The organism is Aliiroseovarius crassostreae (genome assembly GCF_025137635.1).
Lineage (GTDB): Bacteria > Pseudomonadota > Alphaproteobacteria > Rhodobacterales > Rhodobacteraceae > Aliiroseovarius > Aliiroseovarius crassostreae.
The window spans coordinates 57672-115342 of the sequence record NZ_CP080772.1 but is presented as its reverse complement, the minus strand read 5'-3'; the positions used below and the strand labels follow the sequence as shown (position 1 = coordinate 115342).

Genomic DNA, 57671 nt, shown 5'->3' with positions numbered 1-57671 from the left:
GCGCGCCTTGATCGCAGAGCGTGCACGCCCCAGATCAGACGCCATCAGATCATCGCCAAACCCACGGGTGCCGATGATCATCCCGTCTTTGAACACAACCGCCAGCTTCCCCGCACTCATCCAGGTGTCCGCGCCTGCATTCGACTGAACCGGGCTCATCGCTGCGATCGCTCCCGATTTGCGGGTCACAAAGGCAATGGGACCGGGCGTGGCTTTCAACGCCGCATTGATCAGCGCCTGATGATCCAGCTTGGGGGCGGGTGCCGCCTGGGGCGTCTTGCCACCCAATTTCCCTTTGATTGCAACACCGATAGATTTGGTGTATTCCGCCGCGATCCGGGGCACCTGGGTGACCGACTTGTCCGATCCACATGCCGACAGGCCCAGCACAGCAACAGCCGCCACCGCAAAAGCTGATCTCGCGCGGTTGATTTTCCGTGTCTTCGTCATCGCCAGAATTTCCCCCAACGCCCGGCCAGGGCATTGCCGTGACCTTCTTTCACCCAGTCATACAAGCGCCCTTCCACGTTCAGGCGCACCCCACCATCGCGTGCCAGCGAGCGGATATCGGTCACTGAACTGCCGCGCGAAGGTTGGCCCAGCGCCCATTCCAGCGGCACGGTAAAGCGGATCCCCTTATCAAAAGATCCCTCGCCGAAATCCTCGGCAGAAGCGGATGTGAAAGTGGCATAGCCGCCAACACGCCAGCCATTGTCAAACACACGGTCCACCGCAAGGGTGCCGCCCCAGTCGCCAGCCAGATAGCGCCCGGCATGGATCTTGGCGTCAAACCCGTTTCCGAAATCGTAATAGGCGGACACGTGACCTGTCGCAGTAGAGTAATCCTGGAACCCCAGCAAAAGGTCATAATCTCGCTTCTGCACCCAGTTCAGTTCTGCCCCTAGGGCAAGCGAACTGTCCATCGGCTTCCACAACAGTTCGGCCGAGACCCCGCCGAACATTTTTTCCAGATAGCCCACTGTAACCCGGCCATACAGGTTCTCCCCCGGTCGCGCATACCAGGCTGCGGTCAGGTGCTCGATGGCTGGGTCACCTTCGCGCGCATAGATGGTTGCGTCTGATCGCACACGGGGCAGATTGGACGGCGCCAAATCCTCGCGGCCGATATTGCCCCAGACCGCTTTCGTCACCGCACCAGACAGGACAAAGCCCGGAGTGACCTGATATTTCGCATTCGCCTTCAGGCCAAACTCTGCACGCACCGGATTGTCGGGGTCAAAAATGCTCAGCTCGGCATAGGGCGTGATGCCCCAGGTGAAATGCGGATAAATCCCAGGGGTCGGCACCATATCTGGACGCCCGCGCGCCTCGGTAATTTCCGCGCGATCAAAAATAGCCGCCGAAGAGCTATGCTCCAGCGCCTCGACATCTGATCGTTTCAACGCCACGGTCGACAGCGCCACACCATTATCCACCAATGTGATACGGAATGTCTCAACCGAGGCTGGCATGGCGCGGGTCAGAAGGCGTGCCGCCCGTCCCACCGCCTGAGCCGGAGAATGGTAGCGCAGGTTTTGCAGCTGCACCTCGACCTCGGTCGCCGAAAGCGCCATCGCCTGCAGTCGCTGACCGTCTTTCTTCAGCGCCTTCGACACAACTTTCTGCAGATCGGGCCGGGCACTTGGATCGGTGATCCATTGCTGGTCCCAGCCACTGGCCCCGCGTGGTTTGACAGGCAGGGGCGCCGTTTCGTTGCCACTGCGCGCAGCCGGTCGGCGCGGGTTGAAATTGAAACTGAACTGGCCGCCGATCATATCCCCGTGCAGGTAGAACAGGCTGAGATTGGTGGTGGGGGACCAGTTGTAGTCCAACATGAAATTGAGCGGTGTCTTCTGGTCGACAATCCCACGCTCAGTTTCCCGCGCATAGGTATCGGGCGAGTATTCCGCCTTGAAGGTCAACTTGTCATTGACCTTGTAGGACACCCCGCCAAACGGGGACATCTCTCCCCGGAACCACTGGTTGGAGCTGAGATTTCCGCCAAGCCCGAAATCAAGCGGAGGACGGTCACCAAAAAGCGATCCGATCGTGTTGCGCCCGGCCAAACGTCCCCAGCCCACACCGCCTGTCACACGCAGGCGATCATCCATGAAGGATTTGGTGGCAACCACATATTCGCTCGAATAAAGCCCGGTTCCGATAAAGTCATTCAGGCCAATCGACACGGCGGGCAGGTATTGGCTTTCATTCAACAGCCGATACCGCAGATCGAAGCTGCGGTCGAAATAGTCATTTTCACCGGGTCTGCCCCCATAGTCCCCCAGCTTCGTATACCGAAAAACTGCGGACAGGCGTGGCGTGACCTGAAAAGCGATGCCACCTCGGAAATGAGTCCCGAACGTGCTAAAAAACAGAGAAAACTCACTATCCGGCGCCACTTCGGCGGTGGGCATATCCACCAGACCCGGCGTGCCGGACAGGTTGTAAGAGGTTGAAACCGTGCCCACTTCAGCCCCGGCTGACACTGGCAGAAGTGTGGTCAATACACCCGCGACCAAGGAAGTTGTAATACGCCCCCGCATTTACCCAATCCATTTTGACAACATTTCCCCTTCCATACTTGATCGGATCACAATTCACATCCCCAAAGCCGCCAAATCTTCATTTCCCAGCCGATTGTCGCCCAATTACACCGTATGCATCCCCGGCTTCCCCGACGTCGGGTGGGGAATTGTAACGTCACGTTATAAAAGCCGGGGGCGCCGGGTCTGCGTTAGGCTTGAAAAAACTGACAGCAACAGAGAGCGCACGATGTCCCTCCTCACCCCTTCCACCGCTTGGGCCAGCGACGAGCACCATATGTATGCGGACATGGCCAACCGCTTCTTCAACGAAGAACTTGCCCCCAATATCGAACGCTGGACAGAAAACGGGATTGTCGACCGCTCGTTCTGGCGCAAAGCGGGGGAGAACGGCATCATGGCTGGTGCGATCCCCGAAGCCTATGGCGGCGCCGGCGGCGATATGGGGTTCGAATCCATCACAATCTATGAACAGACCCGCACCGGAGACTGCGGCTGGGGCTACGGCATCCAGTCCATTGTGGTGCATTACATCACCACCTACGGCACCGATGAGCAGAAAAGCCGCTGGCTTCCGGGGCTTGCTTCTGGGGAAATTGTCGGCGCAATTGCCATGACCGAACCCTCAACCGGCTCTGATCTGCAGGCCGTGCGCACACGGGCCGAAAAGGATGGCAACCAATACAGGATCAACGGGTCAAAAATCTTCATCACCAACGGTCAGGCCGCCGACCTGATCATTACAGTGTGCAAAACAGATCCCGACGCCGGATCAAAAGGCATCTCCCTGATTGTGGTGGAACCAGACAAATGTGAGGGGTTCACCCGGGGCAAGAACCTCAAGAAGCTGGGCATGAAAGGGAACGACACGTCTGAGCTTTTTTACCAGGATGTGAAAGTCCCCCTAACCAATCTCTTGGGCAGCGACGAAGGGCAGGGGTTTTACCAGTTGATGAAACAACTCCCATGGGAACGGTTGCTGATTGCGATCCAGGCGCTTGGCGCGATTGATTTTGCGATCGAGCAGACCGTGGCCTACACGCAGGAGCGGAAGGCGTTTGGGCAGCGTGTGATGGATTTTCAGAACACTCGGTTCAAGCTTGCCGAATGCAAGACCAAGGCGGAAGTGTTGCGCGCCTTTGTCAACGACTGCATTGGGCGGCTGATAGATGGAACTCTGGACGCGCCAACCGCCTCGATGGCGAAATACTGGGGCACCGAGGTGCAAAACGAAATCATGCATGAATGCCTGCAACTGTTTGGTGGCTACGGCTATATGATGGAATACCCGATCGCGCGCCTCTATGCGGATGCCCGGGTTCAGATGATTTATGGCGGGACCAATGAAATCATGAAGGAACTGATCGCGCGCTCGATTGATGTCTGAGGCATGCAGTCACGCATCTTTCCCGAAGCACCCGGGCAAGGGGCTCTGCCCCTCGTCCCCCTCTGCGAGCGGGACTTCACCCCGGGATATTTCTGACAAGAAAAATGCGGTAAGCCTTTCGACTTTTGCTATATTTGCACCCGCAGCATGACCAGGAGATGAACATGACGGTAAACGGTCCCTTGTCCGGGGTGAAAGTGGTTGAGATCCAGGGGCTTGGCCCCACTCCTTTCGCCGCCATGTGGTTGGCGGATATGGGGGCGGATGTGGTGCGCATCGAGCGGCCCAATCTGAAGCCTCTTATTCCGCAGAAAGTTGACGTGCTGAACCGGGGGCGCGGTTTCGTGGCGCTGGACCTGAAGTCGGAAAAGGATCGCGAAATGGCACATGCCCTGATTGGCAGGGCGGACATGCTGATAGAAGGAATGCGCCCCGGAGTGATGGAGCGGCTCGGGCTCGGGCCGGACGACTTTTCTGAAAACCCGCAACTGGTCTACGGACGCATGACCGGCTGGGGACAGTCCGGACCATTGGCCCACGCGGCCGGGCACGATATCAATTATATCTCGATCACCGGCGCTCTTCACGCAATCGGCGGAGATCACCCGGTGCCGCCGCTGAACCTGCTGGGGGATTTCGGCGGGGGTGCGATGTACCTCGTGGCGGGAATGCTGGCCGCGCTTCATGCCGCTAAAACCACGGGCCGCGGGCAGGTGGTGGATTGTGCAATTACCGATGGCACCGCGCATCTGATGGCAATGACTTACTCTCTTTATGGCGCCAACCTGTGGGTAGATCAGCGAGAACAGAACCTTCTGGATGGCGGGGCCCCCTTTTACACGATTTATCAATGCGCTTGTGGTGGGCACATGTCAGTGGGCGCCCTGGAGGCGAAGTTCTACGCCGAACTGCTGGAGCGGATCGGGTTGGACGCGACAGACCTGCCCGCGCAAATGGATATCGAAGCGTGGCCACAGTTGCGCGCTGCCTTCGCCGCCAAATTCCGCGAGAAATCCCGCGATGAATGGGCGGCCCTTCTGGAAGGAACAGACGCCTGCGCCGCGCCGGTTCTGTCGATGGCCGAAGCGCCCGCATATCCTCACAACAAGGCACGCGGGACCTTCGACCAGATTTCAGGGATCGCCCAGCCCGCTGCGGCACCACAATTGCTGGCCACCCCTGGCAACGCGAAACCTGGCGAAGAGAAGACACCACAATCCGTAGAGGGCGTATTGGCTCGCTGGAAATCCTGACCTGAATAGCGACACGTTGTGTCGGAGCGAAACAAGGCAAATTGGCTCAAGCCCCTCAGCCCTCTCGACATCCCTTCTGCCTGTCTTCTTATTTTCTGGTCAAAAATATCCCGGGGTGAGGCTGCAAGCCGAGGGGCAGAGCCCCTTCGCCAAGCGAGGCGCGCTCCAAGATACAGCCCCCGCAGGGGCGCGGAAGGCGGGGCGGTCACGGCTCGCGGAAGGCCTCACGCGATTTGTATAGCGGTTTCAGAAGATATTGCAGGATGGTCTTTTCGCCAGTGTGCAACTCCACCTGCCCTATCATCCCGGGCCGCATTTCGATCTGTTTTTGCCGCTCACTCAGTTCGGACAGATCCAAACGCACACTCACCCGGTAGTGGGGTTGCGCATTTGGGTCACGTTCATCTTGAAACGTATCCGCGGAAATAAAGTCGACACGTCCCTTCAGGCTCCCGTAAATCGTGTAATCATAAGCGGATAGCTTGACTGTCGCTTCCTGCCCCCGTTTTACATTGGCAATGTTCTCCGGCTTGATCTGCGCCTCGACAAAAACATCTTCGTCCAATGGGATAATCTGGAAAATCTCTTCCCCCGGTCGCACGACCCCGCCAATGGTGGTCACGCCCAGATTGTTCACGATCCCGCGCATCGGGCTGGTCAGGACTGTCCGGTTCAACTGGTCTTGCGACAGTTTGAGGTTCTGCCGCAGCGTCGCCAATTCCTTGAGCGTGTCGGAATATTCCTGTGCGCGGTCCAGTTCCGTCTGCGTCACCACCTGATTGTAGCGGTTTTCCGCATCGGACTGGGCCTTGCGCACCTTGGTCACCTCAATCAGCGCAACGATGTTCTCGCGATAGAGGTCCTCCATCACTTTCAATTCACGATCCGCCTCAGCCAGAACCTTCTTGGCACCTTCCCGGCGACTGACATAATCGCTTTGTCGTGCGGCAAGCAAAGCCCGTTCGGATGCCACGATCTCTGGCGTGCGCGATGCAAGCTCCTCCGGCACCACCACATCAAATTGCCCGGCCAACTCGGCCTCAAGGCGCAGACGACGGATGTCGAGCGCCGCAATCTGATCCAGGATATCATCCACCGAGGTTTGGAACTCGGTTCCATAAAGCCGCGCGAGCACATCCCCCGGCTCAACCACATCCCCTTCCTTGACCAAAAGTTCGGCAAGGATCCCGCCTTCAAGGTTCTGAATGATTTGCGGGCGGGACGATGAAATCACCGTGCCCTGGCCGCGCACGATCTCATCCACCCAGGCCAGGGAGGCCCAGAGGATAAACGCCAGCACCGCAAAAGCAGACAGCCAGATCACCATCGACGGACCTTTCAGATCCTGTTCAAACTGTGCATCCAGTGACGCCATCACTCCGCCCCCTGCCCGGCCGATTTCAGATGAGCCAGCACCTGATCTCGCGGTCCGTCCACGGTCAGGCGGCCATTTTGGAAGATCAAGGTGCGCTCAGTCAGTGCCATGATCGGCATTCTATGCGTCGCGATAAGGGCGGTGCGCCCGTCAAGCCAGGTTTCCAAACGGCTGATCAGGGTGCGCTCCAGCATCTGGTCAAGCGCCGCTGTTGGTTCATCCAGCAACACGATTTGCGGGTCTTGTAACCAGACCCGCGCCCAGCCGATCGACTGGCGCTGTCCGATCGAAAGCCCCTCTCCCATATCCCGAATTTCCAGATCCAACCCCTTGGCATGACCGCGCACAAATGGCCCCAGCCCCGCGAAATCAAGGGCCTGCAATAACCGATCATCTTCACGTTCCAGCATGGAGAGATTGAGGTTGTCCCGGAGTGTGCCTGCAAACAGGCGCACATCCTGCCCCAGATATCCGATGGAGCGGCGCAGATCGCGCGGCGCGATCTGGGACATATCTACACCATCCACCATCACCCGACCGGTGGTCGGGGTGTAAAGCCCGGCCAGCACCTTGAGAAAGGTGGATTTTCCAGATCCGTTCGCTCCCAGAACCGCAATTTTCTGCCCCGGTTCAACCGCCAGTCCGGGCACATCGATACCCGCTGTGTCCTCATCATAGGCAAAGCGCATTTCTCGGATTTCGTATCCACCACGCAGGGTCTCCCGTCGCAGATAGGTCCGCCCTTCAGCTTCATCCTGCTCTGACCCGGCAATCATATCCAACCCATCAAGCGCGGATTTCACATTGGACCAGCGCGCCAAGGTGCCCGAAAGCTGCGTCAGGGGGGCAAGGGTCCGGCCGGACAGAATACCCACGGCAATAATCGACCCCACAGTGAATTCCCCCGCGAACACCATGTAGGTGCCCAGAATGACCGCGGAGACATAGGTGGCCTGCTGCACCCCCTGCGACCAGAAAGTCAGCCAGGCGGTCAGTTTCCGCTGTTCGCTGTTTTTCACCGCAGACAGCATATTGAGCTCGGTCCACAGCCGCCGCACCCGATCTTCACCGCGCTGGGTCTTGAGCGTGTCGAGTTCGTAAATCGCTTCATGCAACAGGCGCGACGCCTTGGTCGACGCCCCCTGCGTCTCCTGCGAGATGGCAATCATCCGCTTTTGCAAAAAGAACCCGGGCAGCACCATCAAGATCCCACCTGCGATCAGCACCCAGACCACATTGCCAGCAATGGACGCCACCAGAACAAGGAACAAAACGATGAATGGCAGATCGGTGAGTGTCCCCACCGACGACGCAGTGAAAAACTCGCGCACGGATCCGAATTCCCGCATCGTAGCAAACAACGAAGATGGCGAGGTCGGACGCCGGTCCGACCGCATTCCAAGAATGCGATCCATCAACAGGCGCTGGACATTCAGCTCAATCCTGCGCCCGGCCCCATCCATCAGGCGCGCCCGCGCTGCCTTGATCGCAGCCTCCAGCAGGATTGCAACAAAAGCGCCCGCCGCCAGCACCCAGAGCGTGGCGGTGGATTGGTGCGGGATCACACGGTCATAGACCTGCAGTGAAAACAGCGCGACCGCGACGGCCAGCATATTGGCCACAAAGGACCCCAGCGCCACATCGGCAAAATGGCGTCTGAATTTGGGCAATTCCCCCCAGAACCAATGGTCCTGCAACCGGCGCGGGGCATGGCGAGCGGCGAGGTCGGAAAGCGGTATTTCTGCCCGCAAAATCGTGCCAGTGAACACGGCGGAAAATTCCATGCGGTCCACCTCAATTGAAGCGCCATTTGCACCCGCCTCATATACACGCAGCTGGTCGCCTTCCTGCGAGAGCACCATGACAGCCTGGCCATTGGTCATCAGGGCAAGCGCAGGCCATCTATCCGGCTCAAGTGCTTGACCCGGTTCAATTTCAGCCTCCAACCCAAGGCTTGACAAGGCCTCCCGCAGCAAAGGGAAACTTGCATCTTTGCACCCTTTGGCAAGGGCAGACTGCATCACTTCAATCAGATCGTGCTGAACGGCCTTGCGCCCCAGAAGGCTCGCATAGACAGAGGCAAGATCCGCGCGGGCCTTGAGCCGGTCATCACGTGCGGGAACCGGGTGTGTAGGCTGTGCGGGCGGCGGGGTTGCCACAGGCTTGATCTGTGGTCCATTTCCCCCGTCAACAGGCTGACCGGAATTGGTCGGCACGCTCTGGAACGCCAATGGTTTTTTGCCTTTCGACAGCGCCACCCTGGGCCGGGGGCCTGTGGCCGGCACCTTTGACACGGGGGGGGCGGCATCCGCCTGTCCCGGCGTTGGGGTCGCCACGTGTTTCACCTTGCGCTTTGGGCGCGGTCCCGGCTGGGCAATTTTCTCAACCGGTCGACCGGAGGTTTTCCGCTTGGCGCCAGAGATGGTGGGAGACAGGGTCGGCGTTTTGCCGTTTTCGCCGCCATCACGCTGCTGGCTCATATCGCGTCCCCGTCAACCAAAGTCCCGAATTCGCGGGCAATTTCCACTTCGGTACGGGCAATATCATACCTCACCGAGACCTGTTCCTGCTCCAGCCGATTGAGATTTTCAACCACGCCGACAACATCCATCACGGTGCGCTGCCCCGCATCAAACTGGCGTTGGAACAATTGGGTATTGGCCCGCGCCTGCCCAACAAGATCCTTGGCCTGAGCAGCCCGGGCCTGCTGGGACACAAGTTTCTGGCCAAGGGCGGCCTGACGGCGGCGGCTGTCTTCCTGCGCCTGCAGGATCCGGCGTTCGGCCCCTTCCCGCGCGGCTTTCACGGCTGCCAGATTGTCCAGCGTGCCAAATCCGAACCCCTGATCTGAGGTCATCACCAGCCCGGCACTGCTTTCTTCGGCGACCACGGCCTGTGCCCCCAGTCCGGGCAGCAGACCTGCACGGTCAATCTTGGCCTGCGCCACGTCCCGATCCAGTTCGGCTGTGGCCAGCAGGACGGTCAGCGGTTGCAACCCGTTTTGAGGGGCAGGCAGATGATCAATACCACGCAGGCCTGAGATGTCCTCGGCGGACATCGCCTTGAGTTCCGCCATGGCGGTTTTGGCATTCAGGGTTTCGCTGTCGTAAAGCGACTGAAGCTCACTCAGCTTGGCCCGGATCACACTTTGGTCCGAAATATCCGACACCCCGCCTTTCACGCGGGCCGTCATGATCCGGTCAAACTCACGCATTGCCCCAAGGGCCCGACCCGCGGCAGCCGCTTTTTCCTGCGCGGCCTGTGCCGAGAGATAAAGCCCCAGCGCGGTTGAGACCCTGTCATTGGTGTCGATGGAAAGGCTTACCGCAGCCGCTTCGACGTCGGCCCGGGCAAACTCCCGTTCCGCTTTCTTGCGTCCATTGTCGAAAATCACCTGATCCACGACGATGCTGGCCACAAGGTCACCAAGGCTGGACAGGGAAACGCGCGGCCCCAGTGTGGGCAGCCAGTTCTTGTCCGCAGCACGTGCGCGCAGTTTTGCGGCCCGCAGCTCGGCTTCGGCGGGACGCGCAGAGGCGGCCAGCGCGGAGCGCGCCACCTGATCATATGAGGTCCCGACCTTCAGAAGGCTTTGACGAAACTGAAGTTTGGAAATGATTTCGGAGGGGGCTTTTCCGGGAAGAGGCGCAAAGCTGCGTGGCGCCGAACGTGTCACCTCATCCGAACCGGTTGGGCCGGACAGGAAACCGCCCTCTCCGAAGCGCCCTCCGATATCCCCCATACATCCGCTCAGGCTGGCCACCAAAGTGACCAACAAGGGAATGCGTGTTATGTCCCGCACGAAGACCAAAGCTCTGCCTCGTCTTTTGTTTGTTATATCGAGGCCGCGATCATTTGGCGCCGCGGCCTTCGTTCACTTGTATCAAATCACTGTATTTACGTGGATATCTTCCTGAATATACAGCGTGCCACCGGCATCCCCGAGGGTGTAGACATTGTAGTCTGCCCCGTCGATCTGCACCTGCGTCCCCGTGTCCTGCGCCCCATTGGCAATGACCGTATCCTGCACGCCGCCGTGGATGGTGAGCGCGTTGGAATTGTTGGACAGCGCCAGCAGCTGGTCCTCAGAAATTGTCACCGTATTGGCCTCAAGGCTTTCCAGAAGGTCAAGCGCCTCAATATTATACGCCGACAGGCCCGATGCAGACAGATCCACCTGCGCCCCGCCATTGTCGGTGACAATCAGCGTCGAGGTGCTGTTCTGTGCGGCATCGGTTTCGGTCAGGACCAGGCGGGACCCATCCGGCAGGCCGGCGCTCGGGTAGAAGTTGTTCAGCTCAAACCCCGGGGTCGCACCAACCGTCCCATCAGCATTGAGCATTTCGAGCGTGACATCGGCATCAAAATTATAGATGCCGCTGATCGACCCATCGGCATCATTCTGATAGACATTTGCGTCCGGGGCCTCCGGGGCCACGGTGTCAAAGTCAAAGCTGTCCGAGGTATAGCCGACATTGCCTGCCAGATCCTGGGCCCGCACGGTAATGGTTGCACTGCCTTCACCCGAGGGCAGCTGGCTGTCATCAAAGTCCACCTCCCACTCCCCGGTAACAGGATCAACACTGGCCTGCACCCAGGTCGCGGCGGGATCGGTGTTGCTGGTTGCATCCAGCGACACCCAGACAGATGACCCCTTTTCGGTGGTCCCGGTGAAGGTCATCCCGCCAGACAAATCCTCGGCATTGACGGTGTCAGCCCCGCCCAGCGCCACCGCTTCGCCGCCCGTGCCCTGGCCGAGATACGCGTTGGTGACATCCATATCGGTCACTTCAGTGTCGATCCGGATGCCATGGGCCGGCAGGGTGTGACTGTTGCCATACATATCGGTTGCGCTGACCTGCACGGTCTGGTCACTGGTGCCCGAAGGCAGGTCAGTGGCGCTGAAGCTGACGCTCCAGCTGCCATCACCAGCAGGATCCGTTGTGACGGTTTTGGTCACGCCCGCCACCACAACCGTGACCGTCGATCCGGCCTCAACCTGACCAGAGATCACAGCGCCCGATGCCATTTCCGACGCGTTGATCACATCATCGCCAGCCACCGGCGTGACCAGGGCCAGATCTCCGACAAACGTGTCCACCAGAATGGTCTGATCCATCGACGTCGTGTTGCCATGAATATCGGTCGAGGTGATGGTCATTGTGGTTTCGTAACGACCGGAAGGGATCTGCGTTGCGCTGAAATCCACACTCCAGTTGCCGTCACTATCCGCGACAACGGTTCGGGTGACCTCACCCAGCTTTACAGAAATTGTCGCCCCGGCTTCCGCGACACCGGTCAGGGTCAGGCCGCCATCCGGCCCGCTCAGCTCCTGATGGGTCAGGACATTTGCATCCGCAGCGGATGTGCTCAGATTGTCCGCCAGTTTTGCATTTTCGGTCAGCGTCAAGCTGGTTGCGGTATCAATCGACAGGGTGTCGGTGATCGTGGTTGTGTTGCCAAAACTGTCGCTTGAGCTGATCACCACGGCGGTTTCATACTCTCCGGCCGGTATTTCAGCAGGCGAGAACGTAACACTCCAGCTGCCATCCTCACTCACAGTGGTGGAGTGGATGACCCCCTGAATTTCCACGACAATTGCGGCTCCCGGCTCTCCGGTTCCCGAAATTTCAACACCATCAGAATGGTCCTCACCATTGACAACCACATTGGTTGAAACGGTGCCATGGGTCACATCAACCAGAGGCGGCGTGGTATCAATCGTCACTTCCGGACCGGTCGGCGTATGGACGGTTCCGTCTTCCTCCGTCACTGTCACTGTCACCGTATAGGCGCCATCATCCGGGAAATCGTCGCCATCAAACACGGCAGTCCAGGTGCCGTCCTCACCTACGGTTGTCGTGACGGTCCGGTCACCAATTGTCACCTCTACCGTTGCACCCGGCTCTCCGGTTCCGGTGATCGTGACAGTCTCTCCGTCATCGCCGCCCACAGAGACGGGCACCTCCGGATCATCGACAGTCGCCTGGGTGGCCTGATCGCCATCACCATCACCGTCGCCACCGCCGCCAAGCACCGCCCCACCAACAGCCAGGGCCCCGGCTGCGGGAATGAGACCAGCGGCAGCAGCACCACCACCGGCGCCCAGAAGGCCAAGGCCAATTGCCTGCGTAACCTCTTCGCCTTCAGCCGCCACCACGGCCTCTGCCACAACCGGGCTTTCCGGGAAGATCAACGCATCAAGATGACTCCACTTGCCCCAGGCGGTCACCTCGGTAAAAGTCACCTGTCCGCTGGCGTCCAGTGATGCTTCAATCAGCACACCGTCTTCATTCAGATACAGGCGATTTTCCTGCACACCGTTCTCGGCAAAAAAGCCTTCCAGAACGATTTTTCGCCCATCTGCAAGATAAAGTTCCAGGTTTTCGCCCGCGCGAAGATATTCACGCACATCCGAGCGACGAATATTCAGGGACACAGCCCCATCGTCACCCAAAACAAGTTTGTCGGAAATACCGGATTCAATAAGTGCGCCATGCTGGACAAAACCAGTATGGTCACGGACGATAAAGTTGATCGCCTGCATGCTACCGCCTACCTCAATATGTTGGCCTTGGTTTTTCTTGGCCATTTTGTTGCTCTGTCGAGTGAATTACCGCAATTTTGCCATAATTCCTAGTCTCGATGACGGGGAAAAACACAAAATATGGCCCATCGACACTAATGTTGCAAAAAAGCACTAACCTTACATCCTCACTCTGGCGCACCCCTGGCGGCCCACTTGCCGTCCAATCCCCTGAAAATATTTTTGAAGAAACCTCCACTTTTTGTGTTTTCGCTCTTGCACCCCCGGACGAGACTCAGTAAATCCCCCTCACCGCGCTCTGGTAGCTCAGCTGGATAGAGTACTTGACTACGAATCAAGGGGTCGGGGGTTCGAATCCTCCCCAGAGCGCCATTAAAACTATTGTCAGACGACACATAGTTCTTCCTTCAGCGACGTTCATGGTTCGTTACGGCACCACCAATCATCCAGTGGTTGCGAAAGCCTGCCGTTCGAGATGCCGTTCACCGATCATCGCAATGCGGGACAGAACCGCCTTTTTGCTGACGCAGCTATTCCGGGATCAACCCCGGCGCTGTCGCAACAACCAAATAAAGAACAAACCACCAATCAACCCGGTCACAATCCCAATTGGTATGTCGTCAGGAGCCATGATTGTGCGTGCCAGGATGTCAGACCAAAGGAGATAGATTGCTCCAAACAACGCGGATGCGGGCAGAACCCGGGCGTAATCACCTCCCACCAGCAAGCGGACGATATGCGGGACCATCAGACCGACAAAGCCGATGATGCCAGAAAAAGCGACCATCACGCCAGTGATCAATGCGCCTGTCATGAAAATCATCAACCGGAAACGGGTGACGGGAATACCTAGGGTTGATGCGGTTTCATCGCCGATGGTCATGGCATTCAGATTGCGGGCGTTCAACCAAAGATAGCTGCCGCACAGCACCAAGACCACCAACGGATATATCAGCTGGCTCCATTGTGCCAGACCCAACCCACCGAGCATCCAGAAGACCACTGTATGTGTAGCACGAGGATCGCCTAGAAAGATCAGGATATTGGCAAGGGACATGACGATGAAGGACACGGCCACACCAGCCAAGATCAGGCGATCAGCGCTAGTGGCCGAGGCAAACTGCGACACGCCCAACACCAACAGCGTCGCCCCTAGCGCACCGAGGAAGGCAAATAAGGGCACCGTCAGAAGGCCAAGAAACATGCCAGTGTGTAAAAATGCCAATATGGCGCCAAACGCACCGCCTGCCGAAATACCCAGCAAGTGGGGATCGGCCAGTGGGTTACGCGTGACCGCTTGAAGGCTACCTCCGACTATGGCCAGTCCTGCCCCCACGAAACACGCCAAAAGCGCACGGGGAAAGCGAATGTCCCAGACGATGGCCTCGCGCCCGGTGGACCAAGTTCGCGTGATGGTGTCCGGGGCAAATTTGTTAACCAAAATGCCCCAGACAGTTGGCAGGGGCACCGATATGGCGCCCACGCTGATCGCAATCGATATAGAGAAGAGCAGCAGGACGACCCCGCCCCCAATCACAAAACGGAAACTGGTGCTGCGACTGTCTGCTGCCCTTGCAAACATGTTATTCATCCCGAAAAGCCGCAGCGAGTGTTTTCACCGCCTGAATGTTGCGCGGGCCTGGTGTGGCTTCGACGTATTCCAGCGTTACGAAACGGTCGTTCTTCACAGCATCCAGATCCGCGAAGGCCGGGTTGGATATCATAAAGTTGCGTTTCTCTTCGGCTGTCACCTCTCCGTAGTTCACAATCACGATGACTTCGGGGTTGCGTTCGACCACAGCTTCCCAGCCCACGGTGGCCCAGCTTTTCTCAAGGTCGTTCATGATGTTGGTGCCACCGGCGGCCTCGATCAATGCGTTTGGCATGGCATAGCGGCCTGCCGTGAACGGGACATCCTCTCCGCTGTCATAGACGAAGACGCGCGGGGCTTTGGCAAGCGGCGACAGAGAGGCGGTGAAGTTAGCAAGATCAGTGCGATAGCCTTCAACCAGTGCATTGGCCTTATTTTCAACACCAAAGATTTTGCCCAGATTCAGCAGATCATTATACATGTCATCCATGCTGGCGGCGTCTTTTTCACCGATATGGATGCAGCTTTCGGTCAGCTCATAGACTGTGATGCCAAATTGGTCGAGCGTCTTGGGCGTCACGTCCCCCCCGACTTTCATGCCATAGTTCCAACCGGCAAAGAAAAAGTCCGCATCCGCGCCGATCAACACCTCTTTGCTCGGGTATTTCGCAGACAGCTCGGGCAGTTCTTCGACGCCTGCTGTCATCGTCTCGTCCAGCGTTTTCCAGCCAGAGATACCAGTGTAGCCCACCATGCGGTCGGCCAGACCCAAGACCAACATCATCTCGGTCAGGTTTACATCGTGCGCGATTGCCGCCTTAGGCGGCTCTTCAAAGGTCACTTCACGGTTGCAGCTTTGCACGGTGGTTTGCGCAAAGGCCGTTGTCGTCATCACAGCCAGCAACACGCCGGATACGAGTGGGGTTTGGAAAAGTTTCATAGGGGGCTTCCTTTAGCTCGGCAGATGAAATGAAAGGTGTTGAGTATTGCTGAGGCTCAGCGTTTCGCGATGCGCTGTGACGCGGAAGGTTTGGGACACCTGAAGCTCACTCAGCACGTCCTCGGGTGGGCCGAAACCCTTGCAGTGGCCATCTTCAAGCAAAAGAACGGCGTCGCAGACATCGGCGGCCATGTTCAGGTCATGCAAGGACACGACAATGGTCAGACCAAGCGTGCGGCTCAGCGACAGAATCTCAAGTTGATGGCGGATGTCGAGGTGATTGGTCGGCTCGTCCATCACCAGCACTTGTGGTTGCTGTGCCAACGCGCGCGCCACCATCACACGCTGCCGTTCACCGCCAGATAATGTGCCGAGGTCACGATGCATCAGGTGCTGAAGGTCCATTCGAACGATGGCCGCATCGACAATCTCGGCATCTTGCGCACCGGGGGTCGAGAACCCCAAACGGTGCGGTGTGCGGCCCAGGGTAACGATATCGCGCACGGTTAACCCGAAAGCACCGGGTTGCTCTTGCAAAACGGCCGCAACCTTTCGGGCCGCTGCCTTCGGCGGAAGGGACCAAATATCCTCTCCGTCCACCAAAATGCGCCCTGATGTTGGTTGCTGGTAGTGGTAGATCATGCGCAACAGCGTGGACTTGCCCGCGCCGTTCGGGCCGACCACCCCCAGCACCTGTCCGGACTGAAGCTCAAAGCTGACGGGGTGGAGAAGACGCGGCAGAGACCGATGAGGCGCCCAGCTGATATTGTCAGCAACCAGACTTGCGGCGCTCATGACAGGCGTGCCGCGCTGTCTTCGACGGCAAGCATCATGGCCGGAACCCGTGCCAATGTATGTGTGCGCAGCTTACCGGGCCGATCGACGGATGAGCACCAACCATCCCCCAGGACGGCATATTGCTGAGCGAAAGAAACGAGATCATCAATGTCCTGATCGGGGTCAATGCCGCCGAACAGATAAGTTGCTTTGCGTGTGCTGTGATACGCAATCGTGCAGGGCTGCGCACAGCCCGCCATGCAGGCAACGCCCGAGATCTCGAACTCTTCACTGATCGTGTCACCCGCCGCATCAATCGCCGCGCGAAGCCGTTCGATCAGTTCATAGCCGGGGCGACAGGTCTTGCCCTTGTGTTTGCATGATGTGCAGATGGTAATTCTGTGATTTGGTATGCCCATGTCGCCCTCCGCGATAGAGCGGGGCAAACACAGGTCGATTTTCACACGGTTTTATCCGTAAAGCCATCATGGCCTCCTGTCCGGACACCCCGCCCGGGTTGAAGTTACGTCTTTGATGGCAGGTCTCCTGACTTGCGGGTTATTGCTTGCCCGAACCTTCCCAAACGCTGTGCGTTCAGTGGTGTTCATCGGGGTCGCTCGCCGCTCACAGTTGCGGGGGCAGTCACGGATTTGGCGCCGATTGGCTCTTCCTCACCGTATTCCCTTTTCATTCCGAAAGCGCGTTTGTCTTCCGAAAACCATCCGGGATTGTTTCGGACAATAAATTTCCCGAGTCAATGGGCTTGCAGCAAGCTTCAAATCGACAGCTGGATTTGGTCGGTATGGTGCAAAAGCGGTCGTCGAATAAACCACAACCAACGGCAGAAAAGTCCTGCTACATGATCTTAGGCCGCCATATCTATGCTGAGGGGTGACGAATGGCTGGTTCTTACGCCGTATTGCAGCATCAAAATTTTCGCCAGTGCAGCGCACGCAGCACAAATTTAACACTTCCGCTGTGGGCTCTTTTGACACCTTCGCCGCAGCATTGACGAAGGACCGCTTTTCGTATTGGGTCAGGAATGCTTGACGTTTGGGTCGGAATTGAGTGACGTGAATTCCTTGTTTCCTGAAGTTTTGGCAGCCGAATGCGTCAAAGGCTCGTGACGTCCCACAGACCAAGGCCTTAGCGTTCAATCGCTGAGGCCTCGTTTGGTTTTAGAGACACGGTAGGTACCCAAGTCATTGCAATAAGCAGTGAGTTTCTGTGTTCTGGCATGAAACGCTCATCCCTCAAACATCACTGACCACCCTTTAGATTCGCGAACCGGACATGCGGTTTGGTATCCCCGAGATGCATGAGACAGAAAATGAGGGATACTCTCCATGCCAGAGATTTATCGGCACAACTGAAGTTGCCACGTCACCCAAACAAAGTGTTGGATTATTCGCCAGCTAGTGCCTGCTACTTAAACCAAAGCTGAAATCCAATCCCAGTTTGCGGATATCCACAGCTCAGAAACGTATCTCGAACACGGCACCGCCCTCGTTCGGGATCACGCACAGCGTCGCGCCATAGATGTCCAGAAGGGCGGTGACGATGGCCAGCCCCATCCCAGTGCCCCCTTGGTCACGGCGGGTGGTGAAAAAGGGATCGGCCAACTGCGCGGCATCATTTTCCGAGATCCCCTCGCCATCATCCCGAATGCTCAGCACGCCATTTTGGTGCTGAAGCGTCAGTTTGCGCGCACCGTGGGCAAGCGCATTCTGCGCCATGTGCAGCAGGATGATTTCGCCATGCGCAACGGAAAGAGGGATTTCGCGGGTGCTGTTTTGGTCGATCTGAATCGTCAACCCGTCGATATCCGGCAGCATCGCCGCCAATTCCCCCGGGCCCTTCTGTGTCTCTTGCCGCAGCTGAGACATCTCGCGCAGCCGCGTCAGCAAGATGTTCATCCGCCCACTTTCGCTGCTGATATTTCCCAGAAGCTTGGCGCGGTTTTCTGGGCTGAGGGCGTCGCTTTGCAGCAGTTCTGCTGCGCCCAAGATCGACGTGACTGGCGACTTCAATTCATGGGTGACGTGATCAGTATAGGTCGCAATCTCATTCGATCTTTGATCCAGGGTATCCGCCATCGACAACATGCTTTCACCCAGATCTGCCAACTCACGCACGCCATAGTGGCGCAAGGGTTCCGAGCGGGGCTTGTCCCCCGCTGCAATCGCGCGCGCCTCGTTGCGCAACCCGCGAATTGGACGGGACATGAGGCGCAGCAACAGTGCCCCGAGCAGTAGCGCACCGGACAGCGTAAAGACGCCCATGATCATCAGGGGGTCACGCTCGCGGAACACAAATTTGCGCAAGCTAAGGGGGGTGCGTGACAGCATCACAACGCCGATCACGCGGTCGTCGGACAGCACCGGATAAGCGATGAACACCCGATACCCCGTGTCGCGGCTGATCGAGTTCAGAGGGTGGCGACCATAATCGTCGTCACGGGTGCGCAGGGTGACACCGACCCCTCCTGTCAGGGCGGTCTGAACCTCAGGCAGCCCTGCGAAATCATGCAGCCCGTCTTCGCCCAGCCCGACGCCTTCGTGATCCAGAAAAATCGCCCCTGCCAAAGTCGTCCGTCCTGCAGCTTCGGCAAGCGCACGAAGGCGGGACAAGGTTTCCACATGGCGTAGATCTGAGTGGGCATTGACCGGGTTCCCCGCGGGCAGAGGGGGGAGGACCTGTTGTTTTCGAACATCTATTCTGGATGGAATCGGGTGCAGTGGTTCGCGCCAGAACACCATCTGTTCGTCACCCACAATCGGGCCAACAGGATCGCCCTCCAAGCTGTCGAACACGGTCCGGTAAACCTCGGCATAGATGGCGCCTTGCTTTAATAGCGCCTGCTCGGTTTCGCGGACAAATTGGTTGGATGTCAGCTGCACGGTCAGCATCGCCGCAAGCGGGATCGACACAAGAGCCACGCAGATAAAGCCGACAACCAAAGCCATCGAGGGGCGCCATTTTTGACGGATCCGGGTCACAGGCTGCATGGGCCAAGCTTGATGCCGACGCCATGGACGGTCACAATGATGTCGTCGCAGCCCACCGTTGCTGCCTTGGCCCGGACGTTGCGGACATGGCTGTCAATTGTGCGGCCCGACATGGTGGAGTTCACGCCATAGATGGCCTGGATCAACTGGTTGCGGTCATGCACGTGATCGGGCCGTGCCAGCAGGCTGGCGAGAAGTTGAAACTCGGTTGCGGTCAAGTCCAGCGTGTGATCGGCAATCCGGCAGACATGCCCGGCATTGTCTAAAGACAGCTGACCGCGGTTTTGCGGGCGCGACGCCGCGTGGACCCGAGACAGGATCGCCTTGATCCGCAACACCAACTCACGTGGGCTGAAAGGTTTGGGGACGAAATCATCCGCCCCCAATTGAAAGCCCAGCACGCGGTCAATCTCATCATCGCGGGCGGTCAGGAACAGCACCGGCACATCAGATCGCGCCCGGATCGCCTTGCAGCAATCGAACCCGTCCATGTTGGGCATTCCGATATCCAGAACGACCAGATCGACCTTTTCGCGCGCGACATGTGTCAGGGCAATCTCGCCGTTCGAGGCTTCGGTCGTGCGCATCCCTTCGGCCTCCAGCGCGATACGGATGATGTCGCGGATTTTGGGATCATCGTCTACAATCAGAACATGCGTAACCATAGGTGACATGTTGCAAGAGGCAGGGGTGATGTCCAGCCTTACATGTTGGCCTTTCATCAGATTACACCTGCTTCATTCGACGCGGCCGCAGCCCCAGCAATGTCATGACCGCGACAAGGATCATACCAAGCATGGCTTCGGGTTCGGGCGCCGAAGAGCCGGAAAAGCCCTGCGGATAAGCCTCTTCGCTGACACCAGACACCATAGGCAGGGGGACCCCGGCAGTGTTTGCTTCGCGGTCAGTATCGTTCACAACCTTCTGCGACACAGCCACGAATGAGGTGTTCTTTGTCTGCAGCGAGAACTCCAGCCCCAGTCGCGTAATCTCGGCATCCGCTGCCCCGGCGCGGTCACGTACGGCGATGCGACGCTCCATCGTTGCGATCTGATTGCGCGCCCAGATCAGCGGCAGAGCTGCCTCACCCTTCTGATCGGACAGGACCAGCTTCACCGGCATTTGGGCTTTGCGTCCTTGCACCAGACCGTTCAGCATCACCTGCCCCTGATCCGCCCCCTTATAGCGCGCATAGATGCGCAGGCTGTTGCCCGCAAACAGATCCGGGATGCGCGCAGGCGTAATGTCAGAAACCTCAAGCTCGCCCCAGTCAATCTCGATGTCGGTCAGAAGCGGGGTCTTTAGATTGGCAGCCATGACCTCGGCCACTTCCATCGCGTCTTCGTCCAGCCCGACATAACGTGCGTAACCGCGCCCTTCCTCGGCCATGGCATCCAGCAGATATCGATTGACCGAGCTGCCAATCCCGAACGCATAGATCCGCGCCTGCCCGATTTGTTCGCGAATGGTGCGCAGGACCTGGGCCTCACCCCCGATATAGCCATCAGACAGGAAGACCACGATGCGCATGGTATTTGCGGGGCTGGAGGTGGCAAAGGCCGCGTGGATGGCATCGTCGATCTCGGTCCCGCCACCGGAGGTCAGTTTCGAGACAAACTTTCGTCCCGCTTTGATGTTGCTGCTTGTTGCCGGGGTCGCGCCCTGTGCAAAATGGCGGGCTGTGTCAGAAAACGGGATGATGCGGAAATAGTCATCCGGACGAAGCCCCTTCAGCGCCGCATCCATGAACCGTTTGCTGGCGGCCATCGGCTGGCCCGACATCGACCCCGAGGTGTCCAGAACAAAGATCAGTTCGCGCGGGGTGGCGGTGGCTTCGTCAGGAATTGCAGGCGGCTCGATCATCACGGACAGAAACCCGCCCCGCTCATCGTGATGGGTCAGGCTGGCAGCCTGTAACGCCTCACCGCCCAGCATATAGCGCAGGATTAGATCTTTGTTGTCCATCACCTTGCCCTGAGTGAAGCGTGCGCCCAGCCCATCATCGGTATCAGTGATGTCCAGCGGATGGGTCGGGCTGGCAAACTGCGAAACCTCAACGCCCGCGACCATCGTCACATCCAAGGACACGCGATCCGACAGAAAGCTGTCGGGCAGGTCAAGACCCGCCACCTGCGGGTAGGCAGGCAGGGGACTGATCGTCCATGTGGCGTTTTGCAAGGCGGCGGCGTCATCCTGCGCCACGGCGGGTTGGTCTGCCGCCGGGTTTTCGTAGCGCGGGCCGACAATCATCGGAATGACCAGCTCATATTGCCCGTCAATTTTGGGCACCATCTGCACATATTTCAGCGTCACCTCAACCGGCAGTCCGGGCATAAGGTTGGCGATCTTCTGGGTGAACATGTTGGGCCGGTGCTGGGTCAAAAGCGCGGCTGCTTTGCCGTCTGAGGCCGCTTGCTTGTATTCGGCTTCGGCCACCTGTTTTTCGCGAATGACGGCCCGCACAATCTCATCACCCACATGCATGGTCATCCCAAACACGGCGGCGTTCTGGTTCAGTGGGAAAAGGTATTCCGCCTCAAGCGGGATCTGCGACGGGTTCGAGAAGGTCTGGCGCAGCTCAACCGTGGCCATATCCCCCTCGATATTGACCGCATAGGAGCTGTCCAACATGGGCAGTTCGATCATCTCACCACCCACTTGGGCCACAACCCGACCGGCGACGTCCTCATGATCTGTCTGGGAAAAGGCGCTGAGGGGAATGGCAAGGGCATAGGCAACAAGCACGATCAGAAGCGTCACGCGATTGATGCGGGGAAAGCGACGGCCTGGATTGCGCGGGGCGTGCCGCTGCGCGTTGCAGGAAGTGAGATAGGTCATGGAAAACTCCTTCTGTCGGTCAAATATCAAAGGTCCAGGGCGGCCAGTGCGGCGGCCTCAAAGGCAATGCGCTGGGGTTCGGGCATGGATTTGGGGGTGATGCGCTGGACGGATTGCCAAACATGCGAGGAGCCGTTCAGCCAGCTCCAGACGGCTTCTCCGACACCGGCGGTCTGGGCGCCGTCTTTTGACACAAAGCTGACGGCAACGGTCCAGACCTGCCCATCAGGCGAGGTCGCCTCGTATACCGAGGTCGGCAGCGGGTCAAAACGGGTGCCCAGAAAACGAACGTCATATCCCATCCCCAACAGGCAGGTCGCGGGCGAATGCAGATGGCGCAAGGGCGACGCCGTGCGCACGATATTCAGCCCCATCGGCCCGAACTGAGCCTTCTGTGCGGTGCCGCCATAGCTGGCAAAATAATGCTGTTCGGTCGGGGTAAGCGGGACGGGCTGTGCCGGATTGCCCAGCAGTTGATCGGGCACGAAGATCGCCGTCACGCTGTCCGATCGGTCCAGCGGCGTGCGTGGGGCGTTCACCACCGCCACAGCCATGACAAGCGCCAGAAGGGTCGCGGGCACGTGCAGGATGCCGGGCAGTTTGAACATGCAGTACGGGGTTTGGCGCACGGGCACAGACGGCGGGCGATAGAAAATCACCACAGGCAAAACCACCAGTGCAAGAGATACCAGGCCAATGGCGGAATGCAGGCCGGGCTCCATCGTGTTGATACCCTGGCCCAGCCCAGCAGCAAGAAGCGTGATCCGCACGCCATTGCCGACCACCGTCGCCAGCCCGATTACAACGCCTGCCAGCATCGCGTGCAGAAGACCGGGGCGAAACAGCACGTTGATGAAAGACCACAGGCTGACCATCAACAGCAGGCCCGATGCGCCCGAACAGGGCAGATCAACCAGCACGTCGATCCCGTTCAGTTGCAGCCGCACGCCCTCGCAGGTCAGGTCGGCAAAGAAAGGCGTGAGTGCCGCACAGGCGACCTCGGCCGACATCATCTGAAGGGGAAAACCCACGACGCGTTGCAGGATCGGGGCCAGGGGCAGGCAGAACAGGAAGAACACCGACAACCAGAACGGGGACAGGGAGATCCTGCGCTGATCTAGCCGCAGGAAAGTCGCTAGCGCGAAGACATCAATGGCCAGCGCAAGCGCGCTGAGGATGTTGATCGCCAACATCTGCCCCGCCAGCCGGATCGCCGCAGCAACAAGGAATAGAACAAAAACGCGTCCTCGTGCGTCTGGCCCGCTTGGGGACGAGCTGCAAAGGGACAGGATTGCAAGCCCGACAATCACGGCGCCGTACCAGCCTCCGTTTGACTGGTACGAGGGATCGCGCCAACTGGTTAACAGCCACCGAACGGGGTCGATGGCCAACAAGGCCGAGGCCATCGCAAGGCCAATCCACAGCAAGGTATCGCGTTTTTGTTCCATACTGCGGTTTTGCACAGACAGATGTGCAGATCAGCGATGCAAGATGTGCAGAATATGTGCAGGGGCTGGATTAGAGCGCCAACCAAGGTCTTTGCGTGAAGTCGCTGAAGCCTTGGTTAGTTTTAAGCCCTTTTAGGCTCATTAAAGCAAGCCGATAGGTTCACACTTGAGGCGTTCCTCCCAAAAGCCCGTGTCAGCCCCTTACATTTCAAGTGCTGGATAGGCTGGTTAGCTATCCCCAATACGCCTTAGAACCTCATTTGCGCGGACGTGCGGGGTCACGGGATCTGCCCGCTCACACGCTTTTCAAACCGTAAAGCACAACAACAGGCTCCTTCCCGAATTGGAAAGCACGCGGATCCAGCGATGAACGCTGAGACGAGGCTGGGGGCTCCTGTTCATCTGTGGCCCTTTATGCCTCGTTCAACTATCAGTGCCACCTTAGCGCAATATGCTGTCCGCCATCAGACGGATGAAGGTGGTCTGATTGATATAACCCGTGACAGGAAGCTGGCGCGCATCCTGATACCTGCGGATGGCGCGACGGGTGGCATCGTCAAATTTCCCGTCAATCTTACCCGGCTTCAGGCCCAGACTTTTCAACCGGGATTCGATCAGTTGTCGGGCGCTTTTGTTCAGGCCCAACCCCCGCTCAGCAGCTTGCGCCTGTTCGATCCGGGCCTTGTCTGCATCCGAAACCGACAGGTCCGCTATCCGCGCTTTCGCCTGATCAGCAAACGCGCCCTTTGGATACTGGGACAGATAGGTCCTGTAAGCCTGCAGGTCATTTCGGGAACGGGCACGGTCCCATGCCTCCCGGTCCTGAGCAACCGCCTGAGCACGCTCTCGGTCCTCGATCACCTTCAGTCTTTCCTGCGCCAGATCGGCATAAATTCCATCCGGGAACCGTTCAAGATAGGCCCTGAGCCCTGCCGCATCCCCAGCCGCTCCCGTTTCCTGCCAGAATGCACGGTCACGCTTGTCCTGTTCAATCTGCCGCAACCGCGCTTCTTCTTCCAGCTCAGCCGCCCTCAACCGGGCCTGTTGCGCCAGCCGCGATATGTGCTGCGCGTTCAGATAGCCAGACTCCGTAAGACCATTGGCCTTCTGCCAGGCCGTGATTGCGGCGCGAGAGCCGCGCCCGAAAATGCCGTCAATGCCACGGGTATCATGGCCCAGCAGAGACAGGTTGCGCTGGATTTCACGGCGCGCATCACGGCTGAGGTTCAAGTTCTCTTCCGCGGTTTTTTCCCGGTAAAATGGGGTTTCCCGCAAAGAGGCAAGGCGCTGGCGGGCATCCGCTGCGTGGGCCCCGGATGGGTGGCGGTCAAGGTAATCCTGATAGGCTTGTTCAGAGTTTGCAGACAAGGCCCGCGCCCAATCATCATCATCCTTGCCATCATTTCGCGCGGGTGGCTGTGCCTGCACCTGTTCAGGCTGATCAAACAAGGAAAGGGTTTGCGGGGCGAAACCTTCCACTGTCAGATCCGCCCGTCGCGCGGCCCGGATCAGGTCTGCATCGGGTGCTGCAACCACTCCGCCAACAAAACGCGACACATCACTCAGCTCTCCGCGGATCACGGTGACCCCCTGCGGAATGGTGAACTCCCCGGCTCCCGCGGAAACGGGGCCACTGTTCTGTGCAGACACGTCCCCTTCCGCCAGCGCAAGAACGGCGCGTCCGGGATATTGCGCCAATATCGCAAGGGCCGCATCCAGCGGGAAAGCCTGCATCAGCACTTGGGCCGGGTCCAGCGGGTCCTCGGCATCGACAGGCAACAGATAGGCCCCGCCTGCCCCCGCAGCAAACCGCCCGGCCAGAATGATCGCAACCTGACTGGTGTCCTCATCAATGCCATCGACAAATTCAGTAAAGGCCCGCCGCATCTGTGCGGCATTCGCATCCTGCACGCTGGTGACAGATATCCCCTGCGCGGCCAGCGTATCCGCATTTTGTTGCATATCCGCAGGTCGCCCCAGAAAACTCAGGAAACCGTAATCTGCATTGCCGACAAAAAAGGCGCGCCCATCGCTCCAACCGGGCGTTGCCAGCGTCATCATGGTTGCCAATGCGGTGGTCAATGTCATTGTAAATCGTGTCATAAAACGGCTTCTCCTTCTGACAACCGACCCCGGCCGGCACGCATTCCCTTCAGCCGCGCCGGCCATCACAACAGGCCTGCACGGTCCAATGAGATAAGGTTGGGCCGCAGTGGGGTATCACGTCAAGGTTGGGGGGCGGCAATCGCTCCCCTGTCAGGACCGCTAAGCCACAATCCGCTGAAAGGCGGGATGGATCCCCATCATCTGCCGCCCAAAGCGTTTCGATTTTTCCCTAAGCATTGCAGACGCAACCGGGCAGGAGCAGCGCTCAGACCATCCGCAAAAGCCCTGCCAGAGCCTTTTGCGAGCAGTTCTGCCCACGGGGCAGCGACCTGGCACCCGTGGGGGGGGGCGCCGGTCAATCCTCGGCTTCGTTCATGTCTTCGATCAGGCGCGTTTCCAAAAGCTGACCATGCTTGTAAAGCAATGGGTAGGCAACCGCCGCGATATGGCTGTTGAACTCCCTGAGGGCGCGCAGGGTTTCAAGGTGGATATCCGATGTTTCGAAACTCGCCACCTCCCCCATCTGCAACCGCTTCAAATGCTTCTTGCGGCTTTTCCGTTCCGCGCGCTTCACCTCAGTTTTTTCCAAACTCAGGAGCCGCGCGCTTTCCAGGTCATCCGAGACAAGGACATTGCTGGCAAGGTTCAGATTGGACAGGATGCTTTCATGCATCCGGGTCAGTTCCGCCCAGCCGTCCAACGAGAAGGTCGTATGGGTTTTGGCCATTTCCTGCGCCAGCACACAAAGGCGCTTGGCCACAACATCCCCGGCTGTTTCCAGTCGAATGGCGTATTCCATCAGGTCGCGGACCGCCTTTACATTCTCCCGCCCCAGCTCCCGGTTCGGAAGCGCGGCCACGTAATCCCGGATCCCGGTCAGGCAGTCATTCACCTCGTGATCCAGTGCCTGCACCGCCTTGATCTTTTCCCCATCATTCTCACGATACAGCTGCAAGGAGGGGCGGAACATGACCTCGACCATTTCCGACATGCGCAGCAGCTCTTTCTTTAGGCTGGCAATCACCTGGGCGGGCGTTCCGATATTGTCGATATCAAGGGCCGACCCCGGGCGCAGGTTGATCCCCGCCCCCTCATTCTGACCGGGTTCGGGCATGAACCGCTCAGCACTGGCGGCCAGTGCCTTCCCAAAGGGCATGGCCATCAGGACCAGCAGGGCGTTGAAGGCAATATGTGCCATCACCAGCATCTGGCCGGTTTCCGGCAAGACCATCACACCAGAGCGCAGGAACAGGTTCACCGCAAACAGCGCGACAACCGCCCAGACCCCACGCAAAAGCAGATTGGTATAGGGCACTCTTTGCGCCGCAACCCCCATCCCTCGCGTCAGCCAGACCGGGATCACCGCCGAACCCAGGTTCGCGCCAAGCACAAGGGACAGACCCGCCGCAAAGGGAATGGCATCAATCTGCACCAGGGTCACACACATCAGAATGGCGGCAACCGAGGAATGCATCACAAAGGCCAGCGCCGCCCCCACCAAAAACGCGGTCAGGTAATCACGCGCAAGATATTCCGCAATTGCCGGCAGGAACGCACTGTCCCGGATCGGATCCATCGCCTCGCGCAGGAACCGCAACGAAATGAGGATAAATGCCACCCCCATCAGGATCCGGCCGGCCTGACGCCACCGGCGTTCTTCGACCTTGACGAACAGCCAGCCGCCAATGGCCAACAGCACCGGCACCAGCCAATCCAAGCGGAAAGACAGGATCTGGATCACCAGGGCAGAGCCAAGATCTCCGCCCAGCACAATGGCAAGCGCGGCAGGAAATTGCAGGTATCCTCCCGCCACGAACCCGGATGCGAGCAACGCCACGGCGGCCGAGCTTTGCAGCACGGTCGCCAGCATGACCCCAAGGGCCGAATTGGACAAAGGGCTACGTTCCTGGGTCATCATGCGCTGGAAAGACGCGCCGAAACTGCGTTCAATTCCAGTCCGCACCATCCGCACGGCAAACAGCAGGAGCATTGTGGCGCCCGCAAGGCTCAACAGGAAACTCAGGATCGCCATCAGCCATTCACCACTTGCAGCAATTGTTCATGAAGTTCAGGCGTGGCAGCAGACAGCACCCGCCCGTCGGACTGCAGCCCAAGAGGGGCACCGGACCAGTCGGTCATCACCCCGCCTGCTGCTTCGATCACCACAGACAGGGCCAGAAAATCATAGGGTTGCAGATCATAATCCACCACCGCATCCACATGCCCCATCGCCAGCAGCGCATGGGGGTAGCAATCATACGCCATCCGGCGTGTCTGCCCGGTGCGGGTCAGCCGATCAAACAGGGTCGGATGATCCCGAAAGATCTTCTCGCCCTCGTTGATATAGAGGATACCCTGCGCCAGATCGGTCTGGTTGGAGGTTTGAACGGGGCGACCATTCAGCCTGGCCCCCTGCCCGCGCTGCCCGATCAGCACCTCCTCCAGCACCGGCATGCCAATCACGCCGATCTCAGGGATGCCATCAATCAGATGGGCCAGCAAAAACCCATAAAGCGGGTGCCCGGACAGAAACGAACGTGTGCCATCAATTGGGTCGATCACCCAAAGATGGGCGCTGTCTGTCTGGCTCATCCCCTCTTCTTCGCCAAAAATCCCATGGTCCGGGAATATCGCTGCCAGATAGGCGCGCAGCTCGGCCTCTACCGCCTTGTCCGCCTGCGTGACCGGGCTTTCGTCCGCCTTGAATTCGATCCCCAACGCCCCCCGGAAGTAAGAGAGGGACGAGCGCGCGGCGATCTGCGCCATTGCCTCGGCATGTTTGGCAAGATGTGACAGTTCCGTCATGCTTTCATTCCTCCTTTGCCCGCAGGCGCCAATGCGACCTCAACGCCCCAGCCATCCAGCGCCCGGGTCAACCCCTTGTCTGGCGCTTTGTCGACAATGAGAAGGTCCACCCGGTGCGCATCCAGCCCACAATGCGGTGCCTTCACCCCGTATTTCTGGTGATCCAACCCAATCACCACACGGTCCGCGCGGTCAGCCACCACCTCGGACAGGGCTGCTTCAACCGGATTGACAAAAAGAAACCCGCGTTTTTCCGACAGGCCATCCACACTCAGGACCGCAAGGTCAAACGCAAACCGTTGCGCCTGACGTTCCGTGACAGAGCCGAAAGTGCCGCGTTCATCGCTTTTCATTTCCCCCCCGAGGAAGTGCACCCGGTTTCCGGATGTCCCCAGCATTGCCTGCGCGATCGCAATCGAATTGGTCACAACGGTCAAACCCGTGTGTTTACGCAGGCGCTCTGCAACAAATGCGGTTGTGGATCCGACATCCAGAAACACGGTCATATTGTCGGCCACCTGCCGGGCGACCAGCTTGGCAATCTGCCGCTTTTCCTCCGGATTTCGCGCCATGCGCTGAAAGAAACTCGGATCCCCGGCACCGCCAACCAGATAGGCACCACCGTGGACCCTTGCAACCGATCCGGTCTTGGACAGCGCCTTGATCCCCCGGCGCACGGTCTCTTCCGACACATCGAGATGTTTCGCCAACTCGGACGACCGGGCAGCCCCGCCAAGCCGCCGCAAGGCAGTCAGCAGCTCAAGCTCTCTGTGAGATAGGTTGGAGGCGTCAGTCATTTGCGTCTTTCGGTCAATTTCGGTCATTTAACCCACAGTTTCCATCACTTTTCCATTAAAAAAGATCTGATGACACTCGAAAATCAACACATTCCCCCCGGCGCTTTCCCCTCACCATGACGCAAAAATAGCGGTAAGACCTGTCAAAACAGGCATTTGCTCCGCCCATTTGGTCAGGCGCATCATAGGCTGCGCTTATGGATCAATTGCAAAAAGGAATTTGTGACCAACTCCCCTACACCGGAAACTCAAGCGCATGACAGCGGGAGCAGAAACATGAAAATCGTCCGGACAGATTGCGAGCTCCAGACACCTTTGGTGGACAAGGCCCTGACAGATGCGGGGCATAGGTTGGTTCTATTGCCGGACGGGATCAGCGAAGAAGACCTGATTGCCGAGATCCGGGACGCCGATCTGCTGTTGATGTGTTATACGCCCATCACCCGCAAGGTCATCGCATCCGCCCCAAAACTGCGTGGCATCGTGAAATACGGTGTGGGGATTGACGCCATCGACATCCCGGCGGCAAACGAACACGGCGTGACCGTGGTCAATATCCCCGAATACGCAGAAGAAACCGTGGCCGAAGGGGCCTTTGCGCTTCTCATTGCCCTGGCCAAGAAGCTGCCGGCGCTCAATGACCATATGCATAAAGAGGGATGGGCCTGGCCTGAACCGACATGGCTGGGCACGGATATCGCGGGCAAGACCCTGGGCATCATCGGGTTGGGCAAAATCGGGCGTTCGATGGCGCGCATGGCCGGTCAGGGCTTTCGCGCCCGCGTCATTGCCTACAGCCCCCACACCCCGGAAGAAGAGATGCAGGCGATGGGCGTCGAGAAATGCGATACGCTGGACGCGCTTCTGACCGAAAGTGACTTTATCAGCATCCACAGCGTCCTGAATGACGAAACCCGTCACCTGATCGGGGAGCGCGAACTGCGGCTCATGAAACCCAGCGCCATCCTGATCAACGCGGCCCGAGGCGCCATCATCGACGAAGACGCCCTGGTGCGCGCCATGTGTGAAGGGTGGATCGCCGGGCTGGGGCTGGATGTGTTCAGCCGCGAACCCCTATCGCTGGCGGATCACCCGATGAGCGCTCTGTTCTCCCTTCCCAACGTGATCCTGTCCCCCCATCTGACCTTCTATACGAAAGATGCGATGGAGCGGCTGGAACGCGAAACTCTGGAACGCTGCCAAGAGCTTATCGAGGGGCGGGAGGTGTTGGTAAAGTCGACGGATCCACGGCTGCGCATTCAGACAAAAGGCGTCACTTTCAAGGGCTGACATTAAACCGGCTGACATCAAAAGTCCGGCAACTCGGGGGGGCCTGCCCCCTTACCGGGTCAGGGCAATCGCCCCGATCCCCATCCCAACCACAACCGCTGCCAACAGCCGTTGCCCTCTCGGTCCCTCCCCAAACCAGAGCACTCCGATCAGGGCCGCAAAAATGACCGAGGTTTCCCGAAGGGCCGATACGATCCCAAGCGGTGCAATGGATTTCGCGTACAGGACCAGCCCGTAGGCCATGCCGGAAATCAGCCCTCCACTTACCCCCAACACGAGTGCAGAACGCGGCATCGCCCGCACCCGCTCCCAGCGGGTTGGAAAGACGTAGAACACGATCACCAGCTTGGCGGCAAACAACCAACCGATATAGCTGACCGCATGGCCAGACAGGCGCACCCCGACCCCATCAATCAACGTATAGCTCGCCACGACCACACCGATGCCCATCGCGGCCAGCAACGCGCTGCCCGGCAAGGCACCGGCAAAGGCGGGGCGGGAAAGGATCATGATCCCGGCAGACACGGCACATATCCCGCCCCAGGCAAACAGGGGGAGGGTTTCACCCACCCAGACCTGCGCCCCCAACGCCACCAGAACAGGCGCTGCTCCGCGGGAAATCGGATAGATCAGGCTGAGATCCCCAAGTCGATACGCCACATTGAGCAGATAGAAATAGACCCAATGCACCACAATCGACGCGATCATGAACGGCACCGACGCCAAGTCCGGCAAGGGTGAAAGCCCCGCAATCACCACACCTGGCACCACATGCCCCAAGGCGATACAGCCCAGCATGACGGTTTTGTCGCCCGCGCTTTTCACCAACGCGTTCCACATTGCGTGCAAAAGCGCGGCGGACAGGACCACCGTTGCGATGGCCGGTGTCATGCCACCGCTTTGATCGCTTGCACCACGATCTCAAGCGCCCGATCCAGATCCGCCCGCGAGATGGTCAGCGGCGGGGACAGGGTCAATACACAACCTTGCGAGATCTTGAAGCTCAGCCCCGCATCAAGGCAGCGATAATAGATCTGCTCTGCCAGTGCAGTGCCGGGGGTCTTATCGCTACGATCCTGCACAATTTCGACCCCGAACATGAGGCCCCGCCCACGGATATCTCCGACAATGGGCACATCCCAAAGCCGCTCCTGAAGCACCGACAGCGCGTGGCGCCCCAATTCAGCAGAGCGGTCAACCAACCCTTCTTCCTCGATGATTTCAATGGTGGTGAGGGCGGCACGGGCCGTGACCGGGTTTTTCTCATGAGTGTAATGCCCGATGGCAAAATCCCCGCAGACATCCAGATTCCGCCGCGCCACGCAGGCGGCGATGGGCAGAACGCCTCCTCCGAGGTTCTTCCCCATGGTGACGATATCGGGAACAATGTCATCATGTTCGAAAGCAAACATTTTTCCGGTCTTGCCCAGCCCGGTCGGGATCTCATCCATGATCAGAAGCGCTCCGCGCGCATTGCAGGCCTCGCGCACGGCCTTCCAGAACCCGGCAGGTGGCACATAGGGCACAGCGCGCATGGGTTCGGCGATCACCGCAGCCACGTCGCCTTCACGTTCCAGCACGAAATCCACCATCTTGGCGCAGGCAAGTCCGCAAACATCCGGACCCGTATGGTTATAGGGGCAGCGATAGCAGGCAAAGGGCGCGACATGTTCTGCGCCGGCTAGCAGGGGCCCGGCAATATGGCTGCGGAACGTGGCCTCTCCCCCGACGCTCGCTGCACCGAACCCGGCGCCATGAAAAGCATCCCAGAAGCTTACCGTCTTGAACCGCCCCGTGGCCGCCCGTGCGATTTTCAACGCCACCTCGTTGGCATCCGATCCCCCGGTGGTAAACAGCGTCTTCCCCAGATCCCCGGGCGCGATGGCCGCGAGTTTCTCAGCCAGTTCCACCGCCGGTTCATTGGTAAAGCGGCGCGGTGCAAACGGCAGATCATCAAGCTGGGCCTTGATCGCGGCAATCAGCTTGGGATGGCCCCACCCGATGTGATGCACGGAGTTGCCATGGAAGTCCATGTAACGCCGCCCATCCATATCCTCGATCCAGATCCCTTCCGCTTTGGCAATGGTGCTGACACAGGGGCTTGACAGACTTTGGTGCAGAAACACCTCGGCGTCCCGCTCCAGCAGTGGCTCTGATTTTGGGCCAATGGACTTGGCAAGCCACGCCTTGCGGGCGTCAGACGTATTGGACTCGCCTTCGGTATGAACAATCATCGCCATATCAAACCTCTGCATCTCAAGGAAAAAAGTGAGGCCCGATACTCAGACCTCACCAGTTGCGGGAACAGTCAGGAGAAGCCTCCCCGGAACGGGAAGAACTCATTTTTCAGGCCGGTTAATTCGGCCACGGCAGCGAATAGGTTTTCACATTCGTGAAGAACTTCATTGCCTCAGTGACCCCTTCCTTGACCGCATTGCCGCTGTCTTTGATGCCGCCGAAGGGCGAGGTTTCGATGCGATATCCGGGTTGCTCCCAGATATTGCAGGTACCCACGTCGAGCCCGTTGATATAGGCAATTGCGCGGTTCAGATCATTGGTGCAGACACCCGAAGACAGACCAAAATCGGTCGAGTTCGAGATCGCCATCACCTCTTCATCATTGTCCGGCACACGCACGATTGGCACGATGGGCCCGAAGGTTTCTTCCATCACCAATTCGCTGTCATGGGGCACCTTGTCGACCACAATCGGCGGCAGGAGCGCACCCTGACGGCCCGGATGATAGAGGATCTCTGCCCCTTCCTTTTCGGCCTGGTAAACGCGTTTTTCAAACAGTTCTGCCGCTTGTGCGTGGATCACACAGCCAAGCTCGGTCTCAGGATCCTGCGGGTCGCCAAACTTGATCTTCTTGGCTTTCTCCAGAACCATCGGCACAAATTTATCGGCCACGCTTTCCTGCACCAAGATCCGTTTAATCGCGGTGCAACGTTGACCAGAGTTCCCAGTGGCCCCGGCCACAGCAATGGTGGCGGCTTTCTCAAGATCAGCATCGCTCAGGTCATTGCAGACGATCAGCGGGTCATTACCGCCCAGCTCCAACGCCTGACGCTTATAGCTGGCCTTGGAGGCAATCAGCTTGCCCACCGGAACACCGCCAGTAAAGGTGATGATATCGATGTGCTCATTCACCATCATCTCTTCGCCGATATCCTTCGGCCAGCCGGTCACGATCTGGAACATCTCAGGCGGCAGGCCTGCCTCATAGAGGATATCCGCCAGTGCAATCGCCGTGAGTGGCGTCAGTTCCGTCGGCTTGCATACCATGCAGTTGTTGGTGGCAATCGACGGAGCGATCTTGTGGCTGACCATATTTAGCGGGTGGTTGAACGGTGTGATGGCGGAAATCGCCTTCACCGGTTCGCGCTTGGTAAAGATCTTGCGATCCTTGCCGTTGTGGGTCAGGTCGCAGGAAAAAATCTCTCCGTCATCCTGAAGCGCCTGGGCGGCGGCAAACTGATACACGTCTTGGGCGCGTTTGGTCTCATAGATGGCGTGCTGGTGGCAAATGCCCAGCTCCAGCGTCAGCCATTTGGCGAGGTATTCGCGACGTTCACCAATCAGCTCACCTGCGCGCTGCAGGATCTGGCTGCGTTCATAGCGGGTCAGTTTGGATTTGTAATTCGCCGCAATTTCAAAGGCCTGACGCGCATGTTCGGCAGTGCCCGCAGGCACCGTTCCGACCACTTCATCGGTATAGGGATACTTTACCTCGATCACCTCTTTGGTAAAGACCACCTTGCCGCCGATGCGCATCCCCTCTTCACGGATCTGGATCTTGTCTTTCATGTGCGTCAGACCTTTCAATTACAGTGCAGCCGCTTCGGTTGCGTAGAAGAACGCGTCGAAGTTGCGCAGCACGGGACGTTCCGGCAGGGCCAGCACGCGGTTACAGATGAACGGCACTTCCTGTTCGGTCAGGCCGCCATGGCTGCGCAGCGGTTCTTTCAGCGCGGCCAGATCGTGGCGATGTTCTGAGGTGCCAATGCAGATGTTTTCACCCGACAGCATGACAATGTCGCCAATCCGGTCCGACGGCAGTTCGAAACGGGCCACCGCTTCGGCATTGGTCAGAACCAGCGTGATCCCATCGGTGGCGCGCAGCTTGGCCATGATGTCATCACGATCCGCACCTTCCGGCAGGTAGCAGGTGGCGAAAGAGCCAAGCGCACCATGGTGCACAACATAGGGGTCGGTGATCGGCAGGATCACACGAGCTTGGTCCTTGCCCAGCCACTCATCCATCAGATCCTGACAGTAGACCACATTGGGCGAGCCATCAGCGTGGTGCTTGGGCTTCATGCCATGGTCGGCGGTGACGACAATGGCGGCGCCCAGCTCATCCAGCTCCCCAAGATAACGGTCGAACATTTCATAGAAGTCCAGCGCGCCCTGCTGTTCAGGGGCAAACTTGTGCTGGATATAGTCGGTGGTCGACAGATACATCACGTCGGGCTTCATTTCTTTCAGAAGCTTTACGCCTGCGGCGAACACGAACTCTGACAGTTCAGCCGAATAGACTTCCGGCACCGGCATACCCAACCATTCGCTGGCGTTTTCAATGCCATGATCGGCCTTGGTGGTTTCACCCGAACGCTCAGCCGAGAACGCCACAGCGCGGTCTTCGTCGAACTTCAGGCCAGCCCCCAGCAGCGCGCGCAGCTTGTCCTTCGAGGTTACCATGGCGACACGGGCGCCCGCCTCATAGAACTGCGAGAAGATGGTCGGGGCGCGCAGGAAGCGCACATCGTTCATCATCACCTCTTCACCGGTATCCGGGTCGATCAGGTAGTTGCCGCAAATGCCGTGCACAACCGGCGGACGGCCGGTGGCGATCGACAGGTTGTTGGGGTTGGTGAACGACGGGATCACCGAATGGGCCAGACGATCCGTGCCCTCTTCGCGCATCCGCTTGAGGTTCGGCATCAAGCCCTTGCCGATGGCCACTTCCAGGTATTCCGGTTCGCACCCGTCAAGGCAGATCGCAATCGCGCAGACCTTGGGGGTGGCATAGGCGCGCCCGTTCGCAACAACAGGAGATTGGATGGTCATTCTTATGTTCCTTTATGACTTCAGGCGGCCAGTTTGGCGCGTTCTTCGAGGGCCAGCGCGGGCGGGCTTGCATCGGCAACCCCCATCACGTCCAGCGATTCCTTCGCGGCGGTCACAACCTGCCGCATGATATGTTCATCCATCTGCCCGATACAGCCGACGCGGAAACTGTCAACAACTGTCAGTTTGCCGGGGTAAATGATAAAACCCTTTTCCTTCATCAGCTCATAGAAACGATCAAAGATGAAGTTTTTGTCATCCGGGCAGAAGAAGGTCACGATGATCGGTGACAGCCAACGATCCTTGAGCAGGGTTTCAAACCCCAGCTCGCGCATGCCGGCGACCATCACATCGCGGTTGCGGGCATAGCGTCCGCCACGCCCGGCAACGCCGCCTTCTTCCTTATGGGCACGCAACGCTTCAAGGAAGGCTGCGACCACATGGGTTGGCGGGGTAAAGCGCCATTGGCCGGTCTTGTTCATATGCGCCCACTGGGCGTGCACATCGAGGCTCAGCGAATGGCTGTTGCCCTTGGCGGCTTCAAGCTCGGTTTTGCGTGCGATAATGAACCCAAAACCGGGAACACCTTCGATACATTTGTTGGCAGAGGACACCATGGCCTCATACCGGATATCCGCCACTTTCAGCTCAATCGCGCCAAAGGCCGACATGCTGTCGATCAGGAGCTTGCGACCGGCGGCATAGACCGCTTCCGAAATCTCTTCGACCGGGTTCAGGATACCGCTCGACGTTTCACAATGGATCGCAACCACATGGGTGATCGCCGGGTCATCCGCAAGGATCTGCGCCACCTCTTCGCCCCGCGGCGGAAGATAGTCCCCTTTGTTCAGAACAACGTGGTCGCGCCCAAGATATTCCAACGTCTGGGCCGACCGCATCCCATAGGCGCCATTGGCCAGAACCAGCGCCTTGCCGTCGCGCGGGATGAATGAGGCCAGCATCGCTTCGACCGAGAAAGAGCCGGACCCCTGCATCGGCACGCAATCGAATGCATCCGCCCCTTCACCCAGCAGATCCAGCAACATGGTTCGCATTTGCAGGGTCATGGCACGGAAATCATCATCCCAGCTTCCCCAGTCCCTCAGCATGGCCTCTTTCACGGCATAAGACGTGGTCAGCGGCCCGGGTGTCAGCAGGTAGGGTTCACCCAACCGAGGGGGTTCAATTCCAGTAATGGGAGCAGTCATTTTGCATCTCCGATGTGGTCTGTTAGGAACAGCATTGCAGCAAGATGATCTATATGTGAAATTGCAATTGGCAATCGTTATATAGGCTGAGCTTATATAACGAGACCACACCAGATCAGGGGAAAACCAGATGCGCCACAGACAATTGAAAGCCTTTCACCACGTGGCCCGTTTCGGAGGGTTTTCCCGCGCGGCCGAGGCGCTTTTTCTCACCCAACCGGCCATTTCCGAACAGGTGCGCAAGCTGGAACAGGATCACGATACGCTGCTGTTTCACCGGGAACGAAAACGCGTGCGGCTGACGGAGACGGGTGAGCAGCTTTTCCTTCTGACCAAGCGATATTTTGAGGTCGAAAGCCAGATCGAGGAATATCTTTCGCAGAAAGGGGCTGCCATGGAGGGCGAGCTGCGGATCCTTGCGGATTCCGCCCACCACGTCACCGAGCTTCTGGGACAGTTCAAAAAAAGATACCCCAAAACAACAATTTCCCTACGGGTGGGCAACACGGAAAAAGTTATCGAGGAACTGCGCGCCTACAATGCGGAAATCGGTGTCATCGGCAGCATCTCTCCTGGTCAGGACATAACGGTTCATGATCTGGGCGCATCTGAAATTGTCGCCTTTGCCGCGCATGACTTGTTGTTGCCCTCTCAGGAGGCGGCCTCTCTCGAAGATCTGGCAAAATACCCACTGGTCTTTCGCGAAAGCGGCTCGAAAACACGACAGAAACTTGAAGAAGAAGCTCTTCGGCAGGGGGTCACCTTGACCCCGGCCATCGTGGCGGAAGGGCGAGAAGCGGTGCGCGAAGTGGTCGCCTCAGGTGCCGGGATCGGTTTTGTATCACTTGCCGAATATGTGCACGATGCCCGGTTCAGAAAAATCAGCTTGTCCGGCGCGCAAATCTCGATGAGCGAATCCCTTGTGCACCTGACCCAGCGCAGCGACGTGAAAGTCATTCGTGCGTTTATGGAAATTGCACGAAAATCACGCCCCTGACACAAGCAAAAAAACTCCGCCACACCCTCGTGTGGCGGAGCCGTTCTGCGATGTCACTGGCTTCAGCGCGTGCGCCAGGCCTGTGTTTTCTGCAAGATCCCGCGCGAGGCAATCAGGTGGATGATCCGCGCCGCCGCGTTGGTGTAGAAGATCATCATCCCCATCGCCGCTGCTGGCGCAATATCTCCGGCATCATCCATATTCAGCACCGCAATAGAGGCGAGTGTGGTCTTGGGTGAATAGAGAAACACCACTGCCGACACCGTCGTCATCGCGTTGACAAACAGATAGATCGAGATGTCCAGCACCGCAGGCAGACAAACCGGAACGGTCACCCGTGAGAACAGTTTCATCGTGGGCTGTTTAAGCGACGCGGACACACTTTCAAACTCGCGGTCCATCTGTTTGAGCGCCGTCACCGCCGTTAGGTGTGACACGGTGTAGAAGTGTGTCACCGTGCAGATCACCAAGATCGCCATCGTGCCATAGATTGCATTCAGCGGGTTCGACGGATTGTTGAAGAAGAAGATATAGGCGAGACCCAGCACCATGCCCGGAATGGCCATGGGCAGCATCGCAAACATCTGGAACACAGCCCGCCCGGTGCGAAACCCGTTTGACTTCTCAACCAGGTAGGCCCCGAAGAACACAACTGCCGTACCACAAACCGCGGTCAACAGACCCAGTTTGATCGAGTTGAAGTAAGAGCCCCAGCCGCCGCCATCCATCTTGTCAAAATCATAGTTGTTGAGGCTCAGGCTCAAATCGTAGGGCCAGAACTTGATCAACGCAGCAAACTGACACACCGCCAGCATACCGATGATAAAGAACGCAACCAGGCTGCAGTAGACAAAGAAGATCCGGTCGGTCTTGGCATCCGGGGTTGGCTGGAACGGCACCGAACGGGCCGAAAGTGCGGCAACCTGTTTTGACTGCACCATCCGGTCGATGGCAAAGGCAAGGATCGCAGGCACGACAAGCACCACCGAGACCACGGCCCCCATTTCAAAGTTCTGCTGGCCGATGACCTGTTTATAGATATCCACCGCCAGAACGTTGAACTGACCGCCAATCACCTTGGGCAGACCGAAATCGGTGATCACGAGGTTGAACACCACGAAGGCTGCGGAAATCAGGCCATACCGCGCGCCGGGAATGGTGACCGTCCAGAAAGTGCGCCACGGGGTTGAGCGCAGGCTGGTCGCGGCCTCGTAAAGACGTCCATCCGAAATCGCAAGCGCGGTGGAAATGATCAGGAACGCGTGGGGGAAGGTGAAGAATACCGATCCGATCACGATCCCGATCGGCCCATAGATACTGGCCCCAAACAGAAGCTCCTTGATCATACCCTGGTTGCCGAACAGATAGACCAGCGCAATGCCGGGCAGAAGGGACGGCACCAGGATCGGCGCCATGGCCACCAGACGAAACACGCCTTTGAACCGCATGCAGCTTCGATTGAGCGCATAGGCAAACCAGAAGGCCAGCGTCACCGTGACAATTGTCGACACCACTGAAATCCAAAGGGAGTTCTTGATCGAATTGAACAGAGCCGGCGTCGAGAAGTAGTTGATAAAGTTATCCATCCCCGTGGATTTCATCGGGCGCAGCTGCACCCGCCGGAACGTGTTGCTGTCCAGCGTCACCCACTCGGTCGTGTCCTGCAGGGTCGACCCAACAAGGAACCGGCCCGTTTCGGATGTATTGCGGATCTGATACATCACAGGGCTGCGGAAACTGAAATCCGGGAAGAGTTTGGTGACGCCAAGGCGCCCATCCGATCCGGTGCTGAGATCAAGCTCTTCATAGGCCCCGGTGCGGGTATTCAGCGCGGCCCCGGACAGGATCGTGCCATCAAAGACACCGCTGTCATCACTGACCTGGAACTCGTATTGCGAAAGCTCAAACCGATAGGTCGAAAAAGATTTCGACAGCATGGAATAGAGCGGAAAGACCAGCGTGGCGACAAGATAAAGGGCGATCACGATCATGCCGCTGCGCATCATGATATCATCGCGGCTGACTTTGCCTTTGATCACCGGGCCTTCCGGCATGGTTGTCAGATTGGTGCTCGGGCTGCTCATCACGACGCCTCCGGACGTTCAAATGCCATCAGCCGGTCTTCGGGCAGTTCAATGACCATGGTCCGACCTTCCCCCAGCCCCAGACGACGCACCGCGTTGATCGAGAAGTCGGCAATCAGTTCAGAGGTCCCGAACCGTTCATTGCGCAGGCGGCAGCGCCAGAAGGACCCCAGGAATTCCATCTCGTGCAGCAGCACATCAATGCAGTTGCGGTTTGGATCATCCGAGACATACCCCTCTTCATGCGGGATGACATCTTCGGGACGAATGGCCGCGACAACCGGGGTGCCGTCGGTGAATGCGTGCTCATGGCAGGCAAAGGTTTTTTCCCCCACCGACAGACGGCCACCTTTGGTGACGGAACTTTCGATCTGGTTCATCTCGCCGATAAAGTCAGCCACAAACAGGTTCTTTGGCTCACGATACACCTCGGTAGGAGAGCCGACCTGTTCGATCACACCATGGTTCATCACCACAATCCGGTCGGCCATCGCAAGGGCTTCTTCCTGATCATGGGTCACCATCACAGTGGTCACACCCAGCTTGCGCTGCAATTCGTGAATTTCATGACGCAGATGGACGCGCACCTTGGCATCGAGTGCCGAAAGCGGTTCGTCCAGCAACAACAGGCCCGGTTTGGTGGCAATGGCGCGCGCCAGTGCAATCCGCTGTTGCTGCCCGCCCGACAGTTGCGCCGGGTATTTCTTGCCCTGGTCGGGCAGGCCCACCAGTTTCAAAAGCTCATCCACACGGACCGCAATTTCAGACTTGCTGCGGCCGGTATTCTCCAGACCAAACGCGATGTTCTTCTCAATCGTCAGGTTGGGAAACAGCGCGTAAGACTGAAACACGATCCCGAAATCGCGCTCGGACGGGGGCAGGTTGGAAACGTCTTTTCCGTCTTGCATGACCGTGCCCTTGGTCTGCAGGTCAAGCCCTGCAATCGCACGCAGCAAGGTGGTCTTGCCACAGCCGGAGGGCCCAAGAAAACAGATGAACTCGCCTTCGTTGATATCGAGCGAGATATCCTTGAGGGCAAGGAAATTTCCGAAAGCTTTCCATAGTTTGTCGATACTAAGGTAAAGCTTGGTGGGGGCGGGAGCTTGCATCATGAGGGGGATCCTTACAACAACGCCAACCGCCAGCCCGACCGGACATTGCAGCAAGCGTTGAACGCAAAATTTTTGAGTGGCGGAGTGAGATCGGGGGGCAAACCGGCCCCCCGGATCAGGCCAGCATTACTTGGCTTCGGATTTGCCGTCGTAACGCGCTTGCCATTCTTTCAGAATTGCTGCGCGGTTGTTGGCTGCATATTCGAAATCATTGTCGATCATTGCATCCAACAGGCCATCAGGGAAGTATTCGACCGGCTTGGCGACACCCGGATACGCCACGACCGCATAGCCCGAGTTATACATCTCGTTGGCTTCTTTGGTGACCGAGAAATCAACCAGCTTTTGTGCGGCTTCCAGATCATCGGTGCCCGCAACAATCGCAGTGGCTTCCATATCCCAGCCGACACCTTCGCTCGGCACAATGATTTCCAGCGGCGCACCTGCAGCTTTCGACTTGGCACCGCGGAACGCAAAGGACACACCGATCGGAATTTCGCCAGCGGCGGCCAGTTTGCAGGGTTTGGAGCCGGAATGCGTGTAGCGCGCAATATTTTCATGCAGCGCGTCCATGTATTCCCAACCACCTTCTTCGCCAAACAGCTGCAGCCAGCTGGACACATCAAGGAAACCGGTGCCCGAGGAATTCGGGTTCGGCATGATCACATGACCTTTATACTGAGCGTCGGTCAGATCTTTCCACGATGTCGGCGGGGTCAGCCCGTTTTTCTCGGCTTCGACCGTATTGTAGCAAACCGATGCCACCCAGGCGTCCATGCCAACCCAGGCAGGCGGGTTGTCACCGTCAACGAATTTTGCGTCCAGCTTGTCCACCCCGGCAGGAGCGTAGGGTTCCAGCATACCTTCGGATTTCAGTAGCAGAAGCGACGTGGCCGCCAACCCCCAGACAACATCAGCTTGCGGATTGTCACGCTCCGCCAGAAGTTTGGCGGTGATGATCCCGGTCGAGTCACGCACCCAGTTGATCTTGATATCAGGGTGGGATTCGTTGAACTTTTCAGCGTAGCGGGCCAGATCTTCCGCTTCTACCGCCGTGTAAACAGTCAGTTCAGTTTCAGCCACAGCACTTGTGGCCATCAATGCACCCGCTGCCACAGCAGCAAGAAGGGATGCCTTACGTTTCATTTCATTTCTCCTCTGTTGGTCTTTCAAACCAGGCTCTGGATTCTTCACGATCATCAGTAACCACAGGCAGTGTCGCATGTTTCATCAACAAGAAAAGTCGATTAAACCTACAACATCATAAGTTTTGCCTATAGCCAAAACAAACACCGACCGATAAGGGATAAACCCCTGTTTTTAAACACAAACTTACAGAACTCACATCGACGCCCGCCGTCGCATTGGTGTATCGCCAAAGTTTTTGCGATACCTTTGCGAAAAGGACGAATAGGAACCAAAACCACAGGCCAAAGCAATTTCCGGCATTGTTAAACTCGTTCCTCTGATCAACATGTCAGCGCGTTCCAATCGCTCGGCCATATAGTAAGCTTTAGGTGACAATCCTGTGACACCAAGAAATTTTCGCTCAAGTTGACGCAAGGATATCCCAACATCGCGCGCGATCTGCGTCAGCAGAACGGGCCGTTCGAGGTTCTGGCGAATAAGCTCAATTGCCTTGTCCACAACCCCATCACCGGTCAAAGCGGAACCACGGTATGCGGGGTCAATTCTGGATGCACCACGCCGCGCTGCTCCTCTCTGAAAATGAAGAAACCGCCTGTCCAGCTCTGCGCGCACCTCTTGCCCTGAGGACCGAAACACAACATCTGACAACAGATTCAACAGCGCAAACCCGCCATCCGCTGACCACACACGCCCTTCGGAATGAGATGCCTGGCCAAGCGCAGTGATGTCAGAGAAATCCTCCTCCAATATCGCGCAAACCTGCTGCGACATGCATATTGCGACGCCATTCAGAACTCCGGTTTTCGCAACAGGAACAGCGGCCCCATCAATGACGGCCACAACAGCGCCACCGTCCAAATGCATCCTCAGGCATCGCCGCAATGCAGCTTTATTGTCCTCGCTTCGGGCAACGCCCCCCAACACAAACAGAAACTGAAAGGGCTGGGGTTCACTCTCGATCATACGCGTCTGCACGCGCAGCCCACAGCAGCTTTCCACCTCTCCCCCCATGAAAGAAACCACACGGGTTTGAAACAGCGGGCCAGCTTCAAATTGATTGGCCGATTTGAGGTAGTTCAGCGCAACAGACAGCTGCTCAAGAGGGAACCCCTCGAGGCACAGAAAGCCAATTGTGGTGACTTTCTGTACAGGTTTCAGTTCAGCAAGGTCATGTTTCATCTCATGTCCCCCGTCAGTTGGCGGGCAAATTACCCGTCCGCTTTGGTGCGCTCCCCTTTCGGGTCATAGGGCGTGCGCAGATGGGCGGTGGCGGCGTATTTCACACCGGCCAGGTCGATCTGGAACGTGCCAGCGCGAATAAAGTCGGCAGTGGCGCGCTCCGGCGCATCCAGTTGACACAGCGCGACCGAAGCCCCCAGCGTGTGACCGTAAGCGGCCGAGCGCACTTCGCCGATTTCGACCCCGTTATAAAGCACGGCCTCGCCGCCCCAAAGCTGGGCATCGCCATCTTCCAGCACCAGTTGCACGATGCGGGTTTTCAGGTGGTCAGGATCTTCCTTCGCCGCCAGCAATGCCTCTTTGCCGATGAACCCGCCGGGCTTGTCGTAATCCACCGCGAAGTTCAGACCAGCCTGGATCGGCGTGATGTCCGGGGTCAGTTCGCGGCTCCAGGCGCGGAAGCCTTTTTCGATCCGCAGCCCTTCCAGCGCGTAATAGCCCGCGTCGATCATGCCGAATTCGGCCCCTTCGCGCATCAGATCGTCATAAACGCCCGCGGTGAATTCGACCGGCACAATCAGTTCCCAGCCCAGTTCGCCCACATAGGTCATGCGGTTGGCGAGCACCGTGGCATAGCCCAGATCGATCTCCTGCACCGTGGCAAAGGGGAAGGCCGCGTTGGACAGATCCGCCTTGGTCAGCTTTTTCAAAACATCGCGCGATTTCGGCCCCATCACCGACAACACCGACCAGGCGGCGGTCACATCGGTCAGGAACACATGCGCATCATCGCTGAAGTTCTTACGGATCCAGTCCGCGTCATGAATGGTCTGGGCGGACCCGGTGATCAGCATAAACTCCTGATCTTTCAGGCGCAGCACCGTGAGGTCGGATTCGTATCCACCGCGTTCATTCAGCAAGCCAGTATAGACCGTCTGCCCCACCGGCACGTCCACATTCGCGGCACAGATCCGGTTCAGTTCAGCACAGGCGTCACGCCCCTGCACCAGCAGTTTCGAGAACGAGCTTTGGTCAAACAGCGTCACCGCCTCGCGGGTGGCCTTGTGTTCCTTGCCCGCATTGTCGTGCCAGTTCTGGCGACCGAAGCTGTATTCGATTTTTGGTTCTTCACCATCCGCGGCAAAATAGTTCACCCGCTCCCAGCCCATTTTCGATCCGAACACGGCGTTTTTCGCAGCCAACCGATCATAAAGCGCCGAGCGACGGAACGGACGCGCGGTGTCCAGCTCACGGTTCGGCCAGGGCATGGCATAGTGCAGACCCAGCGTTTCCTTTACCCGGTCATGCAGCCAGGTCGGGTTGTTGTTGAAGTTGGCAAAGCGGCGAATGTCGACGGCAAACAGGTCTGAGGTCGGCGCCCCTTCGACAATCCATTCCGCCAGCGCCCGCCCGGCGCCGCCCGCACTTGCGATGCCCATCGAGTTGAAGCCAGCCCCCACAAAGAAGTTCTTCAGTTCAGGCGCTTCGCCCAGCAGATAGTTGTTGTCGGGGGTGAAGCTTTCCGGGCCGTTATAGAACTGACGCACACCGGTATCGGCCATTTTTGGCACCCGGATCAGCGCGTTTTCCATCAGGATCTCGAACTGGTCCCAATCATCTTCCAGAAGCTGGAAGAAGAAGTTTTCAGGGATCCCGTCCATACCCCAGGGTTTGGCGTCGGGTTCAAACCCGCCCATCACCAAACCACCGGTTTCTTCCTTGAAATAGATGTATCCGTCCGGGTCACGTAGCACGGGCAGGTCGGGGTTCACGCCCTCGATCTGTTCGGTCACGATGTAGTAATGCTCGGCCGAGTGCAGCGGCACGTTCACGCCACACATCTTGCCGATATTGCGCGCCCACTGACCAGCGCAGTTCACCACGATCTCGGCCTGAATGGTGCCCTGATCGGTTTCAACCCCGGTGACAATACCGTCCTTGGTCAGCACATCCGTGACCTTGATACCTTCGATCACCTTGGCCCCGCCCATACGCGCGCCCTTGGCCAGCGATTGGGTCAGGTCGGTGGGGTTGGCCTTGCCGTCACCGGGCATCCACAGCCCGCCCTTGACGTCATCCACCTGCATCACGGGCCATTTTTCCTGGGCTTGCTCAGGGGTGATCACCTCAACCTCAACGCCCTGCGCACGGGCGGCGGCGGCGGTGCGTAGCAGCATGGTCATCCGATCATCCGTGCGCGCCACGGTAACCGATCCACATTCCATCCAGCCGGTGGCCAGGCCGGTTTCCTGTTCCAACTGCGAATAAAGTTCAGTCGAATAGCGGATCAGATTGGTCATTGCGGGCTGGCTGCGCAGCTGACCAACAAGACCGGCGGCGTGCCAGGTGGTGCCGCAGCTCAGCTGCCCCTGCTCCAGCAGGACCACATCTTTGTGCCCCATCTTGGTCAGGTGGTAAGCAACCGAGCAGCCGACAATGCCGCCCCCGATAATGACATATTGCGCTGAGGTAGGAAGGGTCGTGTCAGCCATTGCATCGCTCCATGCGTAGGGATTCGTTACCTCACCCTAGCGACGCTTTGCAATATTTGGCAAATGTTTTCTTATTTTGGCATTTACGCCAAAATAATACCAACCCCCTGCTGCGCCAAAGCCTCGGCCAGTTTTCCTGTTGGGCGCTTGTCGACCACAACTGAAACGGACGCGGGCAAAGGCTTCAGTCCAACCTGCCCCACCACACCAAACTTGCTGTGATCCGCCAGGATCAGCGGATGCTGGGCCCGCTCCATCATCAAGTGGCGCAAGTTGGCCGCTTCCAGAGAAAAATCGGTAAACAGTGCGCGTTCACAAATTCCCCCTGTGCCGACAAGTGAAAAATCCGCATGGAACCGACTTAGGTGATCAAGCGTATCAAGCCCCATCGTCGCATTTTCCGCAGCATTGAAACGCCCGCCGAGCAGTGTCACGTCAGCCTTTGGGGCCAAAACCAACGCTACATTCAAATCATTGGTATAAATAGATAAATTATTCCTTGCATGAGCCAGCTCATGCGCTGCGGCCAAGGTGGTTGACCCACTGTCAATGATGATGCTGGCCCCATCCGGGATCAGCTGCGCAATGCGCAGACCGATCTTTTTCTTTCCATCCGGGTTGGTCTGAGATCTGTCCGCCATGGGCGGCTCATGCTTGCGCAGGCTCGTGGCGCCACCGCGCACCTGATTAAGCTCACCCGCTTCCGCCAGAACCTCGATATCCTTGCGAACCGTTTCGCGTGAGACCCCCAGTTTTTCTGTCAGGAACCGTATGGAAACAGCGGGCTGACGCTCTACTTCTCGCAGGATGATCGCATGGCGTTCTGAAGGAAGCATGGCCGTTCTCCAAGGTTTCAATCGCCAAATATTGCCAAATTCTGCAAGCGCGGTCCAGCCCCACCTGGCATTTGACCATCTTTACCCGGTCGCTTTCCCCATGCAAACCATGTCTGTCAACTTGTGCGGGCGAGACCCAGACAATTGCAGGCAAACTCCGCAATCAAACCTCGTCGAAAAGCGCTCACGCGCGCCCTTTCCCCCTCTCGCCATCTTCCCTTTAGGTCTGGAACGGGTTCAGAACCGCATCCGGGGAACATCGTGGGGATCCAGACGCAACTCAACCAGTGTCGGTCCGGCACGCGTTTCCATAGCCGAGATGGCCGCCTCAAGCTCCTCGTCTGAGCGTACCTCAATTCCACGCCCACCCAACGCCGTCGCCAATGCCGCAAAAGACGGCCACTGGAATTCGGACAAACCGGGATCCATCTTGCGATCAAGGAACTGGATATGCTCTGCCCCATAGGCGCTGTCATTGGCGACGATCACAATCAGATCAAGACCAAGGCGCACCGCGGTGTTGAACTCATTGATGCCCCCCATCATGAAGCCACCGTCCCCGGTAAACAGCACAACAGGCCGGTCAGGCGCGGCGACACCGGCCCCCACGGCCTCCTGCAACCCTTGCCCGATGGCGCCAAAATTCGCTGTCACAACAAAGCTTTGCGGATCATGGGCAGAGATCCGACACCAAACCTCCGTCATGAAACGCCCGCCATCCGTCACCAATACCCGATCATGCGGAAGCGCCTCTTCCAGACGCGCCAGCGCATGGACAAAATTCACACAGCCATCAGCGGTTTTGTTCGGCCCCACCGGATGATGGGTCAGGGCAGCCGGATCAAGGCTCTGGGTAAAACCGCTTGGGGCGACCTCAGCTTCGTTGAGCCAATAGAGAATGGTTTCAGCCGTCAAGGCCGCATCCGCAACAAGAGCCGCATGTGGGTGGGTGCTCTGACCGATCGCTTCTGGCGACACATCAACCTGCACTACGCGCTTGCCCTTCATCAGCGCCCCCCGATCCGAGGTGTAATCATGCAAGCTGGTGCCAAAGCACAGAATGCAATCGGCCTTTGCAATCGCCTCATAAGTGGCGGGCGTCGAAAGTGTGCCGAAAATATCCATGTTGTAGGGGTGATCCTTGAACAGCCCCTTGGCCTTCAATGTTGTGGCCACCGGAGCTTCCAGCCGATCAGCCAGGCGGATGATCTGATCACGGGCATGGATTGCACCCGCACCCGCCAATATCATCGGACGGCGGGCCGAGGCGACCATACCGATTGCGTTATCCAGCGTTTCCCCTTCAGCAACCCCGCCGGGTGCTGTGAACACATCCAGCACGCGCTGTTCATGCTCTACCTCCTGCCACATGAAATCGGCAGGCATATTCAGGACAATTGGGCGGCGCTCGACCTGGGCACGGTAAATCGCCCGATCCACATCAGCCGCAATCGTATCCGGTGCCCGCAGCTGGACAAACCCGGCACCAGTGGTTTTCACCACCTCGCGCTGATCCGTGCTTTGCAGGTGGCGTGGGTTCGAAACCGGCGTATCTCCTGCCAGGAGCACCATCGGGATCTGCCCCCGCACCCCTTCTGTCAGCGCAGTCACACAGTTGGTCAAAGCCGGGCCATGGGTCACCGTGGCCACCCCCACCTTCTCCGCAACCTGCGCAAAAGCCAGCGCCATCAGGACCGAGCTTCCCTCATGTGCTGCGGGCACAAATTGCCCCTCACATTCACGGACAAAACTATCCACCATGAAAAGGTTAGCGTCCCCCATCAGGCCGAACATGGTTTTAACACCGTGATCGTGCAAAGCACGGGCGATGGACTGATAGGCATAGATTTTCTGAGCCATGGGAACCTCCTGTTGCGCGTCATGCAAGTATATTGAGGACACCATGCAAAGACTGCGCAAAGGATGCTTCACAGGAGTCTTTTACGCGCATCTTACGCGCATTTTCCAATATTTACGGATTTTTTGCGCATGAAGACAGCAAGCCTATCCTCAAATGGCTCTCGATGACCAAACAGAGGCGGCTCGGCTTCCAAAGGGCTCAGAAAAAAGCCCGAGGGGTGACCCTCGGGCGTGATCTTTTCCGCGTCAGGTATCTTGCTCCGGCACCAGCGCATCAGGCATGTTCTGATAGCACACAGGCCGCAGGAAACGCCGGATCGACAAAGTTCCGACCGAGGTTGCGCCAAAATTGGTCGAGGCAGGGTAAGGCCCGCCATGCACCATCGTATCTGCCACTTCCACACCTGTCGGGAACCCATTGGCCAACACCCGGCCTGCCTTGCGCTCTAGGATGGGCATGAGGGATTGGGCGCTGGCCATATCCGCGTCATCCATATGCAAAGTGCATGTCAGCTGACCTTGCAGACTCATTGCAATCTCGCGCATCTCCTCCACGGAGTCGACTTCGACAATCACCCCCAGCGGGCCAAACACCTCTTCTGCAAGAGCCTCGTTTGCAAGCCAGGTCTTGGCCATGGTCTTGTAAAGATAGGGGGTCGCATCACGCTGATCACACATGCTCGTCAGCACTTCCTGCACCCCTGCTGTGGACGCGACACGTTGCTGGCCGTCGCGATAGGCGCTGGCGATCCCGTCAGTCAGCATGGTCTGCGCACCAACCTGGGCCAGCGCGGTCTGGGCGGTTGCGGTGAAGGCTTCTGCCTCTGGTCCTGCACGCAGGATGGCGATCCCGGGGTTGGTGCAGAATTGCCCTGCTCCCATGCTGAGCGACCCTGCCCAGCCCGTGGCGATCTGCTCTCCGCGGTCTGCCAAAGCATGATCCAGAATGAACATCGGGTTGACGGATCCCAACTCACCAAAGAACGGGATTGGCTCCGGGCGGGCGGCACAAAGATCAAACAGGGCCCGCCCGCCAGCAAGCGACCCGGTAAAGCCGACCGCCTTGATCAACGGGTGCTGCACCAAAGCGGCGCCAACGGCGCGATCCCCGCCCTGGATCAGGCTGAACACACCGGGATCAAGGTCACATTTGGCAATCGCCGCATGGATCGCCTCCGCAATGATTTCGCCGGTTCCGGGATGGGCCGAGTGGCCTTTCACCACCACCGGACAGCCTGCCGCCAGGGCCGCTGCGGTGTCCCCTCCCGCCGTCGAAAAGGCCAGAGGGAAATTGGAGGCACCAAACACGGCAACCGGACCAATCGGGCGTTGCACCATTTTCAGATCCGGGCGCGGCAGGGGCGCACGATCTGGCAAAGCCGGGTCATGACGTCGGTCCAGATAGTCCCCTTGCAGGATATGGTCTGCAAACAGGCGCAACTGGCCGGTTGTGCGGCCCCGCTCCCCTTGCAGGCGCGCCTCAGGCAGACCGGTCTCCTGGGCGCCGATTTCGGTGATCATCTCGGCCCGCGCCTCGATTTCATCCGCAATCGCATTGAGGAATGCGGCGCGGGTTTCGCGAGAGGAGTAGCCAAAGCTCCAGAATGCAGTTTCGGCGGCTTGTGCGGCGGCATTCACATCCGCGACGCGCCCCACTGCAAAGTCATGGCTTGGACCATGGGCCGGGCTGGAGGCAAAGCTCTGATCCCCATCTGTCCAGCTGCCGGCGATAAGGTGTTTTCCATGCGGTTTGAAGATCGTCATTTGTGTTCCCGTGAGCAGATTAAGTGGCGAACGGCCCGATTGGGACGCACGCGGTGCATTTAGTGGATATTGTATCCAATTTTAGGAACGCTGCAAGCCTCATTCCCTCCGCCCCCTCAGGAACCCGAGTTACCCTTCCTCAGCCGCGCGTTGCGCTGCAATCAATTCCAACAAAGAGGATTTGGTGCGCTCGATATGGCGTTCAAGCAAAGCACAAGCCTGATCCACAGAACCCGATTTCGCCAGTTCCAACAGTTTCCGATGCTCTTCCTTCGCCGGTTCGCGTTGCTTCATCACACTGAGATGGATCCGCACATACCGATCCGAATGCACACTGAGACGGGCCAGGATTTCTTCTGACAGCGGGCGCTTCGCAGCGGCATATAGCGCACAATGATAGTCGAAATTCAGCTTGCCCCAACGGCTGACATCATCATCCTGGTAAGAGACCGCCATTTCATCCAGCAGCTTCTCGCACCGAAGAAAGTCACCCTCGGTCATCGCGGGAATGGAATGGCGGAACAGATCCACCTCAATCAGCATCCGCAGATCGAAAATCTCACCGATTTCCCGCAAGGAATGCTTGATGACAGACCCCCCGCGATGGTTTTCCCACATCACCAGCCCTTCGGCACTGAGCCGTTTCAGCGCCTCCCGCACTGGCATGCGCGACACGCCATATTCGTCTGCAAGCAGCTCCTGCCGGATTGCCTCGCCTTCTTTCAGTTCACCGCTGAGGATCCGTTCACGTAGGTCATTCGCAATCAACTCGGGCAAGCTTTGCTTCACCACTGCTCTTTTCCCAGACATATGCCCCCCCTGCGGATTTTGTATTTTGGATGTAAACCACTCAATTATCTATAAACACTTCGGTGCACGCCGGAAAACCCGAAATAAGGATTGTGGGAAGGATGCTCTTTTTGTATCCAATATCCACCAAGAAGATAAACCTATACGCTCAGAAACAGGGAACCGCAATCATGCAGCTGAAACTGGCGGACGTTAAAACCTTGTGTCAGGACGTCCTGGCGCATGTGGGCTATGGCCCGGACCATGCCCGCGCCATCACCGAAATGCTCTATCGCTGTCAGTTGGACGATTGCCAGTCCCACGGGCTGTTTCGTCTGTTCATGTGCGCGCAGACCATGGCGCAAGGGCAGATTGATGGGCATGTGGCACCTGAACTCAGCGATACGGAAAGCGCCGTTGTCCGCGTGAATGCGCGTGGCGGCATGTCCCTTTTGGCGTTTGAAAAAGCCTTGCCCCTGCTGATTGAAAAAACCCGCAAGCACGGGATGGCCGCAATGGCGCTCAACAACTGCTTCCACTTCTCAGCCCTCTGGCCCGAGGTGGAAAGGCTTTCCTCCGAAGGGCTCGCGGCTTTGGCCATGGTGCCCAGCCATGCCTGGGTGGCCCCTGCGGGCGGCACCCGCGGCAGCCTTGGAACCAACCCGATCGCATTTTCCTGGCCACGAATTGGCAAAACCCCGTTCACCTTTGACTTCGCGACCAGCGGCTTTGCGCGCGGCGAGATCGAGCTTTACAAACGCGCTGGGAAACCGCTGCCGGACGGGGTGGCCATCGACAGGAACGGCGCCCCCACCACTGACCCGGAGGCGGCGATGGACGGGGCGATGCTCACCTTCGGGGGCTACAAGGGATCCGCGCTGTCAATCATGATTGAACTCTTGGCAGGCCCGCTGATTGACGACCTGACCAGCAAGGAAAGCATGGATTTTGCCAATGGGGCAGGTGGCGCACCCTATCACGGAGAGATCCTTTTGGCTTTTGACCCCGCCCATTTCAGCAATGGCCGCGTGGCTGAAAATGATGCCCGCGCCGAACGGCTGTTTGCAGATATTATTGATCAGGGCGCGCGCCTTCCCTCACAACGCAGGTTCGCGGCCCGCGCCCGCAATCTTGAGCGGGGGTATGTGGAGATTCCAGACGCGCTTTATCAGGACCTTCTGGCGCTGAAAGCATGAGCTGCCTCCCCGCCAATCCTCGAAAGGCGGGGGCTAGGCCCCCCAGGTGTCGCGCAGTCGATACCCTCCGGGCCAGGGATCAGACGGGTCAAGCATATGCTGGTGAATGCCGGTGACCCAGCCACGCCCCGATATTTCCGGGATGATCGCCGGGCGACCGCCAACCGTGGTGCTGCCAACGATCTGCCCGGCAAACCGCGAGCCGATGATTGAAACGGCCTCGAAACTTTGCCCTTTTGTCATCTGACCACGCGCCGCCATCAGCGCCATTCGGGCAGACACCGCCGTGCCGGTGGGTGAGCGATCCACCTTGCCGGGCTGGATCGCCACGGCAGACTTTCCGGTCAGGCCGGTTTCGGTCTCACTCAGCGGCCCGCAAAAGGCACAGAACGAAATATGTGACCAATCGGGGTTTTCCGGGTGATGAAACCCCAGCTGCTCATTGGCAGCATTGGTGATTTTCACCCCGAGCTGCGCAATCTCCTTGGCTTCCTCTTCGACAATATCAAAGCCAAGCGCCGCGGCATCCACCACCACAAAACTGTCGCCACCATAGGCAGTGTCCACGGTCAGTGTGCCCAGCCCCTCGACCTCAAGCTGCACATCCAGCCTGTCGGCAAAGCTTGGCAGGTTTTGCACATAGATCCGCTCGGCCTTTCCATCTTTGCAGTCCGCACGCACCCGCACCAGACCACCCGGCGCTTCCAGCACCATATGTGTCACCGGCTCCTGCATCGGGATCAACCCTCCGTCCAGAAGCACGGTCGACACGCAGATCGAGTTTGACCCGGACATGGGCGGCGTGTCTTCCGGCTCCATGATGATCCAGGCGGCATCGGCCTCGGGGTGTTTGGGCGGCACCAACAGGTTCACATGGCGAAACACCCCGCCGCGCGGTTCATTCAGGACAAAATTGCGCAGGGTCTGGTCTTCGGCAATAAAGCGGCGCTGGTCCCAGAGCGTCTCTCCCGGAGGGGGCAGGACACCACCGACAATCACGTCTCCGACCTCCCCCTCGGCATGGGCCGAAATGACATGAATGGTTTTGCTGCTGCGCATGGGATTTCCCTTTTCTAAGTCGTTCGGCTGTTCCGATCAGAACCGCGCGGCCCGGAATGGGCGCAAGTCAAATTCACTGGGGCGATCCATGACCAGATCCGCCACCAGTTCGGCCGTGCCAGCGGATTGTGTCAGGCCCAGATGCCCATGCCCAAAGGCATAGATGACGCGGGGCGCGCCGGGGGCACGGTCGATGACGGGCAGGCTGTCAGGCAAGGACGGGCGGAACCCCATCCATTGCGTGCCCCCTTCGGCGTTAAGCCCCGGCGCAAAGCGTTTGGCCTTGGCCAGCAGGGTGTCAGCCCGCTTGTAATTGGGTTTGAGCTTGAGCCCACCCAGTTCCACCGCCCCGCCAACACGCACCCCGCCATTGATCCGCGACAACACAAAGCCATGACCGCCAAAGGTGACATGGGTGCGCAAATCAAATGCCCCCTCGGGCAGGGTCGTGTTGTAACCGCGTTCGGTTTCAAGCGGGATACGATCCCCCAGCCGGGCGGCAAGCTGATGCGAATAGGCCCCCGCACTCACCACCAGTTTCTGTGCGACCAGCGGCCCGTCGGGCAGGGTCAGTTCCACACCGCTTTCCGAGGACACCAGATCGGTCACCTCTGCCACACGAATCTCACCCCCGCGCGCCACGAACTGCGCGGCCAGATGCCGGGTCCAACCGGCGGGATCCACCGTGTTCATCCAGGTGGGGGTATAGCCCGCATGGGTAAATTGACGGCTCAGACCGGGTTGAATATCAGCAATCGCCTCGGGGCTTTCCAGAAGCTCAAACGGGATGCCATGGGCCTTGCGCAGTTCCCATTGGGGCAGGCTCGCCTGAAACTCGGCTGCAGTTTCATAAAGCGTGATTTGCCCCTCGCGCTGCATCAACCCCTCACCATCAACATCCTTGATCTGGCGTTCAAGGGCGGCCCGGCTGAGATCCATCAGCTTTGATTGCGCCGAGAGCGAGGCCAGATAGCGGTCCTGCCAGCTCGCCCGCCAGAACCGCAACATCCACGGGGCGATTTTCAACGCGTATGACGGAGGAACCGACAGCGGGCCAAGCGGGTCAAGCAACCATTTGGGCGCCTTGCGCATGATCCCCGGCGTGGCCAGCGGCACGATCTCGGTAAAGGCAAATGCGCCCGCATTGCCCTTTGACGCCCCTTCTGCCACACCCTCACGATCTATCACCGTGACGTTCTGCCCGCGGTTCAGCAACTCCAACGCGGTGCTGATCCCGATGATCCCGGCGCCAATGACCACAATGTCACGTGTGTTATCCATCTCTGCCTCTCAGATGATCCGGGACGGCCCGGTATGGTCCTGTGTCAATTGGGGTGGCCGGGCGACAAAACCGCCCGGCAGAGCTACAGGTAAATACCTGCCTTAAAGGGGTCCTTCTCATCAAAGAGGAGTGTCCCTTCGGCCATCACAAATGCCTGACCGGTGAGAGTGGGAATAACCCCCCCGTTGGGTCCGGATTGATAAGAGAGCCGATAGGGGCTGCCGATCACGCTTTCCTGCACGATCTCATCACCGGGCGCCAGTCGACCGTCTGCTGCGAGACAGGCAAGGCGGGCGGAGCTGCCCGTGCCGCAGGGCGACCGGTCATACTCATCATCCGGGCACAGCACGAAATTGCGGCTGTGCACCCCGTCCCGCGGTGAGGGACCCTGGAAAATCACATGGTCAACCAGCTCACCATTTTCGCCACATACCCCCTGCGAGATGCAGGTTTCGCGCACCGCAATCGTCATGTCGGTGAGCGCGCGGATATGACCGCTGTCCACCGGCAAGGGGCTGGGGTCAACGATGAAAAACCAGTTGCCGCCATAGGCAAGGTCACCCGTCACCGGCCCGTAATCCGGAACATCCAGAGTGATCCCCGCCCTGACCCGGCGGCTTTCCACATTCGTGACGCGCACGGTATTGGGGTCCAGCACGTCAATCGAAATCACACCGACGGGCGTCTCTATCCGATGTGTGCCGATGCCGATACGCCCCATATGGGCCAGCGTGACACCCAGCCCGATTGTGCCATGACCACACATCCCCAACACCGCGTCCGCGTCGAAATAGATGACGCCAACCTCACAGCTTGGGTCCTGCGGCTCTACCAGCAAGGCCCCGACCATGCCGGGTTGACCGCGCGGTTCAAGCAGGACGGATTTATAAAACCCTTCGTGATCGGTTGCGAGCGCCCGGGCCTGATCGGCCAAAGGCCCGGACCCAAGGTCCGGACCGCCGTTCAGGATCACCCGTGTGGGCATCCCCCCGGTATGGCTGTCGATCACATGCATTCAGCGATCACCCCACCTTGCTTGCTCCAATCCGCAAACCAGTTGCAAAACAGAGCGTATTGCTGTTCGCAATAGTTGCGTTGCGCATCCGTCAGCACATCCGTTTCATTGAAATGCAGGCGGTATTCCTCTTCGCCATTCAGCACGAGCAGGTATTTGTAGTAAAGCACCAGGTCGGTGCCTTCATCAAAACTGGCCAGAACCCCAAAGGCTTCTTCCAGTTCCTGGGCCCGCTTGCGGGCTTCAGCGTGGCCTTTGGCCGCTTTTTGCGACAGGGCAGCAAGCAGCAGGGCCTCTTTCGGAAGAGCTGTTCCGATCCCGGTGATCGAGCCGGTGGCGCCGCAATTGACAAAGCCGTGGTAAACCTCGGTATCAACGCCAACCATCAGCGTCACCTGATCATCCTGGCTGGTGATATGTTCAGCCGCATAGCGCAGGTCGTCTTTGCCGCCGAACTCTTTGAACCCGACAAGGTTCGGATGCTCGGCCCGCAGGGCAAAGAACAGTTCGGCCCGTGTGGCAAAGCCGTATACCGGGCTGTTATAGATGATCGCCGGCACGTCCGGGGCGGCCTCAAGGATTGCCTTGAAATGGTTCTTTTGCGCGGTGATCGAGGTGCCGCGGGACAGCACACGCGGGATCACCATCAGGCCAGCAGCGCCAACTTTCTGAGCGTGCGCCGCGTGGGCCACGGCTGATTTGGAATTGATCGCCCCGGTGCCAACCACCACGGGCAACCCCGCTTCGACCAGACGTTCGACGCCAATCATCCGCTCTTCATCCGACAGCAGGGGCCAGTCGCCCATGGAACCGCAATAGACCACGGCGGACATCCCGGCCTCGATCATTTCGCGTCCCTTTTTGACCAGCGCATCATAGTCCGGGGTGCGGTCTTCTTTGCAAGGGGTCATCAGGGCGGGCATGGTGCCGGTGAAAATGGTATTCGACATGAGGGGCTCCTGTCTGCAGGCTGGCAACTGGGCCAGGAAAGTGATGGGTGAAGAGGGGAATTCCTCCATTGTCATCCCGGTGATTCCATCCATTTGCCGGATTTCCTCAAGGAATAACCTGTATACCCATGGGGATATCAAAATTGGATCCAAAATCCAATAACTTTCTTACGCTACGCAAAAGAAAACCGAAAACCTGCTCTGGCCGCGCTCTGCTCCTCAGCCAGCTATCGAAAAAACACATAACGGGTTTGCAGATGGTCAGCTTCTCATGGCGCAACACCCATCCTAAATGGAGCAGGACGAAACTGCATTCACCTCAAAAAGAAAAGGAGCTGAGGATGGCACAAAACATGATCCACGCCCTGCATTATGTGGGCTTTGTGGCGGTTGGCCTCATGACCATCGTGACAGTGTCGGTTCTGGCTTTTTCATGATCAAACCAGATCCCGTGCTCTCACCCTCAGAATCATAAAAGCCGGCGCTGCCACGCCGGCTTTTGTTTTTTTTCGATTTTTCAAAGGCTCACCCCAAAAGCAGGTTTGGCAACCACAGCGCCAGTTGCGGCACAAAGGTGGTCAGCATCAGCGTGGGCAACCAGGCGAAAACAATAAAGACCAGGGTCGGCCAGAGCATCTTGGCAACCGGCGTCTCAGCCACTTGCGCGCCCAGATACAAAAGCGGCGCAGTCGGCGGCGTAATATTCGCCATACCCAGATTCACACCGATCACGGCGGCAAAATGGATCGGATCCATGCCAACCGATTGCGCGATCGGCAGCAGGATTGGGGTCGACAGCAAAAGCCCCGAGATGTCATCCATCAGCATCCCGATCAGGATCATCACCACATTGATCATCAGGAGGATGACAATCGGATCATCTGATACCGAATAGACAAGATCCTTGGCCACCTGCGGTGCGCC

The 57671-nt window shown here is 58.3% G+C and carries 42 protein-coding genes, 1 tRNA gene and 1 riboswitch (2 of these 44 cut by a window edge); of the genes, 6 read left to right on the top strand and 37 right to left on the bottom strand.

Features of this window, described 5'->3' with window-relative positions; genetic code table 11:
* Positions 1–450, bottom strand: partial view of a YjbF family lipoprotein gene (locus tag K3J57_RS00465; protein WP_259785772.1) — the 5' portion only. Its footprint begins 276 nt before the window's first position; 450 of the gene's 726 nt are visible here — the first part of the coding sequence; its start codon is at positions 448–450; its stop codon lies off the left edge, out of view.
* On the bottom strand, positions 447–2504 hold the full coding sequence (locus K3J57_RS00460) for a YjbH domain-containing protein (protein ID WP_259793275.1): 2058 nt from the start codon (positions 2502–2504) through the stop codon (positions 447–449). Before K3J57_RS00460 ends, K3J57_RS00465 begins: the two co-directional genes overlap by 4 nt.
* 268 nt (positions 2505–2772) lie before the next feature.
* Between K3J57_RS00460 and K3J57_RS00455 the strand changes: the two genes are divergently transcribed.
* Both K3J57_RS00455 and K3J57_RS00450 read left to right on the top strand, forming a co-directional pair.
* Positions 2773–3930, top strand: a complete 1158-nt coding sequence (locus K3J57_RS00455) for an acyl-CoA dehydrogenase family protein (RefSeq protein WP_259793272.1) — start codon at positions 2773–2775, stop codon at positions 3928–3930.
* A 164-nt stretch (positions 3931–4094) separates the two neighbouring features.
* A complete protein-coding gene (locus tag K3J57_RS00450) occupies positions 4095–5183 on the top strand; it encodes a CaiB/BaiF CoA transferase family protein (RefSeq protein ID WP_259796667.1) in 1089 nt (362 codons plus the stop codon).
* A gap of 205 nt (positions 5184–5388) precedes the next feature.
* Here the strand turns inward: K3J57_RS00450 and K3J57_RS00445 are convergent, their stop codons facing one another.
* The 4 genes from K3J57_RS00445 to K3J57_RS00430 all read right to left on the bottom strand — a co-directional run bounded on the left by K3J57_RS00445 (position 5389) and on the right by K3J57_RS00430 (position 13150).
* The gene (locus tag K3J57_RS00445; RefSeq protein WP_259796664.1) at positions 5389–6558 is read right to left on the bottom strand and encodes a beta-barrel domain-containing protein; all 1170 of its coding nucleotides are present in this window, start codon (positions 6556–6558) and stop codon (positions 5389–5391) included.
* Positions 6558–9038 (bottom strand): ATP-binding cassette domain-containing protein, encoded by a 2481-nt coding sequence (locus K3J57_RS00440; RefSeq protein WP_259796662.1) that lies wholly within the window; start codon positions 9036–9038, stop codon positions 6558–6560. Before K3J57_RS00440 ends, K3J57_RS00445 begins: the two co-directional genes overlap by 1 nt.
* Entirely contained in the window at positions 9035–10300 is a 1266-nt protein-coding gene (locus tag K3J57_RS00435) for a TolC family protein (RefSeq protein ID WP_259793231.1), read from the bottom strand. The genes K3J57_RS00440 and K3J57_RS00435 overlap by 4 nt, the downstream gene beginning before the upstream one ends.
* 141 nt (positions 10301–10441) lie before the next feature.
* Positions 10442–13150 carry an Ig-like domain-containing protein gene (locus K3J57_RS00430; RefSeq protein WP_259796661.1) on the bottom strand — a complete coding sequence of 903 codons (2709 nt, stop codon included), beginning with the start codon at positions 13148–13150 and terminating at the stop codon, positions 10442–10444.
* 250 nt (positions 13151–13400) lie between these two features.
* Here K3J57_RS00430 and K3J57_RS00425 point away from each other — a divergent pair.
* A tRNA-Arg gene (locus tag K3J57_RS00425) sits at positions 13401–13477 on the top strand.
* 169 nt (positions 13478–13646) lie between these two features.
* Here K3J57_RS00425 and K3J57_RS00420 read toward each other — a convergent pair.
* The 12 genes from K3J57_RS00420 to K3J57_RS00365 form a co-directional block, all read right to left on the bottom strand.
* Positions 13647–14687 (bottom strand): FecCD family ABC transporter permease, encoded by a 1041-nt coding sequence (locus tag K3J57_RS00420; protein ID WP_259793214.1) that lies wholly within the window; start codon positions 14685–14687, stop codon positions 13647–13649.
* Between the two features lies 1 nt (position 14688).
* Positions 14689–15636 (bottom strand): ABC transporter substrate-binding protein, encoded by a 948-nt coding sequence (locus K3J57_RS00415; RefSeq protein WP_375542815.1) that lies wholly within the window; start codon positions 15634–15636, stop codon positions 14689–14691.
* Between the two features lie 12 nt (positions 15637–15648).
* Positions 15649–16431 (bottom strand): ABC transporter ATP-binding protein, encoded by a 783-nt coding sequence (locus K3J57_RS00410; RefSeq protein ID WP_259796660.1) that lies wholly within the window; start codon positions 16429–16431, stop codon positions 15649–15651.
* Positions 16428–16832 carry a DUF1636 family protein gene (locus K3J57_RS00405; RefSeq protein WP_259793212.1) on the bottom strand — a complete coding sequence of 135 codons (405 nt, stop codon included), beginning with the start codon at positions 16830–16832 and terminating at the stop codon, positions 16428–16430. Before K3J57_RS00405 ends, K3J57_RS00410 begins: the two co-directional genes overlap by 4 nt.
* A gap of 100 nt (positions 16833–16932) precedes the next feature.
* Positions 16933–17151: riboswitch (cobalamin riboswitch) on the bottom strand.
* 737 nt (positions 17152–17888) lie between these two features.
* The gene (locus K3J57_RS00400; protein ID WP_259796659.1) at positions 17889–19421 is read right to left on the bottom strand and encodes an ATP-binding protein; all 1533 of its coding nucleotides are present in this window, start codon (positions 19419–19421) and stop codon (positions 17889–17891) included.
* Positions 19409–20095 (bottom strand): response regulator, encoded by a 687-nt coding sequence (locus K3J57_RS00395; protein ID WP_311196491.1) that lies wholly within the window; start codon positions 20093–20095, stop codon positions 19409–19411. Before K3J57_RS00395 ends, K3J57_RS00400 begins: the two co-directional genes overlap by 13 nt.
* Before the next feature lie 52 nt (positions 20096–20147).
* A complete protein-coding gene (locus tag K3J57_RS00390) occupies positions 20148–22259 on the bottom strand; it encodes a VIT and vWA domain-containing protein (protein ID WP_259796658.1) in 2112 nt (703 codons plus the stop codon).
* A 26-nt stretch (positions 22260–22285) separates the two neighbouring features.
* The gene (gene xrtT, locus K3J57_RS00385) at positions 22286–23707 is read right to left on the bottom strand and encodes an exosortase T (protein ID WP_259793189.1); all 1422 of its coding nucleotides are present in this window, start codon (positions 23705–23707) and stop codon (positions 22286–22288) included.
* 441 nt (positions 23708–24148) lie between these two features.
* On the bottom strand, positions 24149–25810 hold the full coding sequence (locus K3J57_RS00380; RefSeq protein ID WP_259796657.1) for a peptidoglycan-binding domain-containing protein: 1662 nt from the start codon (positions 25808–25810) through the stop codon (positions 24149–24151).
* A gap of 358 nt (positions 25811–26168) precedes the next feature.
* Complete coding sequence (locus K3J57_RS00375) at positions 26169–27845, bottom strand: Na/Pi cotransporter family protein (protein ID WP_259796656.1); 1677 nt, start codon at positions 27843–27845, stop codon at positions 26169–26171.
* Complete coding sequence (locus tag K3J57_RS00370; RefSeq protein WP_259796654.1) at positions 27845–28618, bottom strand: inositol monophosphatase family protein; 774 nt, start codon at positions 28616–28618, stop codon at positions 27845–27847. Before K3J57_RS00370 ends, K3J57_RS00375 begins: the two co-directional genes overlap by 1 nt.
* Positions 28615–29442, bottom strand: a complete 828-nt coding sequence (locus K3J57_RS00365) for a DeoR/GlpR family DNA-binding transcription regulator (RefSeq protein ID WP_259796652.1) — start codon at positions 29440–29442, stop codon at positions 28615–28617. Before K3J57_RS00365 ends, K3J57_RS00370 begins: the two co-directional genes overlap by 4 nt.
* A 249-nt stretch (positions 29443–29691) precedes the next feature.
* On the opposite strand from K3J57_RS00365, the gene K3J57_RS00360 reads away from it, so the two are divergent.
* Positions 29692–30705: a C-terminal binding protein gene (locus K3J57_RS00360; RefSeq protein WP_259796650.1), complete on the top strand. Its 1014-nt coding sequence runs from the start codon at positions 29692–29694 to the stop codon at positions 30703–30705.
* A gap of 51 nt (positions 30706–30756) precedes the next feature.
* On the opposite strand, the gene K3J57_RS00355 is transcribed toward K3J57_RS00360, so the two are convergent.
* From K3J57_RS00355 to K3J57_RS00335, 5 genes are all read right to left on the bottom strand, one after another.
* A complete protein-coding gene (locus tag K3J57_RS00355) occupies positions 30757–31596 on the bottom strand; it encodes an EamA family transporter (RefSeq protein WP_259796648.1) in 840 nt (279 codons plus the stop codon).
* Complete coding sequence (gene pbfA, locus K3J57_RS00350) at positions 31593–32945, bottom strand: (R)-1-hydroxy-2-aminoethylphosphonate ammonia-lyase (RefSeq protein WP_259796646.1); 1353 nt, start codon at positions 32943–32945, stop codon at positions 31593–31595. Before pbfA ends, K3J57_RS00355 begins: the two co-directional genes overlap by 4 nt.
* Positions 32946–33060: 115 nt before the next feature.
* Entirely contained in the window at positions 33061–34512 is a 1452-nt protein-coding gene (gene phnY, locus K3J57_RS00345) for a phosphonoacetaldehyde dehydrogenase (RefSeq protein WP_259773710.1), read from the bottom strand.
* Positions 34513–34530: 18 nt separating this feature from the next.
* On the bottom strand, positions 34531–35775 hold the full coding sequence (gene phnA, locus K3J57_RS00340; RefSeq protein ID WP_173486011.1) for a phosphonoacetate hydrolase: 1245 nt from the start codon (positions 35773–35775) through the stop codon (positions 34531–34533).
* 20 nt (positions 35776–35795) lie between these two features.
* Positions 35796–36983, bottom strand: coding sequence for a 2-aminoethylphosphonate--pyruvate transaminase (locus tag K3J57_RS00335; RefSeq protein WP_259785708.1), 1188 nt, complete (start codon positions 36981–36983; stop codon positions 35796–35798).
* 130 nt (positions 36984–37113) lie between these two features.
* Here K3J57_RS00335 and K3J57_RS00330 point away from each other — a divergent pair, with 130 nt between their 5' ends.
* Entirely contained in the window at positions 37114–37980 is an 867-nt protein-coding gene (locus tag K3J57_RS00330) for a LysR substrate-binding domain-containing protein (protein WP_259785707.1), read from the top strand.
* A 62-nt stretch (positions 37981–38042) separates the two neighbouring features.
* Here K3J57_RS00330 and K3J57_RS00325 read toward each other — a convergent pair whose 3' ends face one another.
* The 9 genes from K3J57_RS00325 to K3J57_RS00285 form a co-directional block, all read right to left on the bottom strand.
* On the bottom strand, positions 38043–40064 hold the full coding sequence (locus K3J57_RS00325) for a putative 2-aminoethylphosphonate ABC transporter permease subunit (protein WP_259785706.1): 2022 nt from the start codon (positions 40062–40064) through the stop codon (positions 38043–38045).
* Positions 40064–41176 (bottom strand): putative 2-aminoethylphosphonate ABC transporter ATP-binding protein, encoded by a 1113-nt coding sequence (locus tag K3J57_RS00320; RefSeq protein WP_259785701.1) that lies wholly within the window; start codon positions 41174–41176, stop codon positions 40064–40066. The genes K3J57_RS00325 and K3J57_RS00320 overlap by 1 nt, the downstream gene beginning before the upstream one ends.
* A 126-nt stretch (positions 41177–41302) precedes the next feature.
* Entirely contained in the window at positions 41303–42322 is a 1020-nt protein-coding gene (locus K3J57_RS00315; RefSeq protein WP_259785697.1) for a putative 2-aminoethylphosphonate ABC transporter substrate-binding protein, read from the bottom strand.
* A gap of 195 nt (positions 42323–42517) precedes the next feature.
* The gene (locus tag K3J57_RS00310; RefSeq protein WP_259796644.1) at positions 42518–43504 is read right to left on the bottom strand and encodes a GlxA family transcriptional regulator; all 987 of its coding nucleotides are present in this window, start codon (positions 43502–43504) and stop codon (positions 42518–42520) included.
* Between the two features lie 29 nt (positions 43505–43533).
* Positions 43534–45996, bottom strand: coding sequence for a GcvT family protein (locus tag K3J57_RS00305; protein WP_259796642.1), 2463 nt, complete (start codon positions 45994–45996; stop codon positions 43534–43536).
* An 83-nt stretch (positions 45997–46079) separates the two neighbouring features.
* Complete coding sequence (locus K3J57_RS00300) at positions 46080–46832, bottom strand: DeoR/GlpR family DNA-binding transcription regulator (RefSeq protein ID WP_259793108.1); 753 nt, start codon at positions 46830–46832, stop codon at positions 46080–46082.
* Positions 46833–47069: 237 nt separating this feature from the next.
* The gene (locus K3J57_RS00295) at positions 47070–48692 is read right to left on the bottom strand and encodes a thiamine pyrophosphate-binding protein (RefSeq protein WP_259793103.1); all 1623 of its coding nucleotides are present in this window, start codon (positions 48690–48692) and stop codon (positions 47070–47072) included.
* Positions 48693–48938: 246 nt separating this feature from the next.
* Positions 48939–50456, bottom strand: coding sequence for an aldehyde dehydrogenase (NADP(+)) (locus tag K3J57_RS00290; protein WP_259796639.1), 1518 nt, complete (start codon positions 50454–50456; stop codon positions 48939–48941).
* A gap of 129 nt (positions 50457–50585) precedes the next feature.
* Positions 50586–51266, bottom strand: a complete 681-nt coding sequence (locus K3J57_RS00285) for a GntR family transcriptional regulator (RefSeq protein ID WP_259796635.1) — start codon at positions 51264–51266, stop codon at positions 50586–50588.
* Positions 51267–51436: 170 nt separating this feature from the next.
* Here K3J57_RS00285 and K3J57_RS00280 point away from each other — a divergent pair, with 170 nt between their 5' ends.
* The gene (locus K3J57_RS00280) at positions 51437–52441 is read left to right on the top strand and encodes an Ldh family oxidoreductase (protein ID WP_259796633.1); all 1005 of its coding nucleotides are present in this window, start codon (positions 51437–51439) and stop codon (positions 52439–52441) included.
* Positions 52442–52474: 33 nt separating this feature from the next.
* On the opposite strand, the gene K3J57_RS00275 is transcribed toward K3J57_RS00280, so the two are convergent.
* The 5 genes from K3J57_RS00275 to K3J57_RS00255 all read right to left on the bottom strand — a co-directional run.
* Positions 52475–53500, bottom strand: coding sequence for a trans-3-hydroxy-L-proline dehydratase (locus tag K3J57_RS00275; protein ID WP_259796631.1), 1026 nt, complete (start codon positions 53498–53500; stop codon positions 52475–52477).
* Between the two features lie 36 nt (positions 53501–53536).
* On the bottom strand, positions 53537–54781 hold the full coding sequence (locus tag K3J57_RS00270) for an NAD(P)/FAD-dependent oxidoreductase (RefSeq protein WP_259785673.1): 1245 nt from the start codon (positions 54779–54781) through the stop codon (positions 53537–53539).
* Positions 54782–54864: 83 nt separating this feature from the next.
* Positions 54865–55797 carry a 4-hydroxyproline epimerase gene (locus K3J57_RS00265; protein WP_259776331.1) on the bottom strand — a complete coding sequence of 311 codons (933 nt, stop codon included), beginning with the start codon at positions 55795–55797 and terminating at the stop codon, positions 54865–54867.
* Entirely contained in the window at positions 55788–56747 is a 960-nt protein-coding gene (locus tag K3J57_RS00260) for a dihydrodipicolinate synthase family protein (RefSeq protein WP_259773694.1), read from the bottom strand. The genes K3J57_RS00265 and K3J57_RS00260 overlap by 10 nt, the downstream gene beginning before the upstream one ends.
* A 525-nt stretch (positions 56748–57272) precedes the next feature.
* Positions 57273–57671, bottom strand: partial view of a TRAP transporter large permease gene (locus tag K3J57_RS00255; protein WP_173486027.1) — the 3' portion only. Its footprint extends 891 nt past the window's final position; the window shows 399 of its 1290 coding nt (coding positions 892–1290); the start codon falls outside the window, past its right edge; it ends in the stop codon at positions 57273–57275.

Bases quoted from the DNA above. Each gene is read 5' to 3' on its own strand.
- K3J57_RS00455 (WP_259793272.1), top strand. From the start codon at position 2,773: ATGTCCCTCCTCACCCCTTCCACCGCTTGGGCCAGCGACGAGCACCAT.
- K3J57_RS00450 (WP_259796667.1), top strand. From the start codon at position 4,095: ATGACGGTAAACGGTCCCTTGTCCGGGGTGAAAGTGGTTGAGATCCAG.
- K3J57_RS00445 (WP_259796664.1), bottom strand. From the start codon at position 6,558: ATGGCGTCACTGGATGCACAGTTTGAACAGGATCTGAAAGGTCCGTCG.
- K3J57_RS00440 (WP_259796662.1), bottom strand. From the start codon at position 9,038: ATGAGCCAGCAGCGTGATGGCGGCGAAAACGGCAAAACGCCGACCCTG.
- K3J57_RS00435 (WP_259793231.1), bottom strand. From the start codon at position 10,300: ATGGGGGATATCGGAGGGCGCTTCGGAGAGGGCGGTTTCCTGTCCGGC.
- K3J57_RS00430 (WP_259796661.1), bottom strand. From the start codon at position 13,150: ATGGCCAAGAAAAACCAAGGCCAACATATTGAGGTAGGCGGTAGCATG.
- K3J57_RS00420 (WP_259793214.1), bottom strand. From the start codon at position 14,687: ATGTTTGCAAGGGCAGCAGACAGTCGCAGCACCAGTTTCCGTTTTGTG.
- K3J57_RS00415 (WP_375542815.1), bottom strand. From the start codon at position 15,636: ATGAAACTTTTCCAAACCCCACTCGTATCCGGCGTGTTGCTGGCTGTG.
- K3J57_RS00410 (WP_259796660.1), bottom strand. From the start codon at position 16,431: ATGAGCGCCGCAAGTCTGGTTGCTGACAATATCAGCTGGGCGCCTCAT.
- K3J57_RS00405 (WP_259793212.1), bottom strand. From the start codon at position 16,832: ATGGGCATACCAAATCACAGAATTACCATCTGCACATCATGCAAACAC.
- K3J57_RS00400 (WP_259796659.1), bottom strand. From the start codon at position 19,421: ATGCAGCCTGTGACCCGGATCCGTCAAAAATGGCGCCCCTCGATGGCT.
- K3J57_RS00395 (WP_311196491.1), bottom strand. From the start codon at position 20,095: ATGTCACCTATGGTTACGCATGTTCTGATTGTAGACGATGATCCCAAA.
- K3J57_RS00390 (WP_259796658.1), bottom strand. From the start codon at position 22,259: ATGACCTATCTCACTTCCTGCAACGCGCAGCGGCACGCCCCGCGCAAT.
- xrtT (WP_259793189.1), bottom strand. From the start codon at position 23,707: ATGGAACAAAAACGCGATACCTTGCTGTGGATTGGCCTTGCGATGGCC.
- K3J57_RS00380 (WP_259796657.1), bottom strand. From the start codon at position 25,810: ATGACACGATTTACAATGACATTGACCACCGCATTGGCAACCATGATG.
- K3J57_RS00375 (WP_259796656.1), bottom strand. From the start codon at position 27,845: ATGGCGATCCTGAGTTTCCTGTTGAGCCTTGCGGGCGCCACAATGCTC.
- K3J57_RS00370 (WP_259796654.1), bottom strand. From the start codon at position 28,618: ATGACGGAACTGTCACATCTTGCCAAACATGCCGAGGCAATGGCGCAG.
- K3J57_RS00365 (WP_259796652.1), bottom strand. From the start codon at position 29,442: ATGACCGAAATTGACCGAAAGACGCAAATGACTGACGCCTCCAACCTA.
- K3J57_RS00360 (WP_259796650.1), top strand. From the start codon at position 29,692: ATGAAAATCGTCCGGACAGATTGCGAGCTCCAGACACCTTTGGTGGAC.
- K3J57_RS00355 (WP_259796648.1), bottom strand. From the start codon at position 31,596: ATGACACCGGCCATCGCAACGGTGGTCCTGTCCGCCGCGCTTTTGCAC.
- pbfA (WP_259796646.1), bottom strand. From the start codon at position 32,945: ATGGCGATGATTGTTCATACCGAAGGCGAGTCCAATACGTCTGACGCC.
- phnY (WP_259773710.1), bottom strand. From the start codon at position 34,512: ATGAAAGACAAGATCCAGATCCGTGAAGAGGGGATGCGCATCGGCGGC.
- phnA (WP_173486011.1), bottom strand. From the start codon at position 35,775: ATGACCATCCAATCTCCTGTTGTTGCGAACGGGCGCGCCTATGCCACC.
- K3J57_RS00335 (WP_259785708.1), bottom strand. From the start codon at position 36,983: ATGACTGCTCCCATTACTGGAATTGAACCCCCTCGGTTGGGTGAACCC.
- K3J57_RS00330 (WP_259785707.1), top strand. From the start codon at position 37,114: ATGCGCCACAGACAATTGAAAGCCTTTCACCACGTGGCCCGTTTCGGA.
- K3J57_RS00325 (WP_259785706.1), bottom strand. From the start codon at position 40,064: ATGAGCAGCCCGAGCACCAATCTGACAACCATGCCGGAAGGCCCGGTG.
- K3J57_RS00320 (WP_259785701.1), bottom strand. From the start codon at position 41,176: ATGATGCAAGCTCCCGCCCCCACCAAGCTTTACCTTAGTATCGACAAA.
- K3J57_RS00315 (WP_259785697.1), bottom strand. From the start codon at position 42,322: ATGAAACGTAAGGCATCCCTTCTTGCTGCTGTGGCAGCGGGTGCATTG.
- K3J57_RS00310 (WP_259796644.1), bottom strand. From the start codon at position 43,504: ATGAAACATGACCTTGCTGAACTGAAACCTGTACAGAAAGTCACCACA.
- K3J57_RS00305 (WP_259796642.1), bottom strand. From the start codon at position 45,996: ATGGCTGACACGACCCTTCCTACCTCAGCGCAATATGTCATTATCGGG.
- K3J57_RS00300 (WP_259793108.1), bottom strand. From the start codon at position 46,832: ATGCTTCCTTCAGAACGCCATGCGATCATCCTGCGAGAAGTAGAGCGT.
- K3J57_RS00295 (WP_259793103.1), bottom strand. From the start codon at position 48,692: ATGGCTCAGAAAATCTATGCCTATCAGTCCATCGCCCGTGCTTTGCAC.
- K3J57_RS00290 (WP_259796639.1), bottom strand. From the start codon at position 50,456: ATGACGATCTTCAAACCGCATGGAAAACACCTTATCGCCGGCAGCTGG.
- K3J57_RS00285 (WP_259796635.1), bottom strand. From the start codon at position 51,266: ATGTCTGGGAAAAGAGCAGTGGTGAAGCAAAGCTTGCCCGAGTTGATT.
- K3J57_RS00280 (WP_259796633.1), top strand. From the start codon at position 51,437: ATGCAGCTGAAACTGGCGGACGTTAAAACCTTGTGTCAGGACGTCCTG.
- K3J57_RS00275 (WP_259796631.1), bottom strand. From the start codon at position 53,500: ATGCGCAGCAGCAAAACCATTCATGTCATTTCGGCCCATGCCGAGGGG.
- K3J57_RS00270 (WP_259785673.1), bottom strand. From the start codon at position 54,781: ATGGATAACACACGTGACATTGTGGTCATTGGCGCCGGGATCATCGGG.
- K3J57_RS00265 (WP_259776331.1), bottom strand. From the start codon at position 55,797: ATGCATGTGATCGACAGCCATACCGGGGGGATGCCCACACGGGTGATC.
- K3J57_RS00260 (WP_259773694.1), bottom strand. From the start codon at position 56,747: ATGTCGAATACCATTTTCACCGGCACCATGCCCGCCCTGATGACCCCT.